Origin of the sequence: Sporosarcina sp. P29, from assembly GCF_002743265.1 — a bacterium.
Lineage (GTDB): Bacteria > Bacillota > Bacilli > Bacillales_A > Planococcaceae > Sporosarcina.
Map to the genome: position 1 here is coordinate 115343 of NZ_PDYX01000005.1, position 57671 is coordinate 173013.

Consider the following 57671-nt stretch of genomic DNA (forward strand, 5'->3'; position numbering starts at 1 on the left):
CTACACCCTCTTCTGGTGTGAATTCAACTGGATGTGAGTAACCTACGTTCAATACAAGTTTCTTCCCTTGCATAGAAGCACGATATCCAACCCCAACTAATTCAAGTGTGCGTTCAAATCCTGTAGATACTCCCACTACCATGTTGTTAAGAACAGAGCGTGTAGTACCGTGAATTGAACGGTGAGCTTTTGATTCAGAAGGACGAGTAAATGTAATTACATTGCCTTCGTGAGTGATCGTAATTTCTTTATCTAATTGTCTCGAAAGTTCACCTTTCGGACCTTTAACAGTAGCGAAGTTTGCATCTGAAATTGTTACAGTAACATTTTCAGGAACTTCGATCTGACGATTACCAATACGGGACATTCTATTGCACCTCCATTCAATTGTAGCTAATTACCAAACGTAAGCGACGACTTCTCCGCCGACTTGTTTAGCGCGGGCTTCTTTGTCTGTTAATACACCGTTTGATGTAGAAACTAGTGCAACACCTAAGCCGTTAAGTACTTTAGGAACTTCATTTGATTTAGCATATACACGAAGTCCTGGTTTAGAAATACGTTTCAAGCCATTGATAACACGTTCGTTATCTTGACCGTATTTTAGGAAAATGCGGATGATGCCTTGTTTGTTATCTTCCACGTATTCCACATCACGAACGAAACCTTCTCGTTTTAAGATCTCGGCGATTTCTTTCTTTACGTTTGAAGCAGGTACCTCAAGCTTCTCGTGGCGAACCATGTTCGCATTACGGATGCGTGTAAGCATATCTGCAATCGGATCACTCATTGTCATTTGAATTAACCTCCTTCCCTAATTAGGGGTTTACCAGCTGGCTTTTTTAACGCCAGGAAGTTGTCCCTTGTATGCAAGTTCGCGGAAACAAATACGGCAAAGTTTAAATTTGCGATATACTGAATGTGGACGACCACAACGTTCGCAGCGTGTATATTCTTGTACTTTGTACTTTGGCGTACGTTTCTGTTTAGCGATCATAGATTTCTTAGCCACGTTTTCGCCTCCCTATTATTTTACTTTTGGAATGGCATGCCACACTGAGCAAGCAACTCACGTGCTTCTTCATCAGTGTTAGCTGTCGTCACGATGACGATATCCATCCCTCGTACTTTTGATACTTTATCGAAGTCAATTTCAGGGAAAATAAGTTGCTCTTTCACACCTAGAGTGTAGTTACCGCGACCGTCAAACGCTTTTTTAGAAACGCCACGGAAGTCACGTACACGTGGTAATGAGATTGAAACTAATTTATCTAGGAATTCGTACATGCGCTCACCGCGAAGCGTTACTTTTGCTCCGATCGGCATTCCTTCACGTAAACGGAATCCTGCGATAGATTTTTTCGCTTTAGTAATGACTGGTTTTTGACCTGAAATAGTTGCAAGATCCTCAACAGCTGCATCAAGTGCTTTTGTATTTTGGACAGCATCACCAACACCCATGTTGATAACGATTTTATCTACTTTAGGAACCTGCATAACAGATGTATATTCAAACTTGCTCATTAGAGCAGGTGTGATTTCTTTAGAAAACTTCTCTTTCAAACGACTCATCAGTCGGACCTCCCTTCAATGCAATACTTACTTATCCAATGATTCACCGGATTTTTTTGCAATACGTACTTTTTTACCGTCTTCCATCTTGTAACCTACACGAGTCGGCTCGCCTGTTTTAGGATCGATTACCATCACGTTTGAGACATGTATTGTAGACTCTTGGCTTACAATTCCGCCCTGTGGGTTTTCTTGGTTCGGCTTTGTGTGTTTCTTGACGATATTAATACCTTCAACAAGCACACGGTCTTTTTTCGGATAAGCAGTTAGGATCACACCTGTTTTGCCTTTATCTTTCCCAGAGATCACCATTACTTTGTCGCCTTTTTTAACGTGCATTTATCGCACCTCCTTGACTGGCTCTGTCATTAGAATTAAAGAACTTCTGGAGCAAGTGAAATGATTTTCATGAAGTTGTTGTCGCGTAGTTCGCGAGCAACTGGTCCGAAAATACGTGTTCCACGTGGCCCTTTATCATCACGGATAATAACGCAAGCATTCTCATCGAATGTAATGTATGAACCGTCTTTACGACGAACTCCACTTTTCGTACGAACGATGACCGCTTTAACAACGTCACCCTTCTTAACAACGCCACCTGGTGTTGCCTTCTTAACCGTAACAACAACTACGTCACCGATGTTAGCTACTTTACGACCTGATCCGCCTAGTACTTTAATAGTTAGTACTTCACGTGCACCAGAGTTGTCAGCAACTTTCATTCTACTTTCCTGTTGAATCATCGAGGTTACCTCCTTCCGAAATCTGAGTTAAAAACCTATTAGATGATGATCGCTTTTTCAACGACTTCTAGAAGACGGAAACGCTTAGTTGCTGATAATGGACGAGTTTCCATAATACGTACAACATCGCCGATTTTCGCTTCGTTTAGCTCATCATGAACTTTAAGTTTCTTAGAATACTTTACACGCTTACCGTATAAAGAATGTTTTTTGTATGTTTCTACCATTACCGTAACGGTTTTATCCATTTTATCGGAAACCACTCGGCCTGTGTATACTTTGCGCTGATTACGCTCAGTCATGGCTGCAACCTCCTTCATCAGTTATTTGCACTGATTTCTCTTTGTCGTATTACAGTTTTCATGCGCGCAATCGATTTGCGTACTTCACGGATGCGTGCAGTGTTTTCTAATTGACCTGTCGCTAACTGGAAGCGAAGGTTGAAAAGCTCTTCTTTAAGTGATTTCACTTTTTGCTCGATCTCTGCAGTTGTTAAGTCACGAATTTCATTAGCTTTCATTAGACTCACCACCAATTTCTTGTCGTTTTACAAACTTGCTTGTTACAGGAAGTTTGTGCGATGCAAGTCTAAGTGCCTCACGAGCAACCTCTTCTGAAACACCTGCAATTTCGAACATTACTCTACCAGGTTTCACAACTGCAACCCAGCCTTCTACAGCACCTTTACCGGAACCCATCCGGACTTCTAGAGGCTTTTTAGTATATGGTTTGTGCGGGAAAATATTGATCCATACTTTACCGCCACGTTTCATGTAACGAGTCATAGCAATACGAGCAGATTCAATCTGACGGTTAGTAATCCAACTTGCTTCTAGAGACTGAAGACCATACTCACCAAATTGAACTGTAGCGCCACCTTTTGTTTCACCACGCATTTTCCCACGGAATACACGACGATGTTTTACACGTTTAGGCATTAACATATTATTTGCCTCCTTCCCCAGAGTTCTTCTTAACTTTTACTGGAAGGACTTCACCACGATAAATCCATACCTTTACGCCAAGCTTACCATAAGTAGTATCAGCTTCAGCATGTGCATAATCTATATCTGCACGTAATGTATGAAGAGGGACAGTTCCTTCACTATAGTGTTCTGCACGAGCGATATCAGCACCGCCGAGACGACCAGACACTTGTGTTTTAATTCCTTTTGCGCCAGAACGAATAGTACGTTGAATCGCTTGTTTCTGAGCACGACGGAATGATACACGACTTTCTAATTGACGAGCGATTGATTCTGCGACTAATCTCGCATCCAAATCAGCACGCTTAATTTCTACGATGTTGATGTGTACACGCTTGCCTGTAATTTCGTTAAGTTGCTTACGAAGTGTTTCTACTTCGGAACCACCCTTACCGATAACCATACCTGGCTTTGCAGTGTGGATTGTAATGTTAACACGCTTAGCAGCACGCTCGATTTCAACTTTTGAAACTGAAGCTTCGATAAGACGTTTTTCGATGTATTCACGGATCTTTAAGTCTTCATGTAGTAAGGACGCATAATCTTTTTCCGCGTACCATTTTGAGTCCCAGTCACGGATGACGCCTACACGTAGTCCATTAGGATGTACTTTTTGGCCCACTAATTACCCCTCCTTCTTTTCAGATACCACTAATGTGATGTGGCTTGTACGTTTGTTGATCGCACTCGCACGACCTTGTGCACGTGGACGGAAACGTTTCATTGTTGGTCCTTCATCTACGAATACTTCACTGACGATTAAGTTCTCAGTATCCATTTCGTAGTTATGTTCAGCGTTTGCAATTGCTGATTTCAATAATTTTTCCACGACTGGAGATGCCGCTTTAGGCGTAAGTCGTAGAATAGCCATAGCTTCACCTATATTCTTGCCGCGGATAAGATCAACGACCAAACGAACTTTGCGAGAAGCAATACGGACTGTGCGTACAGATGCTTTAGCTTGTTGCATCAGGATAACCTCCTCTCAAATTAGCGTTTTGTTTTCTTATCGTCGGCACCATGGCCTCTGTATGTGCGTGTAGGTACGAATTCACCTAGTTTGTGACCTACCATATCTTCTGTTACATAAACAGGAACATGTTTACGTCCATCATATACTGCAATCGTCAATCCGATGAATGTCGGGAAGATTGTTGAACGGCGTGACCATGTTTTAATAACCTGTTTCTTTTCTGAGTCTTTTTGTGCGTCAACCTTTTTTAGTAAATGGTCATCTGCAAAAGGTCCTTTTTTCAAGCTGCGGCCCATTCTGGAACCTCCTTCCGAGTATGTACTACGGTCCATCTACTGAACCGCAGTGCAATAACATTATTTTTTACGACGGCGAACGATAAGTTTATCTGATTTATTGTTCTTCGTACGTGTCTTGAATCCAAGAGTTGGTTTACCCCAAGGAGTAACAGGACTTGGCATACCGATTGGCGTACGTCCTTCACCACCACCGTGTGGGTGATCGTTAGGGTTCATTACAGATCCACGTACACTTGGGCGTTTGCCTAACCAACGTGAACGACCTGCTTTACCAATGTTGATCAATTCGTGTTGCTCATTACCAACTTGACCGATTGTAGCACGGCAAGTAGCAAGGATCATACGAACTTCTCCTGATTGTAGACGAATGATGACATATTTGCCTTCACGTCCTAGTAGTTGAGCTGAAGTTCCTGCTGAACGAACTAATTGTCCGCCTTTGCCTGGCTTCATTTCAATGTTGTGAATCGTAGAACCCATAGGGATATTCTCTAGTGGTAGAGCATTTCCTACACGGATATCCGCTTCTGGTCCTGAAACGATTGTGGAACCTACTGTCAATCCTTTTGGAGCAAGGATATATCTTTTTTCTCCATCTGCATAATTGATTAATGCGATGTTTGCAGAACGGTTTGGATCATATTCGATCGTAGCAACGCGTCCTGGAATGCCATCTTTCCGACGTTGGAAATCGATGACGCGGTATTGGCGCTTGTGTCCTCCACCTTGGTGACGAACTGTCATTCTACCTTGGTTGTTACGTCCGCCTTTACGCTTGACTGGTTCAAGCAATGATTTTTCTGGTTTGCTTACTGTGATTTCTGCAAAATCAGAAGTAGTCATGTTACGACGTCCGTTGGAGGTAGCTTTGTACTTCTTAATCGCCATTTTGTGTTCCCTCCTTCATTTATTATGGTTTAATTACATTTCAAAAAGTTCGATATCTTTGGAATCAGTAGTTAGTGTAACAATTGCCTTACGACGCTTGTTTGTATAACCAGCATGTTTCCCCATACGCTTGAACTTACCTTTGTAGTTCATAACGTTGACTTTTGCTACTTCAACACCGAAGATTTCTTCGATAGCTTGTTTGACGTGAGTTTTGCTCGCGCGTGTATCGACTTCGAATGTATATTTTCTTAAATCTTCCATTTGTTCAGAAGAACGCTCGGTAATGACCGGACGTTTCAGAATATCACGTGCTTCCATTAACCAAGCACCTCCTCGACTTTTTCTATTGCTGCTTTTGTCATAACAAGCTGATCATGTCCGACTAAGTCTAAAACATTGATGCCACTTGCTGTAACAACACTGATTCCTTGAAGGTTTTGAGCAGATAGTGCTACTGTTTCTTCTTGGTCAGCTGTAACGAATAATGCTTTCTTCGTGATTGAAAGATCTTCAAGCACTTGTACAAAGCTTTTTGTTTTTGGTGCGTCAAATGCTAAGTTGTCTAGAACGATTAGTTCTTCAGCTGCTACTTTCGTAGAAAGAGCGGATAGAAGTGCTAAACGACGAACTTTCTTAGGCATTTTATAGCTGTAACTACGTGGTGATGGACCGAATACGATACCGCCTCCACGCCATTGTGGTGATCTAATTGAACCTTGACGAGCACGACCTGTACCCTTTTGACGCCATGGTTTACGACCGCCGCCTGCTACTTCCGCGCGGGTTTTAACCTTGTGGTTACCCTGACGTAAAGAAGCTTGTTGTTGAACAATTGCTTCAAATAATACTGCTTGATTTGGCTCGATTCCGAAGATCGCATCGTTTAATTCGATGTCACCAACAGCAGAGCCTGTTTGACTTACTACAGATACTTTAGGCATTCCTGTTTCCTCCTTCCTGTTTTACTCAGTTCCCTTTGATTGCGCTTCTCACTTGTACAAGTGATTTACGTGCTCCAGGAACGTTACCTTTTACTAATATCAAGTTGCGCTCTAGATCAACTCGTACGATTTCAACGTTTTGGATCGTGATGGTTTTGCCACCCATACGTCCAGGTAGTTTTTTGCCTTTGAATACGCGTTGTGCATCAACTGCTCCAAGTGAACCTGGTGCGCGATGGAAACGTGATCCGTGAGACATAGGTCCGCGTGAGTATCCGTGACGCTTGATAACCCCTTGGAAACCTTTACCTTTTGATTTTGCTGTAATGTCTACTACTTCGCCTTCTGCGAATGTATCGACTTTGACTTCCTGACCAACTTCGTATGCACTAACGTCAGCTCCGCGAACTTCGCGAATGAAGCGCTTAGGTGCAGTGTTAGCTTTTGCAACGTGGCCTTGTTCTGGCTTGTTTGAAAGCTTTTCACGTTTATCATCAAATCCTAGTTGGATTGACTCGTAGCCGTCTGTCTCGATTGTCTTCTTTTGAAGTACAACGTTTGGAGTAGCTTCAATCACTGTTACTGGGATTAGATCGCCGTTTTCAGCAAATATTTGCGTCATTCCGACTTTTCTTCCTAAGATTCCTTTGGTCATTAGTCACACCTCCTGTAATATTGTTTAATTTATGTTTTATAGTTTAATTTCGATGTCGACGCCTGATGGTAAATCAAGCTTCATTAGTGCATCCACCGTTTGTGGTGTTGGATTCACAATATCGATTAAACGTTTGTGCGTACGCATTTCAAATTGCTCACGTGAATCTTTGTATACGTGAACAGCACGCAATACCGTGTAAACTGATCTTTCAGTTGGCAACGGAATTGGACCTGAAACACTAGCTCCAGAACGTTTAGCCGTTTCAACAATCTTTTCAGCTGACTGATCGATCATTCTGTGATCGTAAGCTTTCAATCTAATACGAATCTTTTGTTTTGCCATTATTTTCCCTCCCTTTCGCCTATTTTCTAGACAATTCTCCACGAAAATTTTCCTTACACGCGCCATGGCAAAGCGGCCGGGTGTATCGGTAACCTCTCGCTTCATCGCAGTCAAAGACCAACATTCAACATTATACATAATATAAAAGGATTGTGCAACCCTTTTGAAGAAATTAGTTTAACTTTTAATCCGTTTACTATACTATCAGCTTTCTTTGTGTTTTGCACGTGATTCGAAGTCCAAGTAAAGATTTAATTTCTCTATTGTTTACTGAGCAATTAAAAATATATTCTATTACATAACTGCAATTATATACTTTTTCTAAAAACAAAAAATCCCGCCTCAAGGGCGGGATCAAAACAAATTATTTTGTGATTGTTGCTACAACGCCAGCTCCAACTGTACGTCCACCTTCACGGATTGAGAATTTAGTACCTTCTTCAATCGCGATAGGAGAAATAAGTTCAACTGTCATTTCAACGTTATCCCCAGGCATAACCATTTCTACGCCTTCAGGAAGTTGAATGATACCTGTTACGTCAGTTGTACGGAAGTAGAACTGAGGACGGTAGTTTGAGAAGAATGGAGTGTGACGTCCACCCTCTTCTTTTGATAGAACATACACTTCAGATTTGAACTGAGTGTGTGGAGTGATTGTTCCTGGCTTAGCAAGAACTTGTCCACGTTCGATATCTTCACGAGCTACACCACGAAGAAGAGCACCGATGTTGTCGCCAGCTTCTGCATAGTCAAGAAGTTTACGGAACATCTCTACACCAGTTACAGTAGTAGCTTTTGGTTCTTCAGCAAGACCGATGATGTCAACAACATCTCCGACTTTAACAACTCCACGCTCAACGCGGCCAGTTGCTACTGTACCACGACCTGTAATTGAGAATACGTCCTCAACAGGCATCATGAATGGCTTGTCAGTGTCACGAGTTGGTGTTGGGATATAGTCATCTACTGCTTGCATAAGTTCAAGGATTTTTTCTTCCCACTCTGGCTCTCCTTCAAGAGCTTTAAGTGCTGATCCTTTAATTACTGGAATATCATCACCAGGGAAATCGTAATCTGAAAGAAGTTCACGGATTTCCATTTCTACTAATTCAAGTAGTTCTTCGTCATCTACCATGTCACATTTGTTCATGAAGACAACTAGGTAAGGAACACCTACTTGACGTGAAAGAAGGATGTGCTCACGAGTTTGTGGCATTGGGCCATCAGCAGCAGATACTACTAGGATTCCGCCGTCCATTTGTGCAGCACCAGTGATCATGTTTTTAACATAGTCAGCGTGACCCGGGCAGTCAACGTGTGCATAGTGACGCTTGTCAGTTTCGTACTCAACGTGTGAAGTACTGATAGTAATTCCACGCTCTTTTTCTTCAGGTGCGTTATCAACGTCAGCGTATGACTTTGCTTCTCCACCTTGTGCTTTAGAAAGAACTGTTGCGATTGCAGCAGTCAAAGTTGTTTTACCATGGTCAACGTGACCAATTGTTCCTACGTTTGCGTGCTCCTTGGAGCGGTCGAATTTTTCTTTACCCATTTTAGAGGTCCTCCCTTTATTTAAAAAAATTAGTTTTTATAGTATGAAAGCCGAAAGCGTCCTCTCGACTATCCATATCTTACAAGTATTTTTTATAGGAAACAAGGATGAACTTTATTATTCACCTTTGTTTTTCTTGATTACTTCTTCTGCAATAGACTTTGGTAGCTCTTCATAGTGATCAAACACCATTGAGAATACTCCGCGGCCTTGTGTGTTTGAACGTAGAGATGTTGCATAACCGAACATTTCAGCAAGTGGAACCATTGCACGAACTACTTGTGCGTTACCACGAGCTTCCATACCTTCTACACGGCCACGGCGTGATGTAATATCACCCATGATATCGCCCATGTATTCTTCCGGAATGATAACTTCTACTCTCATAGTTGGTTCAAGGATTACAGGTTTACATTTTGATGCAGCATTTTTCAAAGCCATTGACGCAGCGATCTTAAATGCCATTTCGTTGGAGTCAACGTCATGGTAAGATCCGTCAAACAGGCGTGCTTTGACATCGATTAAAGGATATCCAGCCAAAATACCGTTATCTAGTGAATCACGAACTCCTGCTTCAACTGCTGGGATGTATTCACGAGGAACAGAACCACCAACAACGTTGTTTACGAACTCGAAACCTTTTCCTTCTTCGTTTGGACCAAATTCGATCCATACGTGACCAAACTGTCCACGTCCACCTGATTGACGAACGAATTTACCTTCGACTTCAGCTGACTCACGGAATGTTTCGCGGTAAGAAACTTGTGGTGCACCCACGTTTGCTTCCACTTTAAATTCACGGCGTAGACGGTCAACGATAATATCCAAGTGAAGTTCACCCATACCTGCAATGATTACTTCTCCTGTTTCTTGATCTGTATGCGCACGGAATGTTGGATCTTCTTCTTGTAACTTACCAAGAGCTTGGCCCATTTTATCCTGGTCCGCTTTTGTTTTAGGTTCGATTGCTACAGAGATAACTGGCTCTGGGAATACCATTGATTCAAGAATGATCAATGACTTCTCATCACATAGTGTATCTCCAGTAGTTGTATCTTTCAAACCTACAGCAGCAGCGATTTCACCCGCGTGTACTTCAGAAATCTCTTCACGGCTGTTAGCGTGCATTTGCAGGATACGTCCTACGCGCTCACGCTTGCCTTTTGTAGAGTTAGTTACATAAGAACCTGCTTGAAGAATACCAGAGTAAATACGGAAGAATGTAAGTTTACCTACATAAGGATCCGTCATAACTTTAAATGCTAGTGCTGAGAATGGCGCTTCGTCAGTCGACTCACGCACTTCATCTTCTTCAGTGTCAGGGTTGAAGCCCATCATTGGTGGTACATCAAGTGGTGATGGTAGGTAGTCTACTACCGCATCTAATACTAGTTGTACACCTTTGTTTTTGAAAGCAGTACCACAAACAACAGGATAGAATTCAACTGCCAACGTAGCTTTACGAATAGCCGTTGTAAGTTCTTCTATTGTAAGTTCTTCACCGCTAAGGTATTTTTCCATAAGATCTTCATCGAAATCTACAACAGCTTCGATTAGGCTCTCACGGTATTTTTTAGCTAGTTCAAGATGCTCAGCCGGAATTTCTTCCACTGTTGTATCTGTTCCTAGATCATTTGGATACATAGTTGCCTTCATTTCGATTAAGTCGATAATTCCTGAGAAGTTATCTTCCGCGCCGATTGGCAATTGGATTGGGTGTGCGTTCGCTTGTAGGCGGTCACGTAGTGTACCTACTGAATAAAGGAAGTCAGCACCTGTTTTATCCATTTTGTTTACGAATACGAGACGTGGTACTTTGTAGTTTGTCGCCTGGCGCCAAACTGTCTCTGTTTGTGGTTCAACACCTGATTGTGCATCAAGTACCGCTACAGCACCATCCAATACACGAAGTGAACGTTCAACTTCAACTGTGAAGTCTACGTGTCCCGGTGTATCGATGATGTTTACGCGGTGACCTTTCCATGCTGCTGTTGTTGCAGCAGAAGTAATCGTGATTCCACGTTCTTGTTCTTGCTCCATCCAGTCCATTTGTGATGCACCTTCGTGCGTCTCACCAATTTTGTGGATTTTACCTGTGTAAAAAAGGATCCGCTCTGTTGTCGTTGTCTTACCAGCGTCAATGTGAGCCATGATACCAATGTTACGAGTATTCTCTAATGAGAACTCTCTAGCCATTTTGTAATCTCCTTCCGTTTCGGATTACTGCTGTTGTTTATCCGACCTTACCAGCGATAGTGAGCGAATGCTCTGTTGGCTTCAGCCATTTTGTGCATTTCTTCACGGCGTTTAACAGAAGCACCTGTGTTGTTTGATGCATCAAGAATTTCGTTCGCTAGACGTTCTTCCATTGTCTTCTCTCCACGTGTACGTGAATAGTTTACAAGGTAACGAAGGCCTAGAGTAGAACGACGTTCAGGGCGTACTTCAACCGGTACTTGATAGTTAGCTCCACCTACACGGCGAGCGCGCACTTCAAGAACTGGCATTACATTATTTAAAGCTGCTTCGAATACTTCGATTGGCTCTTGTCCAGAACGTTCTTTAACAATTTCGAACGCTCCATAAAGAATTTTTTGAGAAGTACCTTTTTTACCGTCTACCATCATTTTGTTGATAAGGCGGCTTACAAGCTTGGAATTATAAATCGGATCAGGTAGTACATCACGTTTTGTTACAGGACCTTTACGAGGCATAATTAGTTCCTCCTTTCAATATTGTTAGTTTTGTATTACTTCTTAACTTTAGGCTTTTTAGCTCCATACATTGAACGGCTTTGCATACGGCCAGTAACTCCAGCTGTATCAAGTGCCCCACGTACGATATGGTAACGAACACCCGGTAAGTCTTTTACGCGTCCTCCGCGGATTAGTACCACACTGTGTTCTTGCAAGTTGTGGCCTTCACCTGGAATATATGCGTTTACTTCCAATGTATTAGTTAAACGAACACGAGCATACTTACGTAGTGCCGAGTTTGGCTTCTTAGGAGTCATAGTACCAACACGTGTACAAACACCTCTTTTTTGTGGTGAGTTCACGTTTGTCATAGACTTTTTAAAGCTGTTATAGCTTTTTCCTAGAGCCGGTGACTTAGAATTTTCCGTTTTCGATTTACGAGGTTTACGGACTAATTGATTAATTGTAGGCATCAGGTTGTTCCTCCTTCCGAGCTTTTTATAATACCACACACCCAGGTGGTTCATTTTTAAGTAAAAACAAAGTTTTTGTGCGTGCACACACAAAAACGGGTGACAGTAACTCCAGAGATCTCTGCTTACTGTTATTTTATAATGATGATTGCTTATCGCCTTGCACTTATTCGAAAGAACATTTTTCTTTCCGAAAAGTTAACGGTCAACAACTATCAACCTTTTGTATATTATCATCTCTACAATGACTTGTCAACAATTTTAAGAAAACAAACGGGAACGATGTCCCGTTTATTTTTATTCAGCTGTAATAGTTTCTTCTACCCCATCATGTTGCATCTTGATTTGGCGGTATCTCTGCATTCCAGTACCTGCAGGGACCAATTTCCCGATAATGACGTTTTCTTTCAGACCTAGCAACTCATCTGTTTTACCTTTGATAGCTGCATCTGTAAGAACTCTTGTTGTTTCTTGGAACGATGCCGCAGACAAGAATGATTCTGTTTCAAGTGAAGCTTTCGTAATTCCGAGAATTACAGGACGTGAAGTAGCTGGGACTTTACCCGCTAACAACACTTTTGCATTCGCTTCAGAGAATTGGTGGATATCCAGTAATGAACCTGGAAGAAGATCAGTGTCTCCTGCTTCAATTACCCGAACTTTACGAAGCATTTGACGTACCATCACTTCAACGTGCTTATCACCGATCTCTACACCTTGCATACGGTAAACTTTTTGAACTTCTTTCAACAGATACTCTTGTACAGTTGAAACGTCCTTTACTACGATCAATTGTTTAGGATCAATAGAACCTTCGGTAATAGTTTGCCCACGCTCAACCACATCGCCTACTTCTACGCTTAAACGCGCATTGTACAACGTAGGGTATTTACGTGTTTCTACTTCACCTTCAATAGTGATCTCTTTTAAACCTTCACGGATTTCATCAATTTCAATTACAGTACCAGCAATTTCAGAAATAACCGCTACACCTTTCGGATTCCGAGATTCGAAAATCTCTTGAATACGCGGAAGACCTTGTGTAATATCATCTCCGGCAACTCCACCTGTGTGGAATGTACGCATCGTTAACTGCGTTCCTGGTTCACCGATAGATTGTGCCGCAATGATTCCCACTGCTTCCCCTACTTCTACCGTTTCTCCAGTAGCTAAGTTGATACCGTAACATTTTTTACATACGCCGTGTTTCGTATTACATGTAAACGCAGAACGAATCGTTACTTCTTCGATACCGGCTTGAATTACTATGTTCGCTATGTCCGCAGTAATTAATCCGTTTTTCGCAAGAATAACTTCGCCCGTTTCCGGATGTTTGATCGTCTTCTTCGTGTGACGACCTTCAATACGTTCAAGCAATGTTTCAATCATTTCATTACCTTCTGTTAAAGCAGTGATAGCAAGACCGCGGTCAGTTCCACAATCTTCTTCACGAACAATAACATCTTGTGCCACATCTACGAGACGACGAGTCAAGTAACCTGAGTCGGCAGTCTTCAATGCTGTATCGGCAAGACCTTTACGCGCACCGTGTGTAGAGATAAAGTATTCGAGTACTGTCAGACCTTCACGGAAGGAAGATTTGATCGGAAGTTCGATAATCCGTCCAGCCGGGTTGGCCATTAGTCCACGCATACCAGCAAGCTGTGTAAAGTTCGATGCGTTACCACGGGCTCCAGAGTCACTCATCATGAAGATTGGGTTTTCGATATCCAATGAATCCATTAGCTTATTCTGGATGACGTCCTTCGCATGGCTCCAATAAGAGATAACACGATCGTAACGCTCTTCTTCGGTAATCAAACCGCGTCGGAACTGCTGCGTGACTTTATCCACTTTTTCTTGCGCTTCATGAAGGATTTCTGCTTTATTCGGCAAGACCACGATATCAGAAATACCGATTGTAATTCCAGCACGAGTAGAATATTTAAATCCTAGGTTTTTCATTCTATCCAACATTCTAGAAGTTTCTGTAATGTGGAAGCGGCGGAAGATTTCCGCGATAATTTCCCCAAGGATTGCTTTTTTAAATGGTGTGATCAGTTCTGCTTCTTGCAAGTGCTCCTTAACATTAACTGTGCCGTCGATGAAATACTTTCCAGGCGTTTCCACTTGTAAGTTGTAATTCGTCGGTTCGTTGATGTACGGGAACGTCTCAGGTAGAATCTCGTTGAATATGATTTTACCTACCGTCGTTAACAATAGCTGACTATTTTGCTTATCCGTAAATGTAGGATTCTTAATACTACCTGCCTGAACCGCGATGCGGGAATGCAAGTGAACATGTCCTGTTTGATACGCAATTAACGCTTCATTCGGATCACTGAACACAGAACCTTCTCCAGCTGCGTTTTTACGCTCGACTGTTAAGTAATAGTTTCCAAGCACCATATCCTGTGAAGGAGTTACAACCGGCTTCCCATCTTTCGGGTTCAAAATGTTTTGAGCAGCTAGCATCAATAGACGTGCTTCAGCTTGTGCTTCAGCAGATAGCGGTACGTGAACAGCCATTTGGTCACCATCGAAGTCAGCGTTATAAGCTGTACATACGAGCGGGTGTAACGTAATAGCGCGACCTTCAACCAGTATCGGCTCGAACGCCTGGATTCCCAGACGGTGAAGCGTCGGTGCCCGGTTAAGAAGTACTGGATGTTCTTTAATAACGTCTTCTAATACATCCCATACTTCGGAATGAAGACGTTCAATCTTACGTTTCGCACTCTTAATGTTATGCGCCAAGTTGCGTTCTACTAATTCTTTCATAACAAACGGCTTAAATAGCTCGATCGCCATTTCCTTAGGTAGACCACATTGATACATTTTCAAGTTAGGACCTACTACGATAACCGAACGACCAGAATAGTCTACGCGTTTACCAAGTAAGTTCTGACGGAAGCGCCCTTGCTTACCTTTCAGCATATGAGAAAGGGATTTCAACGGACGGTTACCTGGACCTGTTACAGGTCTTCCGCGACGACCATTGTCTACAAGTGCATCTACTGCTTCTTGAAGCATACGCTTCTCGTTCTGAACGATAATGCCAGGCGCTCCTAGATCCAATAGTCGCTTTAGGCGGTTGTTCCGGTTAATAACCCTACGATAAAGATCATTCAAATCGGATGTCGCAAAACGTCCTCCGTCTAGCTGTACCATCGGACGCAATTCGGGAGGGATAACAGGAAGTACTTCCAATACCATCCATTCCGGACGATTTCCGGAGTTACGGAAAGATTCCACAACTTCCAGACGTCGGATTGCGCGTGTACGACGCTGACCTTGTACTGTTTTCAACTCTTCTTTTAATGAATCTGTTTCTTTATCCAAGTCGATTGCACGAAGTAGTTGCTCGATTGCTTCAGCACCCATTGCTGCTTGGAACTTAGAACCATACTTTTCACGGTATAAACGGTACTCTTTTTCAGAAAGCAACTGCTTGCGCTCAAGTGGCGTATCTGCCGGTTCGACAACTACGTAAGACGCGAAGTAGATAATCTCTTCCAACGCACGTGGCGTCATGTCTAGGATCAAGCCCATACGGCTAGGAATTCCTTTGAAGTACCAAATATGTGTAACAGGTGCTGCAAGCTCGATGTGACCCATTCGTTCACGACGTACTTTTTGACGCGTGACTTCTACACCACAACGATCACAAACAACGCCCTTGTAACGAACCCGCTTGTATTTACCACAGTGACATTCCCAGTCCTTTGTCGGACCGAAAATTCTCTCACAGAATAATCCGTCTTTCTCTGGCTTTAGTGTACGGTAATTGATCGTTTCAGGCTTTTTCACTTCTCCATATGACCAAGAACGAATCTTGTCAGGTGAAGCAAGGCCGATTTTCATATACTCAAAATTATTAACATCTATCAAGGAGCCAACCTCCCTTTAGTCTAATCGCCATAACGGCTTATCAATCAACTTAACTTGTAGTAGCGCATTCACGTAAGACGTTCTTCTTACTGAATAGAATAGAAGAGGGTGCTCGAAGCCCTCTTCTATTCGTTTTTGTTTGTTTATTTATATTACAGATCAGTGCTTTTCGCTTGTAGTTTAGGCGATCGGTTGATCTTCTTTCATCAAGTTCAATGCGTCAGTTGGTTGCATATCTTCTTCGTCATCTAGATCGCGAAGCTCAATTTCTTCAAAGTCTTCCGTCAACATTTTAACGTCTAATCCTAAACTCTGAAGTTCTTTGATTAGTACTTTAAATGATTCTGGTACACCCGGTTGAGGAACGCTATCGCCTTTGACGATCGCTTCGTATGTTTTCACACGACCTACGACGTCATCAGATTTGACTGTTAAGATTTCTTGCAATGTATAAGCGGCACCGTATGCTTCCAGTGCCCACACTTCCATTTCCCCGAAACGCTGTCCACCGAACTGGGCTTTACCGCCAAGTGGTTGCTGTGTAACGAGTGAGTATGGTCCAGTAGAACGTGCGTGTAACTTATCATCTACCATGTGGGCAAGTTTGATCAAGTACATAACGCCTACTGATACGCGGTTATCAAATGGTTCACCTGAACGACCATCGTATAGCATTGTTTTACCGTCACGGTTCATACCCGCTTCTTCCATTGTAGCCCAAACATCTTCCTCGTTTGCACCGTCAAATACAGGAGAAGCTGTGTGAATACCTAGACTACGTGCAGCCATACCAAGGTGCATTTCAAGGACCTGTCCGATATTCATACGTGATGGAACACCTAGTGGATTCAACATGACATCGATCGGCGTACCATCTGGAAGGAACGGCATTTCTGATTCAGGTAAAATTCGGGAAATAACACCCTTGTTACCATGACGTCCTGCCATCTTATCCCCGACAGAGATTTTACGCTTCTGTACGATATATACACGTACTAACTGGTTTACTCCAGGAGACAACTCATCTCCATCTTCACGGTTAAAGACTTTCACATCTAGAACGATTCCACCTGCTCCGTGAGGTACACGTAATGAAGTGTCACGGACTTCGCGCGCTTTCTCCCCGAAGATTGCATGTAGAAGACGTTCTTCCGCAGTCAATTCTGTAACTCCCTTAGGCGTTACTTTACCGACCAAGATATCACCATCGCGCACTTCAGCACCAATACGGATAATTCCTCTGTCATCCAAGTTGCGCAATGCATCTTCTCCGACGTTTGGAATATCACGCGTGATTTCCTCTGGTCCAAGCTTTGTATCACGTGCTTCCGACTCATATTCTTCGATATGAACAGATGTGAATACATCATCTTTCACCAGACGCTCACTCATGATAATCGCATCCTCATAGTTGTAACCATCCCATGTCATGAATGCAGTTAGAACGTTACGGCCAAGCGCAAGTTCTCCTTGTTCCATTGATGGTCCGTCCGCAAGAATATCAAGCGGTTTTACACGGTCGCCAACTTTTACAATCGGACGTTGGTTATAACAAGTTCCCTGGTTCGAACGAATGAATTTAGATAAACGGCAAACGACAAGGTCACCCTTCACTTCTTTACCGCCCACTTCTTCAATACGACGAATACGAATTTCCTTTGCTTCTACGTGTTCTACGATACCGTGGTGTTTAGAAACAACAGCCGCACCTGAATCACGCGCAGAGATATGTTCCATACCAGTACCAACAAATGGCGCTTCAGGATTCAATAAAGGAACTGCTTGACGTTGCATGTTCGCACCCATCAAAGCGCGGTTAGAGTCATCGTTTTCTAAGAACGGGATACATGCAGTAGCTGCTGAAACCACTTGCTTAGGTGAAACGTCCATATAGTCAATTTGCTCGCGGCGGAATACAGTGTTATCCCCTTGGAAACGCCCTACCACGCCTTCATTCGTAAATGATCCGTCTTCATCAAGCAGTGAGTTCGCTTGTGCTACTACATAGTTATCTTCAATATCAGCTGTCAGATAATCAATTTGTGCAGTAACACGACCCGTTTCAGGATCTACTTTACGATAAGGAGTCTCAATGAAACCAAATCGATTCACTTTCGCAAATGTAGACAACGAGTTAATGAGTCCAATGTTCGGCCCCTCAGGCGTTTCAATTGGACACATACGACCATAGTGAGAGTAGTGAACGTCACGAACTTCCATTCCTGCTCGTTCACGTGTCAAACCACCAGGTCCTAGTGCAGATAGACGACGCTTATGCGTCAATTCAGCCAATGGATTTGTTTGGTCCATGAACTGAGATAGCTGCGAGCTTCCGAAAAACTCCTTAATAGATGCGATAACAGGACGGATATTGATCAGTTGTTGTGGCACTATAGATTGCGTGTCATTGATAGACATTCTCTCTTTAACCACACGCTCCATACGAGAAAGACCGATACGGAATTGGTTTTGAAGTAATTCACCAACAGAACGCAAACGACGATTTCCAAGATGGTCAATATCATCTGTGTTTCCTACACCATGCAAGAGGTTAAAGAAATAACTGACAGAAGCAACGATATCTGACGGGGTAATATGTTTAATAGACTCGTCTACTTCAGCGTTAGATATAACATTAATCACTTGTTTTTCTTCACTTTTCGGTGCGTAAATCTTTAGCGTCTGGATAACCATTGGCTCTTCCAATATAGACCCTACATGTTCGATCGACTCAGAATTGATACCTTGAGATAAAAATGGTAGTAATTTATCTAATGTACGTCGGTCGATCAGCTGGTCTTTTTCCACTAAAATCTCGCCTGTTTCAGGGTCGACAAGTGTCTCAGCAGCTGTTTGATTAAACAGTCGATTTTGCAAGTGGAGCTTTTTATTCATTTTATAGCGACCGACATTCGCTAAATCATAGCGCTTCGGATCGAAGAATCGTGAATACAAAAGACTTCTTGCGCTGTCTAGTGTTGGTGGCTCACCTGGACGAAGTCGCTCATAGATCTCAAGCATCGCCTTTTCTGAAGTCTCGGTATTATCTTTCTCTAATGAATTCCGTAAATATTCATTATCACCGATTAAATCGATAATTTCTTGATCGGTAGAGAAGCCTAATGCACGCAATAAAACAGTGATTGGCAACTTACGAGTACGGTCGATACGGACATGTACTACGTCTTTTGCATCTGTTTCATACTCAAGCCACGCTCCGCGGTTCGGAATAACAGTAGCGCCAAATCCACGCTTACCATTTTTGTCCGTCTTATCATTGTAGTAAACACTTGGCGATCGAACGAGCTGTGAAACGATAACACGCTCCGCTCCGTTAATAATGAATGTTCCGTTTTCTGTCATAAGCGGGAAATCTCCCATGAAAACGTCTTGTTCCTTCACATCGCCGGTTTCTTGATTATGAAGACGTACTTTTACACGAAGTGGTGCGGCATATGTCACATCGCGCTCTTTTGATTCGTCAACCGGATATTTTGGTTCGCCCAGTTTGTAATCGATAAATTCCAAGGACAAGTTACCTGTGAAATCCTGGATAGGAGAAATATCCCGGAACATTTCACGTAGCCCCTCTTCTAAGAACCACTCATAAGATGCCGTTTGAATTTCAATTAAATTCGGCAAATCGAGTACTTCCTTGATTCGCGCGAAACTTCTACGCTGACGATGTTGACCATACTGAACTAAATGACCTGTCAACTCATTCACCCCTCATTAAGACAATATTAGTTTTTTGCAAAATCAGAAATTCCGCTGTGACTTCGAAAAAACAAAAAGAAAACGAGTTCCGACAAGAGCTCATTTTCGATTTCACAATCTTTATCCAAACATCAATATACCTTTTCCTCTACTACATCACACAAAAGGGCATACAGCTGCAATATAAATATTTATGCATTTAATAATGCTACTACATGAAATTGATCCTGTCAATTTTTTTTAGCCACCAAAATAAAGTAGCCTTTTTTCTTGGCAACCGTATCCACGTTACCAAACAACTTCTTCAAGTAATCCATCGTAGATGGAGCTCCTTGTTTCTTTTGAATGACAACCCATAGTTCTCCACCTGAAGCCATTTTTTCATAAGCACCGTCGTAGAATGAAAAGACCGTTTGCTTACCCGCTCTTATGGGAGGATTTGTTATAATTGCAGCAAAGTCATTTGATCGGACATGATCGACTCCACTACTTTCATAAATTTGTATATTAGTGATCTGGTTTTGCTGGGCATTAGTTTTAGAAAGAGCCAACGCGCGCTCGTTCACGTCAACCATATGGACAAGCCGTTCAGGGAAATCCGATGCAATAGACAACGCAATCGGTCCATAGCCGCAACCTATTTCCAAGAAGTCTCCCCCAATGGATGGTTCTTTAAACGTTTCAGCTAGCAATTTTGATCCTTCATCTATACTACCTTTACTGAATACACCAGCATCTGTTGTGAATGAAAAGACTTTGTTACGAATCTCAGCCTTCCATTGCTTGGGGGCACTTGAAACTTGTGGGGTTTTTGAGTAATAATGCTCTCCCATACATACACCTCCTGCGTAGAGTTACAATATCTGTATATGAAGAAAAAAGCCCGTCAAATAGACGGGCTTTTCTCAGGGAAGTAGAAATTACTTAACTTCTACAGATGCGCCAACTTCTTCAAGTTTAGCTTTCATTTCTTCTGCTTCTTCTTTAGTTGCTGCTTCTTTAACAGCTTTAGGAGCTTCGTCTACAAGAGCTTTAGCTTCTTTCAATCCTAGGCCAGTGATTTCACGAACAGCTTTGATAACTTTGATCTTCTGATCTCCAGCTGATGCAAGGATTACGTCGAATTCAGTTTGCTCTTCAGCTGCTTCTGCAACTGCTCCGGCTGCTGCAACTGGTGCTGCTGCTGTTACGCCGAATTCTTCTTCGATTGCTTTAACAAGGTCGTTTAGTTCAAGAACTGTCATTTCTTTGATTGCGTCTAAAATTTGTGCGTTAGTCATTTTAAGTTCCTCCTGGAAAGTTGTATTTAACCGGCTAGTTTTTTCCGGTCATAGTCAAAATGCGAAATTAAGCACCTTGCTCTTCTTTTTGTTCTGCAACTGCTTTTGTAGCAAGTGCAAAGTTTCGTACTGGCGCTTGAAGAACGCTGAGTAGCATAGACAATAGACCATCGCGAGACGGTAGAGTAGCCAATGCTTTCATTTCTTCAGCTGATGCGACGTTTCCTTCGATCACACCTGCTTTAATTTCAAGCTTTTCATTCTTTTTAGCGAAATCATTTAAGATTTTAGCTGGCGCTACTACGTCTTCTGTAGAGAAAGCGATAGCGTTTGGACCTGTAAGGTTTTCGTTCAAACTTTCTAGTCCTGCAACTACTGTCGCACGACGCACCATAGAGTTTTTATAAACTTTGAACTCGATGCCCGCTTCACGTAGTTGTTTACGCAATTCTGTTACTTGTGAAACCGTTAGACCACGGTAATCGACAACCACTACAGATGCTGCTGATTGCAACTTCTCAGCGACTTCCGATACGACCGCTTGTTTAGCTTCTAAAATTTTGCTCATGTTGACACCTCCTGGTAATTAGGGTCACTTATACCGATATAAAAAGCCCTCAATGTCTAAGACATGAGGGCAGAAAAGTCGTCATCTTTAAAAAAGAGCGTCTTGTCCTCGGCAGGAGCATTAAGTGGCAAGCCACACCTGCTGTCTTCGGTACAAATGGTTATCATCATAACAAGCGTAATCTTAACAGATCACTTTATGCTTGTCAATTATTTTTTAACAGCAACGCTTGACGGATCTACTTTAACAGCAGGACCCATAGTTGTCGTAACGTTTACCGATTTCATGAATGTTCCTTTTGATGAAGCTGGTTTAGCTTTTTGAATCGTTTCAAAGATAGTCAAGAAGTTTTCTTCCAACTTCTCGTTAGTGAAAGATGCTTTCCCGATCGGAGCGTGGATAATTCCAGCTTTGTCCGCGCGGTATTCAACTTTACCTGCTTTGATTTCTTCAATAGCCTTTGTTACGTCGAATGTTACAGTACCTGTTTTCGGGTTCGGCATAAGACCTTTTGGTCCAAGAACGCGACCGATCTTACCAACTTCGCCCATCATGTCAGGTGTAGCAACGATTACGTCGAAATCGAACCAACCTTGTTGAATTTTAGCAATTAGTTCTGCGTCGCCTACGTAGTCCGCGCCTGCAGCTTCTGCTTCTTTAACTTTTTCGCCTTTAGCGAATACTAATACACGCTGAGTTTTACCAGTACCGTTTGGAAGAACTACCGCTCCACGGATTTGCTGATCATTTTTACGAGTATCAATACCAAGACGGAAAGCTACTTCAACTGTTGCATCAAAATTAGTAGTAGTTGTCTTTTTAGCAAGTTCAATTGCTTCTTTCGCAGTGTACGTAGCAGTACGATCTACAAGCTTCGCTGCATCTACGAATTTTTTACCTCTTTTAGCCATCAGAATTTTCCTCCTCATTTGTGGTTTTAACGGATTAAACCTCCCACTTAATGAAGGCCGCGAATCACATTCGACCGCAGCCTTCACCTTGAAACAATTGCTGTATTATGAAAAACCAAAATCAGTCTTCGATTTTGAATCCCATACTGCGAGCAGTACCTTCGACCATTGCCATCGCCGCTTCAACTGACGCCGCGTTTAAGTCTGGCATCTTTTGTTCTGCGATTTCTCTAACTTTATCACGCTTAACTGTAGCAACTTTGTTTTTATTAGGCTCACCTGAACCCTTTTGAACGTTTGCTGCAACCTTCAGCAATACTGCTGCTGGCGGAGTTTTTGTGATAAATGTAAATGAACGGTCCTCGAATACTGAGATTTCAACTGGAATAATAAGACCAGCTTGATCTGCTGTACGAGCGTTAAATTCTTTACAGAATCCCATAATGTTAACACCTGCTTGACCTAATGCCGGCCCTACTGGTGGTGCTGGATTTGCTTTACCAGCTGGAATTTGCAATTTCACTACTTTAGTAACTTTTTTAGCCACGAGACACACCTCCTTAAGTCCGTGATGTGGTAATTGGGTTGCCCCTCCCACTCAAATATGTGCCTGCCGACGATGTCGGTAGAATTGGTTAATCCGTACAGACTAAGTCTGACCTTTGAAATGATACCACCATTACACAGATTTGGCAAGCGGAAAATTCCCATTACCCATCAATCCATTTTTTCTACTTGGTCGAATGAAAGCTCCATCTTCGTTTCGCGTCCAAACATATCAACACTTACAACGACTTTGCCTTTATCCATTTCTATCTCTTCCACTTTACCTTCAAAGTGAGCAAACGGCCCTTCAAGCACCGTTACACTTTCACCCACTCCGAAATCGATATCTACGCGTTGTTCTTTCATACCCATTTGTTTCAGGATGAACTCTACTTCTTCCGGCAACAACGGGGTAGGCTTCGCTCCGCCACCTGATGAACCGATAAATCCAGTAACACCCGGCGTATTACGAACAACATACCAAGAGTCATCTGTCATGATCAATTCAACCAAAACATAACCTGGGAACGTTTTACGCATAACCGTTTTCTTTTTACCATCTTTAATATCTGTCTCTTCTTCTTCCGGAATGACTACACGGAATATCTTATCTGACATGCCCATTGTCTCGACACGTTTTTCAAGATTTGCCTTTACTTTGTTCTCATACCCCGAGTACGTATGCACAACATACCAATTTTTATCCATTTCCATGACATTGAGGACTGCGCGTCCGTCCCTCCCTTAAATTAAAGCTGAAAAAACCCGTTTATTCATCAAAACGGGATATTCTCACGCTATTCATACTTTCTTTATTAAAGACCTGTATACCATTTCATTACTCCAGAGATACCTAGATCCACTACGAAGAAATAGACAGCCATGAATATGACCGTCGAAATAACGACTACAGTATACTTCGTTAATTCTTTACGTTTCGGCCAGCTGACTTTCCGCATTTCCGAAACGACTTTTTTCAAAAAATCGGTAATCTTGCCCATTCTTCTCCAACCCTTCCGAATGACATAGCGTTCTGAACACGAACTCTATGTAACTGGTCAAATGGTTTGCTTATGCAATGTATGCGCATTGCAATGACTGCAAAACTTTTTTATACTCATTCTTCCCTCACGGCTGTTGTTGCCGGCAGGTAAAGAATAGTTTCGCGAACCACATATCTCACAGCTTAAAGTTATTTTTTTTGACATTTCAATTCACCTAATTCAAGACAATAGTCTTGCTAAAGAGTACCATTTAACCAGCGACATGTCAATTTACTTTCGATATGTTTAGCGTACCAGATCCATTGCCATCGAGTGTTCCAGTTTGCGTTTTATCCGTTGCAAAGCATTATCTATCGATTTCACTTGACGATTCAGCACTTCAGAAATTTCGCGATAGGATTGACCTTCTAAGTACAATGTTAATACTTCTTTTTCCAATCCACTCAACACTTTATTCATCTCTTCTTCCATGAATGTAAAGTTTTCTTTATGGATTATCAAGTCTTCCGGGTCATCTAATGTAGAGCCCGATATAATATCCAGCAACGTTCGCTCTTGATCTTCATCGTACATCGGCTTGTCCAACGAAATAGACGTATTAAGCGGAATATGTTTTTGGCGCGTAGCAGTTTTGATAGCTGTAATAATTTGTCGCGTAATACACAGCTCCGCGAAGACTTTAAATGAGCTCAATCTATCAGGACGGAAATCACGTATCGCTTTATAGAGGCCGATCATTCCTTCTTGCATAATATCTTCACGATCTCCACCAATAATGAAATATGTTCTTGCTTTCATTCGAACAATCGGCTGAAATTTAGTAATTAAATGATCTAATACATCCGAATTCCCTAGATGGATCAATTCCACCATCTCTTCATCAGTTAGTTTAGAAAATTCGTTTTTACTCTTAACATTTTCCATGTCCCGCACCAACCTCTCCACCCCAGAGTACTAATTGGTTTTATATGTCAGTATAGACGCGGTAATTTTCCACGTCAACTACTCATTTTCCACCACGTCTCATTTTTTCGAATTCCGCTGCCACTTCATCCGTCAGAGGAATCTTTGATAGAGGGCGTTGTTCTAATGACTTTTTTAACCTTTGCGCAATTACACGATCCACTTCTTTCATAGCAATTTCCAACTCTCGTGCAGAGATACGAAGCGCACCTTGGGCAAACACTACCCATTGTTCTACAAGATCGGAAGTAGCTACATGAATTTGCGTCAAGCGATTGGATAATTCGGATACCAATTTTTCAATCCGTTCATCCGCTGTTTCGTTCTCTCTTGTAAAGACGACTTCCACGCGGTATTGTTTTTTTCGTTTTTCGATACCCGGTACTAAGTGGGCATCAAATATCACGATAACACGCCATCCCCTGTTCGCCTGGAATTCCGCCATCCGCTCGATGAGTCGATCACGCGCTTGCGCAAAATCTTCTTGTTTCAGTTGTTGCAGTTCAGGCCACGCACCGATGATGTTGTATCCATCAACGAGCAGCACATCTTTCTTCATGATGTAGCCTGAGCGGATTGACGCTTTCGTAGAACTTCATACATCAACAACGCTGCCGCTACCGAAGCATTTAAAGATGTAACTTTTCCAACCATCGGCAAACTATAAAGGAAATCGCATCTCTCACGTAAAATGCGTGACATTCCTTTTCCTTCACTACCAATAATGACAGCTAAAGGTAACGTAGCATCCATATGGCGATAATCCGTGGAGTTGGATGCATCTGTTCCCGCAATCCAAACCCCTTGTTTCTTAAGCTCGTCCACAGTTTGAGACAAATTGTTCACGCGCACAACCGGTATATGTTCAATCGCACCTGTTGACGCTTTCGCCACTACACCTGTCAAACCAACAGCACGTCTCTTCGGAATGATAATGCCATGAACCCCTGAAGCATCAGCTGTTCGTAAGATAGATCCCAAGTTATGCGGATCTTCTAGCTCATCAAGAATGATGAAGAAGGGATCTTCTTGTCTCTCTTTAGCAATTGCAAATAAGTCCTCCAGCTCCGCATAATCATAAGCAGCAACCGAAGCGAGAATCCCTTGGTGACTCAGATCTGTCATACCATCTAGTTTCTGCTTCGGCGCTGTCTGCACAACTACTCCCGCTTCTTTAGCTAGCTTCATAATTTCACCGATACTTTTTTTATTAACGCCTTCTGCCACCCAAATTTTATTCAGTTGTCTGCCTGAACGCAACGCCTCCACAACAGGGTTTCTTCCACCAATCAACTCAACTTCTAACTCTGTCATACTTTCTCCTCCTCAGGATGCTCCACCAGTCGAATCGCCGTCTCGATTAGTTCAGCGAGACGCTCTTGCCGATCCAATAAATGTACATACCCGAGAACCGCTTCGAATGCAGAGCTATAATTATACGTTGTCACATCAGTGTTCTTAGGGACGGATCCCGCTTTCGCATTGCGGCCACGGCGCATTACCGCCAATTCTTCTTCCGTGAGAATTTGTTGATCTCTCATTGTTAGGATAATTCGCGCCTGCGCTTTTGCAGAAACAAAGCGCGTAGCTTCCTTATGCAAAATTTGTGGTTTTACTCGCCCACAGCGTAGTAAATGCTCTCTGACCGCCGTTTCATATACAGCATCTCCCATGTAAGCAAGAGCAAGTGCATTGAGCTGTTTGACGTCTATTTCACGTAAATTCTCCACACCATTACCCTCTTTTCCAGCGAGTGCCTTGCGCTGTATCTTCTAAAATGATTCCTCGCGCTTTTAGTTCATCACGAATTTCATCCGAACGCGCAAAATCACGGTTCTTTCGAGCGTCAAGACGCTCTTGGATCAACGCATCAATTTCGTTATCGACTAATTCATCCGCACTATCAAATGGTACTCCGAGTACACCCATTAATTGATCCAAGGCATCGATGAATTGCTGGAGCACGTGACGATCTGTATTTTTCTCAAGCAAGTAAACGTTCGCCTGTTTGGATAGTTCAAAAATGGCTGCAATTGCATTTGCCGTATTGAAGTCATCGTCCATCGATTTCTCAAATGCATTAATTTGTTCTTTAATCTTATTTAACCATGACTCGGAATTTTCCGCCAGGTCTGCCGAAATCGTTAGACGATGCTGCAAGTTGCTGTATGCTGTCTGGATACGTTCCAACCCATTTGCCGCACTCTCCACAAGTTCTTGCGCAAAGTTAACCGGATGGCGATAGTGCACGGATAACATAAAGAATCTAAGTACCTTCGGATCGATTTGCTTACGAATATCATGTACTAAAATGAAATTCCCTAAAGACTTCGACATTTTCTCGTTATCGATATTGATATAACCATTATGCATCCAATAGTTGGCGAAGGTTTTACCCGTAGCCGCCTCAGACTGTGCGATTTCATTTTCATGGTGTGGGAATGTTAAGTCTTGCCCTCCTGCATGAATATCGATTGTGTCACCGAGAAGTTGTTTGGCCATTACCGAACATTCGATATGCCAACCCGGACGACCTTTGCCCCACGGACTATCCCACGAGATTTCACCCTCTTTTGCCGATTTCCAAAGTGCGAAATCAAGAGGATCTGTTTTGATTGAGTTTTCTTCCACCCGTGCACCCACTTTTAATTCATCAATAGATTGGTGTGAAAGTTTTCCGTACCCTTCAAATTGACGTGTACGGAAATAGACATCTCCTTGAGATTCGTAGGCAAATCCTTTATCGATAAGCACTTGAATGAAATCCACAATGTCATCAATATGTTCAGTTACGCGAGGATGCGCTGTCGCTACTTCACAACCAAGAGCACTGACATCTTCATGATAAGCGGCGATGAAACGCTCAGTTAATTCTCCGACCTCTTCATTCAACTCATTCGCTGCTTTAATGATTTTGTCGTCTACGTCCGTGAAGTTCGAGACGTAATTTACTTCATATCCGCGATATTCCAAATAGCGACGAATCGTATCAAATGCAATCACAGGACGAGCGTTACCGATATGAATATAGTTATAAACGGTTGGTCCACAGACATACATCTTGACCTTTCCTTCTTCTATTGGAACAAACCTTTCTTTCTTACGTGTCAATGTATTATAAAGTTGAATGCTCATGTAAATCACCCTTTTTTCCATTCTCGGTTTCCAACTGCTCAGTACGCAGCTTCAACTCCTGAATTTGCTTTTCTAATCGTTTAATTTCATCCGCAATAGGATCTTGCGTAGAATGATCCAATTTATTCTTCACACGTACACCATTTGAAATAACGATTTTCCCTGGTATTCCAACCACTGTAGAGTTGGGCGGCACTTCTTTCAAGATGACCGAACCCGCTCCTACCTTACTATTCTCACCAATCGTAATGGAACCAAGTACTTTGGCACCGGACGCAACTAATACATTATCACAGAGCGTCGGATGTCGCTTCCCGCCTTCTTTTCCTGTTCCCCCTAGTGTAACACCTTGATAAAGTGTTACATCGTCGCCAATTTCACATGTTTCCCCTATCACTACGCCCATTCCATGATCAATGAAAAGACGTCTGCCTATCACGGCTCCGGGATGAATCTCGATACCCGTGAAAAACCTGCTAACTTGCGATACGATACGAGCCAAAAACCGAAGATTACGCTTATAAAACACATGCGCGATACGGTGCATCCAAATCGCATGCAACCCCGAATACGTTAAGACTACTTCAATGGTACTGCGGGCTGCCGGATCTTGATCGAAAATACAACGAATATCTTCTTTCATACGTTTGAACAATGAACTTCCCCCTTTTTCTGCTTTCACATGACGGCGATTTCCACTATAGAAAAATTTCTTGAGATAAAAAAAGCGCCCCCGTCACTCATGATGACAGAGACGCATTAAATGCGTGGTTCCACTCCGCTTGAGAACGTAATTGTTCCCCGCTTAATGTCTTTAACGCAGACTATACGTATGGCCTACTAACAGTTTCGGCTCATCGCTCAAAGGTGCATTTCGATAGTGAACGACTCAGGTCATTTCCAGCCTAGATGACCCTCTCTACAGAGTATCCACTATGTACTTTCCTTCTCGACGCTTTCCATATGACAATTTCATATTAGGTTCATTTTACAGAAATTCATTGAAATGTCAATATTGTTTATTTTGCAAATTTTCCAACGCGTTGAATGATTTTTTCTTTACCAATCAGTGCAATTGCATCCGGTAGTTCAGGACCTGACGTCTGTCCAGTTGCTACAACACGTACTGGCATGAATAAGTTCTTACCTTTATGTCCCGTTTCTTTTTGAACTGCTTTAATTGCCGCTTTAATAGATGGTGCATCAAAAGTTTCTAATTCTTCTAGCTGCTTCTTAAGTGACGTCATCACTTCAGGTACTTGTTCACTAGCCAAAATTTCCGATGCTGTTTCATCATATTCCAATGTGTCGTGGAAGAACTGGGCAGATAACTCAACAATTTCAGCGCCAAAGCTCAATTGACCGTGGTATAGCGCGATCAAATCGTGTACCCATGTTTGTTCTTCAGCAGACATATTTTCCGAAACCAGTTCAGCTGCTTGTAGATGAGGCAATGTTAATTCAATGACTTCTTCTAATGACAACTTTTTTATATATTGGTTATTCATCCACGTCAGTTTATCCGTGTCGAACATGGAAGGTGATTTCGACAAGCGAGACTCATCGAATTGTTTCACGAGTTCGTCATGAGAGAAAATCTCCTCTTCTCCGACAGGCGACCAACCAAGTAAAGCGAAGAAATTAAACATCGCTTCTGGCAAATACCCTAAATCCTTATATTGTGTAATGAATTGAATGATTGATTCATCACGTTTTGAAAGCTTTTTACGTTCTTCGTTGACGATTAGCGTCATATGACCAAATCGTGGGTGGTCCCAACCGAATACGTCAAACACCATTAGTTGCTTCGGTGTATTCGTCAAGTGCTCTTCTCCACGGAAAACATGCGAGATTTTCATCAAATGATCATCGACTACTACAGCAAAGTTATACGTTGGAATACCATTTGTCTTAACCATAACCCAGTCACCAATGTCTTTTGATTCGAATGTGACTTCACCGCGCACAAGGTCATCGATTGTATACGTAACGTCTTCAGGAACACGCATGCGGATATTGTAAGATTTTCCTGCTTCTTCATTTTGCGCAACTTGTTCCGCTGTCAAATGGCGGCAAGTTCCATCATACATAGGCGCTGCGATTCCCGCTTCTTTCTGCGCGTCACGCTTTGCTTCAAGCTCTTCAGGAGTACAGAAACATTTATAGGCATTTCCATTTTCAAGCATTTCATCTGCATACTTCTTATATAAATCCAGACGTTCCATTTGACGATACGGCCCGTATTCTCCGCCAATATCAATTGATTCGTCATGATGGATACCGAGCCACGTTAAGTTTTCAAGTTGTGATAGTTCTCCACTTTCAATATTTCGTGCAGTATCCGTATCTTCAATACGAACAATGAATTTCCCGTCATAGTGACGAGCGAATAAATAGTTGAATAACGCGGTCCGCGCTCCACCAATATGTAGTTGGCCTGTTGGACTCGGTGCATAACGCACACGTACTTCTTGTGTCATAATATTTACCTCTCCGTTTCGAATTGATTACGTTCTTATATAATTTCCTATCTATTTTAACACTCTAGAAGATGTTTTGAAAGTTACTGGTTTTTCATCAGTAAAATCGTTGCCATCGCTGCGATTCCTTCTTCACGCCCAGGGAAGCCTAGACGTTCCGTAGTCGTAGCTTTCACATTCACTTGCGACAGATCTGCTTCAAGCAATTCTGCCACGCGCTCACGAATGTCTCCAATATAAGGTGCCATTTTCGGACGTTGCGCAATAATCGTACAATCAATATTACCTAAACGATAGCCTTCGTCTTTTACCATCGCCCATACTTTCTCCAATAAAATAGCAGAATCGGCGTCTTTGAACGCATCATCCGTATCTGGGAAATGTGTGCCAATATCCACTTTACCAATCGCACCAAGTGCAGCGTCTGTTACTGTGTGTAATAGCACATCCGCATCAGAGTGACCGATTAATCCTTTTGTGTGCGGAATGGTTATGCCTCCGATAATGAGTGGTCTACCTTCTTCAAATGCATGTACATCAAAACCCTGTCCAATTCGAAACATGTGATTATTCCTCCTACTTTCTTCTTGCCAGTAAGATTTCGCCTATCGCAAGATCTTCCTGGGTTGTCATCTTTACATTGTCATATGAGCCTTCCACTACTTGAACTTCGTGACCAATACGCTCCACTAACATGGATTCATCCGTGCCGAGGAAACCTTCTTGAATAGCAGAGTCAGACGCTGCTTTCAGCAATTTATATTGAAATGCCTGTGGCGTTTGTACAAGCCATAACTTTTCACGATCTAATGTTTCTTTCACAGTACCATCTTCCGCGTACTTAATTGTATCTTTCGCCTTAACCGCCGCTATAGCTGCTCCTTTTTCATTCGCAGTACGCACCAGTTCTGTAATGACTGTTGAATTCAAGAAGGGTCTAGCCGCGTCATGGACGAGAACAATACCTTCCCCTTTATAAGCAGAGATACAAGCCGCAACACTGTTTTGACGCTCACCACCGCCCTTTACAAAAGTAATAGGTTTCGCGTGTTGATGCTGTTCAAGAATCCCTTCAATCACGGCTTGCTCTTCAGGCTTTACAGCCATAATGACTTCTTCACAATTGGGGTCTTCTTGAAAGACACTTACTGTATGATACAAAATTGAATGCTCCCCAATTTTCAGGAAGAGTTTATTTTGTCCAGCACCCATTCGTTTGCCGCTTCCCGCAGCAGGAATCATCACTGTATATTTCACATTTGTCACTCTGCTTTCTATGCTGGTTATCGACCTTTGGGTTTCGCAAAAATCATTCGTCCTGCAGATGTTTGCAATACACTTGTTACTACAACGTCAATGGCATCTCCGATATGAGACCGACCATCTTCTATTACGATCATTGTGCCATCATCTAAGTATGCAACACCTTGATTATGCTCTTTGCCATCCTTGATCACGACGACGTGCATTTCTTCACCCGGAATAACTACCGGTTTTACTGCGTTTGCGAGATCGTTTATATTTAAAACTGCGACGCCATGTAAATCTGATACTTTATTTAAGTTAAAATCATTCGTTACAACTAAACCATTCATTTTCTTCGCCAATTTAACTAACTTCAAATCCACTTCAGCTACATTCGGAATATCTTCGTCCGTAATGAGTACTTGAGGACCGTCATCATTTTGTAAACGCTTTAGAATATCTAAGCCACGTCTACCTTTTGTTCGCTTCAACGTGTCAGATGAATCGGCAATATGCTGTAGTTCTGTCAGTACAAACTGAGGTACCACTAAAATCCCTTGTAAAAATCCTGTCCCCACTATATCCGCAATACGTCCATCGATAATGACACTAGTATCCAATAATTTATATACATCTTTTTGTGGTGGAGTAACGACTGGTTCTGCGGATTCTTTCTTTTTCGCTGTTGTTAAGCGTAAATTAGAAAATGCATTAATGAACTCTTCCCACTTTTTAAAACCTACCTGGAAACCTAAATAGCCGAGAAGAATAGACAATAAAACAGGCACAACAGAAGATACTACCGGAAAACCAATCGCACTTAGTCCGAAACTGAATAAAAATGCAACGATTAATCCCACGACTAACCCAATTGTACCGAATAACAAATCCATAATCGGTGCTTTCAGGAGTCTTTCTTCAATCCATTTAATGAAATTGACAATCGGCTCGGTTAAAAATAGGCTTAATAAAAATAGAATGATAGCTCCTATGATTGCCTCCACATAAGGATTTTCTATGATGGGGCGTGATGTAAACTCAAACATAGCGAATAAGTACGGTAAAAATAAAACACCGAGAGTTCCTCCGATTAATAAGAATGAAACTTGGACTACTCTTTTCAACATATTCTTCCACCTCCTTTTCCTTCCTAATAGTATACAACGAATTATGCTTAGCCGCTTAGGTTAAGTGAGGAATTTCTGAAAATTCCTCACTTCTCCTACTAGGACTATCTAGATAGCGGGAAAGTTTCTTACCTTCCTTCTCATCCAGTCATGTAAATAGATGTTATCTGAATGCCATTCCCAACGCTTCCGTTATCGTTTCAACACCTACTACTTCAATTCCAGCCGGAACATCCCAGCCACCCAGATTAGATGATGGAATGATAATGCGATCAAAACCGAGCTTCGCCGCTTCCGTGACACGTTGTTCTATTCTAGATACCCTTCTAACCTCTCCTGTTAACCCTACTTCACCAACAAAACAATCCCGCGCCCCTACAGCCGTGTCGCGATAACTAGAAACAATACTCAGCAAGACCGCTAAATCAATGGCCGGCTCATCCAGCTTAACGCCGCCCGCAACCTTAATATACGCATCTTGTGTCTGTAATAGCATCCCTGCACGTTTTTCCAATACCGCCATCAATAGCTGGACGCGGTTTTGATCCAATCCCGTTGCCATGCGCTTCGGATAATTGAAACTGGATGCCGTCATCAATGCCTGAATTTCAACAAGTATAGGACGTGTACCTTCCATAGAAGCAACAATGGTCGAGCCCGCTCCACCTTGTGATCTCTCACGCAAGAACATTTCTGATGGATTTAAGACTTCCTTTAATCCAGCTTGCAACATTTCAAAAATAGCAATTTCATTGGTAGAACCAAAGCGGTTTTTCACACTTCGTAAAATACGGTATGTGTGGTGACGTTCACCTTCAAAATACAGCACTGTATCCACCATATGCTCAAGCAATCGTGGTCCTGCAATTTGTCCTTCTTTTGTTACGTGACCTACGAGGAATATAGCAATATTTTGCGTTTTAGCTATACGCATAAGTTCCGCGGTACATTCACGCACTTGCGAGACACTTCCAGGTGCTGATGATACTTCAGGATGATGAACAGTCTGAATGGAGTCCACCACCACAAATCGCGGTTTCACTTCATCCACAGTTTCATTAATCATGGCGAGATCGGTTTCGGCATAAATATATAACTCATCCGACTTCACACCTAATCGTTCTGCACGTAACTTTGTTTGCTTGATCGATTCCTCACCTGATATATACAGTACGCGCTGTTGTTGATTTGCAAGTAGCGATGATACTTGAAGCAACAATGTAGATTTTCCGATACCTGGATCTCCACCGATTAATATGAGCGAGCCTGGAACAATTCCTCCTCCAAGTACGCGGTTTAATTCTTCTAATTCCGTTTTGACACGCGGCTCCTCAGCCATTTCCACCTGACTGATCGGCAAAGCTTTCTGTTTCACTCTTTCGCCATGTTGAAATGCGGCACGCGGTCCTTTTTGTACAATCTCTACTTCTTCATCCATTGTGTTCCATTCTCCACAACCAGGACAACGGCCCATCCACTTAGCAGACTCATATCCACAAGAACGGCACATGAACTTTGATTTACGCTTAGCCATACACTCTCTCCTTATTTAAAAATACGAAAAGGACAGCCCGCTGCGCTTTTTAAAAACTAAGCGAGCGAGCTATCCGGTTGATCATATTATTATTTTTCTGCTGCTACTACTGTTTGTTTCTCCGTGCGTACGATAAATTTATCATCCTCTACGTCAACGATTACTTTTTCACCCATCAGAACTTTACCTTCAAGTAACTCTTCAGATAAACGATCTTCTACATGCTTTTGTAATGCACGACGTAATGGACGAGCTCCGTATTCAGGATCATATCCCTCTTCCGTGATCTTATCTTTAGCAGATTCAGTTAACACCAATTCGATGTCCTGTTCAGCCAAGCGCTTAGAAAGTTCATCACTCATCAAGCTGACAATTTCACGCAAGTGTTCTTTCTCCAATGAATGGAAGACAATCATGTCATCCACACGGTTCAAGAACTCCGGTCGGAATGTTTTCTTCAATTCCGCAAGCATTTTTTCCTTCATGTCATCGTAATCGGATTCGCCGTCTTGAATATTAAAGCCAACATAGCGGTTTTTCTTCAATTCCGTCGCTCCAACGTTCGAAGTCATGATAATTACTGTGTTACGGAAATCAACTGTACGCCCTTTAGAATCCGTTAAGCGTCCGTCTTCTAATACCTGCAATAAGATATTGAAAACGTCTGGATGCGCTTTTTCAATTTCATCAAGTAGTACAACTGAGTACGGCTTACGGCGAACTTTCTCCGTTAACTGGCCGCCTTCTTCATACCCTACATAGCCTGGAGGTGATCCGACTAGACGAGATGTAGAATGTTTCTCCATATATTCGGACATATCGATACGAATCATCGCATCTTCATCGCCGAACATCACTTCTGCTAACGCACGGCCCAGTTCAGTTTTACCTACACCAGTCGGGCCGAGGAAAATGAATGAACCAATAGGACGTTTCGGATCTTTCAATCCTGCACGTGCACGACGGATGGCTTTCGAAATAGATAACACTGCTTCTTTTTGGCCAATGACGCGTTGATGCAAAATTTCTTCCATGTTCAGCAATTTAGCTGACTCTGTCTCCGCAATCTTGTCAACAGGAATTCCTGTCCACATCGCCACAACAGATGCGATATCATTTACTGTCACTTCGGACTCAGTTTGCCCTTGTTTCTCTTTCCAAGCTGCTTTAGTTGTTTCTAATTCTTCCTTCATCTTCTGCTCTTTATCACGATAAGAAGCTGCCTTTTCAAATTCTTGGCTTTGCACGGCTGCATTCTTCTCGGAACGGATTGCTTCAAGCTTCACCTCGAGCTCTTTCAAGTTAGGAGGCGTTGTATACGAACGTAAACGCACTTTCGATCCAGCTTCGTCAATTAAGTCAATCGCTTTATCCGGTAAGAAACGGTCCGAGATATAACGATCAGACATCTTCGCTGCTGCTTCCACTGCTTCATCCGTAATCTTCACACGGTGATGCGCTTCGTAACGGTCACGCAAGCCTTTAATGATTTGAATTGTTTCATCTACAGACGGCTCATCAACTTGAATCGGTTGGAAACGTCGTTCAAGTGCTGCGTCTTTTTCAATATATTTACGGTATTCGTCAAGTGTTGTAGCACCAATACATTGTAGTTCACCGCGTGCAAGTGATGGCTTCAAGATATTGGATGCATCGATAGCACCTTCTGCCCCACCCGCACCAATCAACGTGTGCAATTCATCGATGAATAAAATAATGTTACCCGCTTGACGGATTTCTTCCATTACCTTCTTCATTCTATCTTCGAACTCACCGCGATATTTTGTGCCTGCGACGACTGTACCCATATCTAGTGTCATAACACGTTTGTCACGCAATATTTCAGGCACTTCGTTACTTACAACTTGCTGTGCCAAACCTTCTGCGATCGCCGTTTTACCTACACCCGGTTCACCAATCAATACTGGATTGTTTTTCGTACGACGTGCCAACACTTCAATCACACGTGTAATTTCTTTACTTCGTCCAATTACCGGATCCAGCGTACCTTCACGTGCGATTTCAGTTAAATCACGCGCCAAGCCATCTAATGTTGGTGTGGCTGCTGTTGCAGAATTCGCTGGGTTGCCAACAGAACTTTCATCATTACCAAGCAATTGAAGTACTTGTTGGCGAGCTTTGTTCAAGCTAACACCGGCGTTATTCAGAACGCGTGCCGCCACACCTTCTCCTTCTCGAATCAAAGCCAATAAAATATGCTCAGTGCCGATATAAGAATGTCCTAATTTACGAGACTCATCAACAGATAATTCGATAACGCGTTTTGCGCGAGGAGTATAATGAACGATCGGACCCACATCTTTAGAGCCTACACCTACTAGAATTTCTACTTCTCGTTCAATAGTATCTGCATTCACGCTAATCGCTTCAAGAGCTTTTGCCGCGATGCCGCCACCTTCACGAATCAACCCAAGTAAAATATGCTCAGTACCAATAGATTCATGTTTTAAACGAATAGCCTCTTCTTGAGCCAGTTGTAAAACTTTTTGTGCGCGTTGTGTAAATCGATTAAACATCATATTCATTCCCCTCTTCCTTCATCAGTGGACTATATTCTATGTTATGCAAAATAACGCATCAATGCTTTGTTTCCTATAACTATATATATTCATGTCAGTTCGCGATACAACCTAATTCGCATATTGACTTTGACTATCTTTGATTAATTATAAGTGCTATGAGGCTTTCTTGCAAAAACTTTGCTCATAACTGATCACTGTCCTATTCTTGTGCAGCAGATCTCTCTATACCTAGCCGATCCCGGAATAATTGTGCACGAAGTATATCTCGTTCATCAGATGTTAATTCCGCTTCCGCATATTGTTGGAGAAATCCTGGTTGCATGAAAATCATCAATTCATTCAAGACGGTCATATCAATATTTTCAATGATACCTAAATCAATACCCAAACGGACATCAGACAAACATTTTGCCGCTTCTGCTGACGGCAAGATCCGCGAATGAGTCAATGTACCAAGTGCCCTAAATAATCTATTCTCCAAGTGAACTTCCGACTTAGCCAATAATAATTCACGAGATTTCTTTTCATGCGCAATCAGGCGCTTAGAGATACTTTCCAGATCTTTCAAGATTTCCTCTTCTGATTTGCCAAGTGTGATTTGATTGGAAACTTGATAAATATTACCGAGTGCTTCACTGCCCTCTCCATAACTTCCACGTACAACCATCCCAAGCCTGGATATCGCAGGAATAATTCGCTCGATTTGCTTAGTGATGGTTAATGCAGGTAAATGCATCATGACAGACGCGCGCATTCCCGTACCTGTGTTGGATGGACAACTTGTTAAATAGCCGAATGTTTCATCGAAAGCATAGTTCAAATTCACTTCCAGCTCGCTATCTACTCGATCAGCATGTTCGTACGCCTGATCTATTTGAAAGCCTGGATAAATACATTGAATGCGAATATGATCTTCTTCATTCACCATAATACTAATTTTTTCGTCTTCCGACAGCAAAACCGATCCATGTTTTTCAGGATTGATCAACTGCGGACTGACTAAATGTTTCTCAACTAAAATTTGTCTTTCCAGTGGTGATAAATCTTCCATTGTCGTGCCTGTAAAGTGGTGATCTTGCATCGTCTCGACCGCTTGATTCAACGCTTCGCTTACGCGGTTTGCATCTTCCTGCGAAGCACTTATTGGAAATAGATGATCACGCAAATTACGAGCCAGCCTGATCCTTGTGGATAAGACGATATCAGCATGCTCACCTTCCGCTACCATCCAGCCTGTGAGTTCCTGTTTGATGAATTTTTCAAATGACATGTTGATCATCACCCCCATCGGACAGTTGCTCTTTCACTTGGTTCGCCTCATCACGTAAAGTGGCCGCTTCTTCAAAACGTTCATTTTCTACGGCTTCCCGCATTTTTGTACGGATATCTTCAAGCTTTTTCTTTAAAGCAAATCGTTCATTAAGTGAAACAGGGATTTTTCCACGGTGCTGAGTATGTCCATTATGCAATTTCGCAAACACTCGTGGTAGCTGCCCCCTAAATGTTTCGTAACATTCTGCACAGCCAAACTTTCCGATATCAAGGAAACGATGGAAGGTCAAATCGCAATTCGGACATTTTGGACCATCCGGCAATCTCTCATCGGCTTTTTGTTCTGAAAATAATTCTGATCCGCCCAACCAGTGTGCTAGAAATTGTTGAATGGATAACGGCTCCTGATCCGGACTAAAAGAAAATGTTTGTGAGTAAAACGCACATTTATCACATAAATGACGCTCTGTTACACCATTAGATGTTTCTTGTTTAAACACTACAGTAGCTGGTCGTTCCTTACAGTTTTCACAAAGCATGGAGATTCACCTCATTCTATCTCTTCATAAATTAATGTAACTAACATAGCGCGAAGAATACGCGAACGTAATGCATCCCGCTCAGGTAACATATAACGCAAAGTAGCACGGCCCACTGCGGCAAGCATCAGCTTAGCCTCACGTTCTGTAATGACTTCTTCTTCAATTAAACGGATAATGACATCTTCCGCCATTGTAGAGGATGCTTCACTTTCTAAAATCCCCAACGCTTGTTCAAGTAAGTCCTTTCGGGAGTTCGTACGCACCCTGTAAATCCGTATGTAGCCTCCGCCCCCCCGCTTAGACTCTACGGCGTAGCCTCTTTCGACGGTAAACCGGGTTTTGATCACGTAGTTGATCTGTGATGGTACGCATTGGAATTTCTCAGCAATCTCGTTTCTTTTGATTTCAATAGAAGCACTATCTTCCTCTTCTATAATCGACTTCAAATATCCTTCTATAATGTCAGAAATATTACGCATCTCGTCACCTCGTTTCGCTCGTTCATCTAGTTGACTTTGACTATCTTTGACTTGATTGTATCGCAGAAATTAGGCGGGATGCAATTCATTTGTTTATATGTATACCTTATTACGTTGAAAGGAAACCTGTTGCTAGGTTGTCACATTAGGCTATTGATTATTCAATGAATCACCTGACAAAAAAACTAGGTGAGTTGGTAAGTGCCGTTGATCGATGCTCTAGATGGATACTTTCCACTTACGATTACCTACTATACTCTTCTTACATAGAATACTGTCTGCATAATAAAAGACCGAAGAACAAATCCTTCTAGCGGATTGTCTTCAGTCATAGTGTATACAAACTCTTTCTTCTTTTCTCTTTATATAGTGATAGGTTCTTTGCGCAACGGTTCGAGGTCGACTTCGAAGCCCATATCTTCAAGCATTTTTTGATCTTGATCATTTTCTTGACCAGCTGTTGTGAGATAATCGCCGACGAAGATAGAGTTTGCGGCGTAGAGGCCTAGTGGTTGAAGACTTCTAAGATTAACTTCACGTCCACCGGAGATGCGGATTTCTTTGCTAGGGTTGATATAGCGGAATAGACACAGGACTTTCAAACAGTAGCGTGGGTCCAGTTCTGATGTTCCTTCTAACGGTGTTCCATCCACCGCGTGCAGGAAGTTTACAGGTATGGAATCTGCGTCCAATTCGCGTAAGCTACGCGCCATAGAGATGATGTCTTGCTTTGTTTCACGCATGCCGACAATGACGCCTGAACATGGAGATATGCCTGCTTCTTTAGCCAATCCTACAGTGTTAACACGATCATCGTATGTATGCGATGTCGTTATACTTTCGTGATGCTCTGCGGATGTGTTTAAGTTGTGGTTGTAGCGATCTACTCCCGCCTCTTTCAAACGAGTTGCTTGTCCAGGTTTCAAAATACCTAAGCAAGCACATACCGTCATTCCTTTGTGTTTTTCTTTAATCTGTTTAACAGAGTCAATAACTATGTCCAGTTCACTTTCACGCGGTCCCCGTCCGCTCGCTACGATGCAATAGGTACCAGCTTTATTAGCAGCAGCACGTTCTGCACCTTCTAGTATTTCTTCCGATTTCATCATCGCATACTTTTCGACAGGCGCTTTTGAAATGATGGATTGTGCGCAATAACCACAGTTCTCCGGACATAATCCTGATTTCGTATTGATAATCATATTCAACTTTACTTTATTTCCGAAGTAATGCGATCGAATCGAGTATGTTGCGTGCAATAGTAATAGTAAATCCTCGTCTGGGCTATTCAATATTGCGAGTGCTTCCTCGTCAGTTACTTCATGCCCTTCCAGCACTTGAGTAGCTAGTTTTTGGTAATTCATTATAGTGTACGCCTCACTTTCAAGTGTTTTGACATTCTAAACGCGAATATGCCTGACAGTACAGCTAGAATTAGATCTTTTGGCAGCGGAGGCATCATCCATAACCATGCAATTTTGTAGGTAAACACGTCGGGTGCAGCAGCCCACATCTTGTACGCAACATACATCCAGCTCGTACCTAGTATGTAGTTGATTGCCGTAGCAACTAGTGCCGCGGTTATAAAAGCAGGCAGAGTCTTATTTCGCTCGACAATTTTTCCAGCTACATAAGCGATTAAAATAAAGGTGAGAATAAAGCCAAACGTCGGACTTAAGATTTGACCGAAACCGCCTGAAAATTTAGCGAAGACGGGTGCACCTGCTAGTCCTATTAACATATAGACCGTCATAGACAACGCACCTAGACGGCTACCAAGTAATAGTCCTGATAAGATCGCGAAAAACGTTTGCAATGTAATGGGTACCCCACCAACTACTAAAAATGGCACGAAGGATGTAATATTTGCTCCAATCATCATTAATGATGCAAACATCCCGCTGTATACAATAGTTAATGCACTGAACCTACTTACCGGTCGTCTCTCTGTCGCTATTGCCACCATGTCACCTCTTTTTATATTAGTTACCATAAAAATAATAACGGTTAACTCATAATACGTCAACACTATTTATTTTTAAGTTAACCTTAAAAAGTGAATAAAAAAAAGACTGCAGCACAAATGCTGACAGCCTACTTCTTTTCATCAATCTGTTCTTCTTTTTCTTTACGGAATAAAACGCTTGAGATTAAACCACTGAATATAGCAGCCGCAATTGTAATGTACACACGCATATCATAAGCAACTTCTTCATAACTGTTACCTATCATGATCCAAGCAAGTGTACCTACAAGAACAGCGATTGGAAATGAGTATTTAAAGAATCGCATAATTCCTCACCTTTTCGAGTTGTTTCTTTGATTTTAGCATATATACCACAATTTCTCTATGCACTAACCCTGCACTATGAACTTCACCAAACGTTCACTTGACGATATCTAACAAAGCCGCTATGATGTGGTTAGAATAATCTAAATAGTTGAATAAGAAACATATCTTATCAAGAGAAGCCGAGGGACTGGCCCGACGACGCTTCAGCAACCAGCCATTTTGGCAAGGTGCTACTTCCAGCAGTCTGTCAAATTGGCACTCTGAAAAGATGAGAGGGAACTAGTCATTGAGATTACAAAGCCTTCTAATACACTTGAAGGCTTTTTTTGATTAGAAAAAGCAAAGGGGAGATGGAGTTATGTCATTGCTAGAGAAACTACAAACGAACGTCTTAACGGCTGATGGTGCAATGGGGACGATTTTATATTCTTACGGAATTGATTATTGCTATGAAGAACTAAACATAGAGAAGCCTGAAATTATAGAGCAAATTCACCAAGACTACATCTCGGCCGGTGCAGATATCATACAAACGAATACTTACAGCGCTAATGCGAATAAATTAGCTCGCTACGGCTTAGAAAGTCATGTGACGGAATTCAATAAGGCCGCCATTCAAATCGCAAAACGCGCAGCCGCACCTGGGGGACAATTTGTTCTAGGAACAATTGGTGGCGTGCGCGGAATACGTAAAAGTGATGCTACATTGGATGAAATAGAAAAAGTCGTACTAGAACAAGCCAATGCATTATTGGCAGGTGATCCAGATGGTCTTCTACTAGAGACATATTACGACTTCGAGGAGTTATCATCTGTAGTTACCACGTTAAAGAAAATCACAGATGTTCCATTGATCGCACAAGTGTCTATGCATGATCCTGGCGTATTACAGAACGGACTTTCATTAAATGATGCACTTCATCAACTTGAATCGCTTGGAGCAGATATCGTAGGCGTTAACTGTCGCTTGGGCCCTTACCACACGATTCAAGCATTTGATAACGTAACATTACCTGAAAAAGCATTTTTATCGGCATATCCAAACGCCAGTCTATTAGATGTAGAAGACGGACGTATAGTCTATGAGTCAGAAGCAGAATACTTCGGACGCGCTGCTGTATTACTTCGCGATCAAGGTGTTCGGTTGATCGGTGGATGTTGCGGAACAACACCTAAGCATATTAAAGCAGCCAAAACACAGTTAGCGCGACTAGCACCTATCACAAAAAAAGTCGTGCAACCGACAAAACCTATCGTGATTCATGAAGCGGGACCTACAAAACATCAACCTCTTCACGAAAAAGCCAAAACAGAGCGAACGGTAATTGTAGAGCTAGATACACCTCGCCACTTGGAAACAGAAGAGTATATTAAGGGCGCAAATGTGTTATATGACGCAGGCGTTGACGCTATAACAATGGCAGATAATTCACTTGCCTCCCCTCGTATCAGCAACATGGCGATGGGCTCGATCGTTAAGATGCAACATAATATCCGCCCGCTTGTACATTTAACGTGCCGTGATCATAATCTTATCGGCTTACAATCACATTTGATGGGGCTCGATGCATTAGGCATTCACGATATCTTAGCCGTAACAGGCGATCCGACAAAAGTTGGCGACTTCCCTGGCGCTACAAGCGTCTACGATGTTTCCAGCATGGAGTTATTACAATTGATTAAGAAATTGAATGAAGGCATTTCATTCTCCGGTAAGCCATTACGCAAGAAGGCCAACTTCTCTATTTCAGCGGCTTTCAATCCGAACGTACGTGTAATCGATCGAGCTGTACAACGACTTGAGAAGAAAATTGAAGCGGGCGCAGACTATTTCATCACGCAGCCAGTTTACACAAAAGAAAAGATTATCGATGTATATGAAGCTACAAAACACTTGGATACACCAATCTTCATCGGTATCATGCCATTGACAAATATACGAAATGCAGAGTTCCTACATCACGAAGTGCCGGGCATCAAGCTTTCAGAAGATGTGTTGGAAAGGATGCGTGAATGTGGAGAAGACCGTGAAAGATCAACTCAAACAGGACTGGAAATCGCAAAAGAATTGATTGATACTGCAGCTCAGTATTTTAATGGGTTGTATCTCATCACACCATTCCTTCGTTACGATATGACATTAGAGTTGTATGAGTATATTAAGGAAATAGACCAGCAGAAGGAGAGGGAATTATCACATGCAGAGACATCCTATTGAAGAACAACTAGACAAACGAATCCTTATTATTGATGGCGCGATGGGGACGATGCTGCAAGCGGAAGATTTCTCAACGGAAGACTTTGGTGGAGAAGAATACGATGGATGTAACGAATACATGAGCGTTTTACGCCCAGACATTTTAGAGAAAATTCACGATGAGTACTTAGAAGCTGGTGCCGATATTATTTGTACGAATACATTTGGTGGTACCCCCCTTGTATTGAATGAATTTTCACTTGGTCATCGTGCGGATGAAATTAATGCAAAGTCTGTGGAAATTGCAAAAAAGAGTGCAGCAAAGTTCTCCACACCAGACTGGCCACGTTTTGTCGCAGGCGCGATCGGGCCTACGACAAAGACGCTTTCCGTTACTGGCGGCATTACATTTGATGAACTATCTCATGACTTCTACGTTCAAGCAAAGGCACTTGTCGAAGCAGGTAGTGACTTGATTCTAATGGAAACGAGTCAGGATATGCTGAACGTTAAAGCCGGAACGATCGGTATTAAAAAAGCGTTCGAAGAGCTTGGACGCGAAATCCCTATTATGATTTCAGGCACAATCGAACCTATGGGTACAACACTTGCAGGACAAAGTATTGAAGCATTCTATATTTCCATTGAACACGTTCAACCTCTTTCGGTTGGGTTGAACTGCGCAACAGGGCCTGAATTTATGACAGACCATTTACGCTCATTATCAGAATTAGCGACAGGCTATGTTACATGCTATCCAAACGCTGGATTGCCCGACGCAGAAGGACATTACCATGAATCACCCGAGTCCCTATCAAAAAAGCTCGTAGGCTTTGCCGAGAAAGGCTGGTTGAATATGGTTGGCGGGTGCTGCGGTACGACGCCCGACCATATTCGCGCAATTAGGGAAGCAGTGAAAGATCTAAAGCCCCGTCAAATGGCGGAGCCTCATGGCCATGCAGTTTCAGGTATTGAACCCTTACTCTATGACGATACTATGCGTCCTCTATTAATTGGTGAACGCACAAACGTTATTGGTTCGCGTAAATTCAAGCAGCTTATAGTAGAAGAGAAATTTGAAGAAGCTTCTGAAATCGCACGTGCACAAGTAAAACGCGGAGCGCACGTATTGGATATTTGTCTTGCGAATCCCGACCGCGATGAATTGCATGATATGACTCGGTTCATGCAAGAAGTAGTGAAGAAAGTTAAAGTCCCTCTAGTCATTGACTCGACAGATGAAAATGTTATTGCAGAAGCGCTGAAATTCTCACAAGGTAAAGCGATCATCAACTCCATTAACCTGGAAGATGGTGAAGAACGCTTTGACGCGGTACTTCCTTTAGTTAAAAAGTATGGAGCGGCTGTTGTGGTCGGAACGATTGATGAAATCGGAATGGCTATAACGAGAGAGCGTAAACTTGAAGTTGCGTTACGTTCATATGATTTACTCGTCAATAAATGGCAAATCCCACCTGAAGATATCATTTTTGATCCACTCGTCTTCCCTGTCGGCACAGGCGATGAGCAATACATCGGCTCTGCGGTAGAAACGATCGAAGGTATTCGGTTAATCAAAGAAAAACTTCCACGCACCCTAACGACTCTAGGTGTCAGTAACGTCTCGTTCGGACTACCTTCTGTTGGTCGTGAAGTATTAAATGCCGTGTACTTGTATCACTGTACACAAGCAGGTCTCGATTATGCGATTATAAATACAGAAAAACTTGAACGTTATGCTTCTATTCCAGAGGCTGAAGTAAAGCTGGCAGACGATTTACTGTTTTCCACAACGGATGACACACTGGCAGCATTCGCAGACTTTTATCGCGGTAAGAAAAAAGAGAAAACAGAAGATGATCTACCAAAAACTGTAGCTGAACGACTTGCATACTATATAGTCGAAGGTACAAAAGAAGGGTTAATTCCCGACTTGGATGCCGCTTTAAAAACATATGACGAACCTCTTGATATCATCAATGGTCCACTCATGACAGGGATGGCTGAAGTCGGCCGTCTATTCAATGATAATCAGCTAATCGTAGCAGAAGTTCTACAAAGCGCCGGAGTCATGAAAGCTTCCGTTTCCTATCTTGAGCAGTTCATGGAGAAAAAAGAAGATGATTCGGGTAAAGGTAAAATTATCCTAGCTACAGTTAAGGGCGATGTGCATGATATCGGGAAAAACTTAGTAGAAATCATATTAAGCAATAATGGATTTAAAGTAATCGATATCGGAATCAAAGTAACTCCCGCCGCTTTGATTGAAGTAATCCGTAAAGAAAAGCCAGATATTGTAGGACTGTCCGGATTACTCGTTAAGTCTGCACAACAAATGGTCTTGACTGCCCAAGACTTCAAGGCAGCGGGTATTGATACGCCTATAATGGTTGGCGGAGCAGCGTTGACAAGACGCTTCACCGAAACTAAAATTGCTTCTGAATATGATGGTCCAGTAATTTTCGCTAAAGATGCGATGCAAGGGCTTGATTTGGCAAACCGTCTACAAAGTGAAGGCAAAGAAGAACTACTTGAAGAATTAGTGCAAAGTATCGAAAAACGCGAAGCCAATGACGCGATTAAAGCAAGTCGCGGAGCTGTGGCAGTTGCGGTCAAGCCGCGTCCAGTAAAAACAGTACGCACCGATGTTCCAGTATTCGTACCGACAGATTTACGTAGACGTGTCGTAAAAGATTATTCTGTCGCCCACTTACATCCTTATGTAAATATGCGCACACTGATCGGTCACCACTTAGGCCTGCGTGGAAATGTCGATAAAATGCTTGAACGAAAAGATGAACGTGCAGTACAACTTCATGATATGGTCACCGAGTTCTTGAAGTCCGATAAAATGAAAGCTTCCGGCGTTTATCAATTCTTCCCTGCCCAAGCAGATGGCGATGACGTAATTATTTACGATCCGGAAGACTCGAAAACTGAAATCGAACGCTTCACGTTCCCACGTCAAGACAAGGAACCGTTCCTTTGCTTAGCTGACTACTTGAAAACAGTAGATAGTGGCGAGATGGACTACGTCGCTTTCATGCAAGTAACTGCCGGCAAAGGCGTTCGTGATTATGCGAACGAATTGAAAGCCGAAGGAAAGTTCCTAGAAAGCCATGCATTCCAGTCAACTGCTTTGGAACTCGCAGAAGGCTTTGCTGAACGGATTCACCAAGAAATTCGTGACCAATGGGGATTCCCTGATCCAACAGACTTCACCATGCTCGAACGTTTCGCAGCCAAATACCAAGGCCAACGATTCTCATTCGGCTACCCAGCATGTCCGAACCTAGAAGACCAAGCCAAACTCTTCCGCCTCATCAGACCCGAAGAGCACGGAGTTATTCTAACCGAAGAATTCATGATGGAACCAGAAGCATCCGTATCCGCAATGGTCTTCGCACACCCCGACGCGCGATACTTTAATGCATAACATTTAATGCTGAAAGCGCCGTATAGACTCGACAGGCGTTGGAGGAACTACCACAAAGGCGCCCTTTGCCTTTTTGGTAGTTCTGAAACGTCCCGAGAGTCTGGCGCTTGAAGCTGGATAACATTTAATGCTGAAAGCGCCGTATAGACTCGACAGGTGTTGAAAAAAATAAAACAATCCGCCAACTCTAAAATTCTAGAGTTGGCGGATTGTTCATATTAAAAAACGATTAGCGACATCTTCTACGGCGATGACAACCTTCGCCACCCCACATACCTCCAGATCCTGGTCCGAATCCTGGCCCTCTTCCTGGCATAATAGTAGATCCCATAACGTCTTCAGTAGTTTCTGTATAGTAGTGCTGTGGCACACCAACTACGTGGTGTCGATTCACATTCACGATCGGATGAATAAATGGCATTTCCTGTTTAGTGAAGCAATCGTTAAACCGATACTGTGGCGGGCAAAATACGGGTTGGAAACCTTGCTGTCCGCCTGGCATACCTTGATGACCATGCATTCCTTGATGATGAGGCTGTTGGTGTCCCCATCCTTGCTGGTGATGTCCGCCTGACATTCCACAATGTCCTTGATTCATTTCTCCACCTCCTTATACCCTATTACATGCGAGTAAATAAATTTGTTACGGGCTACCGACATAGGAAAGCCAAAAAAAAAGCAATGTCCTTTATCAATAGTGATAAAGGGCATTGCTTTATTTTTAATAGACTGTTTATAACTCACAGCTTCTAGGTGTAGAAGGCTTCTCAAAACCAAGACTATTTTCTATCGATTCCAATTTCTTTATAAGAATTTCACACTCATTTAATGCGCCATGGACCGGAGCACCTTCGCCTACCATATTCTCGGAACGTAAAAAGTCAGAGTCACGACGCAACTCCAGCTCAGCTGGATGGATGTATTGACGCTCCATACCTTTTCACCCTTTCTTCTATATATGATACACAAGACAGAACCAGCCTAGTCACCTTCTATTATATACGAACCATTAAAGATGTCAAACTATTCTGTTTACGTAGAGTGAGTGAAGTTCACGCTATGTGGGTATAGTACGATATCACGTATTTTTGAAGGAGAGAATATTTATGGAACGAAATAGAATTATACTATTTGATGGCGAATGTAACTTCTGTGACGCAAGCGTGCAATTTATTATTAAACGTGACCCTTACAAACACTTTTCATTCGCTTCGTTACAAGATGATGTAGGTAGAAAATTTCGTAAGGACTATCAAATTCCAGATAACGTAGATAGCTTAGTATTGATTGAAAATGGTAAAGCCTATACAAAGTCAGGCGCAGCTTTACGTATCGCAAAAAAATTGGATGGTTTATGGCACTTGGCATTTCTATTCATAGTCATTCCACCCGCAATCCGCGACATCGTCTATGACTACATTGCAACAAATCGATATAAATGGTTCGGCAAAAAGGAGTTATCTTGTATGTTGCCCTCACCTGAAGAACGGCAACGTTTTATCTCGTAAAGATTATATATATATTTACTTATAAAAAATGGACTGAAAACATACTCCGATGTTCCTGGAGTTGCTTTCAGTCCTAGCCTTCCTATTTAATGGAAGGCTTTTTTCATGGAGTTAATTCCTTATATTCTTCGTCAGTAAAGGCCCGGGATCTAGTCAGGAAACGTTTTCCTTCCACTCCTTCGAGCGAAAACATTCCACCACGCCCATCGACTACGTCAATAATTAGCTGTGTATGTTTCCAATACTCAAACTGACTTTTCATCATATAGAATGGCATGCCACCGATGTGCCCTAGCAACACATCTTGGTTACCGACAATTAAATCTCCATCTTCGTAACACATCGGGGAAGATCCATCACAGCAACCGCCGGACTGATGAAACATCAGAGGACCGTGCTTATCTTTTAACAACTCTATAAGAGCCAATGCTTCTTCTGTTGCGACTACTCGATCTGGCATAGGAACTCCTCCATTCACTGCGGATCCTCCAGACAGATTCGATCAAAAGAATCCTTGTTTACTTTCGTCGTAGCTAACTAGCATGTTCTTTGTCTGCTGATAATGCGCTAGCATCTGTAAGTGATTTTCACGGCCGATACCCGAAGCTTTATAGCCACCGAAAGCAGAGTGTGCCGGATATGCATGATAGCAGTTCGTCCATACGCGTCCTGCCTGAATCCCGCGACCGAAGCGGTACGCTGTATTCATATCACGCGTCCAGACACCTGAACCTAGTCCATACAATGTATCGTTCGCGATTTCTAGCGCTTCTTCTTTATCTTTAAATGTCGTTACTGCAACTACAGGACCGAAAATTTCTTCTTGGAAGATTCTCATCTTATTATGTCCTTTAAATACAGTCGGCTGCACATAATAACCTTCTGCAAGATCACCTTCGAGCTTATTTTGCTCTCCACCTGTCAGACATTCTGCACCTTCTTGCTTTCCGATATCTAGGTAAGAAAGAATCTTCTCTAGTTGCTCAGTCGATGCCTGGGCACCCATCATGACCGTTGGATCTAATGGATTTCCTGTCTTGATCGCTTTAACACGCTCAAGTGCACGTTCCATGAACTTATCGTAAATGGATTCCTGAATTAACGCACGAGATGGACACGTACAGACCTCTCCTTGGTTTAAGGCGAACATAACAAAACCTTCAACTGCTTTATCAAGGAACGCATCATCTTCCGCCATTACATCTTCGAAGAAAATGTTCGGGGATTTTCCGCCCAATTCTAAAGTAACCGGAATCAAGTTTTGTGAAGCATACTGCATGATTAGACGGCCTGTTGTCGTCTCTCCTGTGAAGGCAATCTTATTGATTCGCGGATTGGATGCTAGTGGTTTTCCTGCTTCCAGTCCGAAACCGTTGACTACGTTCAGAACACCTGCCGGCAGTAAGTCTTCGATCAATTCAACCAATACTAAAATAGACGCTGGTGTTTGCTCAGCTGGTTTTAGCACGACACAGTTTCCTGCGGCCAATGCCGGAGCAAGTTTCCATACTGCCATTAAAATAGGGAAGTTCCAAGGAATGATCTGCCCTACAACTCCTAGTGGCTCATGGAAATGGTAGGCTACAGTATCGTTGTCTATTTGACTGACTCCGCCTTCTTGCGCACGAATTGCAGAAGCAAAGTATCGGAAATGATCTACTGCAAGCGGAAGATCGGCATTTAATGTTTCACGTACAGCCTTTCCGTTATCCCATGTTTCAGCTACAGCTAGCATTTCTAAATTCTCTTCAATACGATCAGCAATCTTCAGCAAAATATTCGAACGTTCAGTGACTGATGTTTTTCCCCACGCATCTTTTGCTGCATGAGCTGCATCCAGAGCCAGTTCAATGTCTTCTTCTGTAGATCTCGCCACCTGAGTAAATACCTTACCTGTAACTGGCGTTGAGTTATCGAAATACTGGCCTTTTACTGGCGCCGTCCACTTGCCGCCGATGAAATTATCATAGCGTTCTTTGAACTGAACCTTTGAACCTTCTGTATTTGGATTTGCGTAAACTAGATTTTCTGAAGCTTGTACCATACTGCGTCACACTCCCTGTTCTCATTATTTTGCTTGTATCTCAGCGCAATCATTATGCACGCAAAGCTATTATACGAAACATAGTTTCACTTTATTCCTGATGCGTACGCTTTCATAAGCTATCTTTTATTCTAAACCATTTGGTAAGCGCTTTCAATCAAATAGTTTTATAGATCATACAAATCGTAGACTGTACTATTACGGTTCCATTTTAATTACTTATATAGATTATAAAACTGTACATTTTAGGTAAAGCTAAAGGAAACTACTTTAGTTAAGAAGGGGTTCCTATGAATCAAAAGAGCTCAATCAGCATTCTGCATGTCATATTTTTATCCATGACAGTTATTGGACTGAAAAATCATGTGACCATTATTCCTTCATTGCTGGAAGATGCACGTAGAGATGGATGGATATCAGTCATAATTGCGTTCCTTGCTATCTTTCCCTTTGTCTTTCTTTTTATCTATATCCATAAAAAGTCCGAACGGAAACATTTGACGAAGTGGCTAACTGAAACTGTCGGCAAGGTGCCATCAGCTGTCATCAGATATATGGTTGCAATTTTTCTGCTGATTTTGTCTACTTTTACAATGGTCGAGATGTTGGAGTGGATTGCCGCCACTTTTTTACCGAAAACTCCCCTATTTTTATTATTGCTAACATTTAGCGTCTTATGCGTTCTACTTGCGATGGCCAATTTACAATCCATAGTCACCGTCAATGCAATCGTGTTGTTTGGTGTAGTCATTTTCGGATTTTTCGTAGCGTTTACTAACTTGCAAGTGAAAGATTACAACATGTTAAAGCCTTTTTTAGAACACGGTGTACAACCTGTCCTCAAATCCGCTATCTATCCTGCGTCGGGATTTATAGAGCTATTATTGCTTCTCTTCATTCAGCATCGCGTGAAAAATCCGTTTCGTTGGTACCATTTCACGGTCATGATGCTCATTTTGCTCGGGCTGACAATCGGTCCCCTCGTTGGCGCTATTACGGAGTTCGGACCAAATGAAGCCGCGAAGCAACTTTATCCTGCTTATGAGGAATGGGGACTTGTCTCGATAGGTCGTTTTTTTGAACACTTAGACTTCCTTTCCATTTATCAATGGCTAACCGGTGCTTTTATCCGCATTGGTTTGCTACTCTTCATTGCAATTGATCTGTTAGGGATGACTGGTGATAAGAAGCGGATTTCAAAGATCATCTTGCCGGCCCTTTTCTTTATGAGCGTATCCTTACTTTTAGTGAGTGACCATGTGTTTCTTAAAATCAAAGGTGATTATGTTTTAACTGGCACATTTGTATTCTTGTTTCTACTAACATTCATTCTTGTCTTCGCCGCACAACGGTCGGGAAGGAAATCAAGAAAACAACCGAACTAATCTATTAGGAAATGGTGATATAGTATGAGAGCTCCTGATATGAACATTGATCTGGATTCACTACAGCAACTTTTTCTACATTCTGGTGATATACAGTTCCAGCCCTATACTTTTCAATCACATACAGTCTACTTCATCACATGCGATTCAATGTTCGATGCACAATTATTGAATGAAGTTGTGATTCCAAGTGTACGTGAATTATATGCTGACAATAAAGAAAGCATAAGTGTGCAAGTTCTTTGCTCTTCTTTATATATACCAAAACTTCAGATTCCAAAAACAGAAAAAGAACTAATTATGCTCGTGTATACGGGGCATGTGCTCGTGTATTTTGAAGATCTCCAATTAGTTGTGACCGGTAATATTGAAAGTAAACCAAATCGGTCACCTGAAGAAACACGTTTAGAAGTTCCGGTTAAAGGACCACGTGATAACTTCATTGAAGATATCTCAGTTAATATTGCACTCATTAGAAAACGCCTTCCTACCAATTCTTTATGCGTGGAAAAGTTTGAATTAGGCACACGGTCAAAAACTTCTGTAGCACTTATGTACTTCGATGATATTGCCAGTGAAGATACATTATATCAACTGCGGACACAGCTGGGCAAAGTGAATACGGATATTGTGTTCAGCGGTGATGCATTGATGGAGTTAGTGAATAAAAAATCCTTGCTCTTCCCCCGATCTGACTATACGGGACGACCTGACAATGCAATCCAGTCATTGGCGAGAGGTCGCTTCGTTATTCTAGTGGACGGCGTAACCTATGCCGTCATCACTCCGATCAGCTTGTTTTTATTAATGAAAACATCCGAGGATTTTGAATTTCCAAGTCTACAAAGTTCGGTACAACGACTGCTTCGTCTCGGCAGTTTATTAATTGGTTTACTGTTACCCGCTTTCTGGCTTGCACTCACCGCCTTTCATCAAGATCAGTTACCTATTCAATTGTTGGCAACCATCGTACAGGCAAACATAGGTTTACCTTTTCCTTCTATGTTTGAAATGTTATTGATGCTTAGCTTATTTGAGTTATTTCGAGAAGCGGGTCTACGTCTGCCAACTGTAATCGGAAGTACGATTGGAGTTGTAGGTGGATTGATTATTGGAGATGCGGCAATACGCGCAGGTTTAACAAGTCCCGCTATGATTGTCGTGATCGCCACTTCTACAATTGCGGCCTATACTTTAGTTAATCAATCACTCGTTACAGCTGTCAGTGCATTACGCGTGTTTTTTATTATACTTACCGGACTGATGGGTTTATTTGGTTTTTATGTGTCTTTATTTGCTACCCTTTTATATTTATCAACTATCCATACATTCGGGGTTCCTTATTTAAGTATTGCAACAGACATCAAGTGGACAAATATTAAAAAGACATTGCTCCGCCTACCTACTGAACAATACAATAAGCGACCTGACGTATTGCATCCAAAGGATAAAACACGCCAGAAAGGAACCGGAGAATGAAAAAAGCTGCGTTGTTCGCTACACTTTGTCTGACGTTATTCTTGGCGGGTTGCTGGGATATGAGAGAACCCGAGCGAATGCTGTATGTCAATGGCTTGGGCGTTGATTATATAGATAATCAATTTCACATATATCTACAGATTATCGACTTTGCCAATACACCAAAATCTGAACAACCCGTGAGTGACATACCTCAGGCAGAAGTAGGATTTGCCAAGGCCGATACATTTGATGATGCCCTTGCCCAGCTGTATCACTCCGTTGACCAGCAGGTATTTTGGGGACATGCTTCTTACATTGTTGTATCGGAAAAGGTGTTGGAGCATGGCAAATTAAATGCAGTCATTGACAGAATTACACGGTATCTAGAGACGCGCTATCAAATTTGGTTATATGCTACAAAGGATCCGGTGCAGGACGTGTTGCTGGTCCGCCCTGTTATTAACAAAGCACTTACCCTATCAAAACTTGGTGATCCAGACAATTCCTACGAACAAGAATCGTTTGTCTATCCTACGAATATACGTGAGCTGATTATCGGTTTGGACGAGCCGGGACACGAAGCGGCAATCCCTCTTATCAACGTAAAGGATAATTGGGAGTCTTCAAAAGAGTCCGTTGCAGCACCTGTTTTATCAGGCATTGCGTCCATTTCACGCCACAATTTCAAAGGATTTATTACGGGTTCTAGCGCAAGAGGATTGCAGTGGATGACGAAGAAAACTAAACGTGGTCGAATTTCTTTCAAAACAGAAAGAGATGATCATGTATCCATAATAGTCGATAAAGTAAATCCGACCATTACACCCATCAATAAAAACGGTGTGAAATTTAATGTGGAAGTAGATGTGGAAGCATCACTGAGTACAAAGGAAGGCTCCATTTCGATAAAAGAAATCCAGAAAAGATTAGAGGAAGAGATATCTAAACAAATTTTAGAGACATACAAAGAGGCTATAGAAAAAAACATTGACGTCTATCGATTTTCCGAACATTTATATAGACAGGAATTGAATACATGGAAGAAGTATGAACAAGACGGAGTAATTGAACTAACAGATGAGTCAATCGAAAAGTTGAATGTACGTGTCACAAAACTTAATTCTGATCGGAAAAGTTTTCAAGAAACCATCGACTAGTAAAGCCTAATTAAATGAACCGCCGCAGTCCATAGTGGACTGCGGCGGTTCATTGTTAATTACACGTCATATAGCGCCAATAATTATCTCCTAGCACACCCGTCAAATACGCCAACCCTTCACTTTCAGTACGATGCACCGAGCGCCAATCCTCGTCATCAAGCGCTAAATAAATCTCATGATGAGGCGCATCATTATGATAACCAACTAAGTCCAGGTTCCCATTCTGATCCAAATGAGCTTTCAATTCATAATGAATAGGTGGCGAAGCAGTTAGTGGGTTGCCCACGTCATGATTGATTGCAAAATGAACTTCTGTTGACTTCCCTTCTAACCGCTCTATTTCTATACCATCTACTGATGCATGGTCATGGCGTTTATACCGTTTCATATAATTCATACCAATTGTTGGTCCAGTTGCTTTCGTAAATTGCAGTGTGCTATCTCCTGCGACAAACTGTCCTTCTATATCCACACGGGTGCGGAAACTTTTCCCTTCCGGATTAAAGTCTCGATCATCCCCCGTAAAGTATGAAATAGGTGAAAAGAGATTTGGGTTCTTTATAATATCTTCCTTTAAAAACGTCGTATATCGGAACTTCCATTGCTTCACTTTATTTATTTTTTTTCTGTCAGCTATCGGTGTGAGTAATTGATCCCTTTGCTTTACACGCACAGAAAAGGTATAGACTTCTTCTGTTGGTTTATTATTCGGATTCGGGGGCATAATCACTTCATACACTTTTGATGCGATTGACTTACTGATATTCATTTTCTGATTGCTATCAATCAACGGGCATGTTGCCGACACACTGTAAACGACCGACTCCGAAGAACTTACCTCGCGATCAATAAAACGATTGTCAGCAATTGTTTCGAGGTATTGACCGTTACGGTAAATATCGAATTTCTCCACATCCTTAATCCACTCCCACGACAGAGCAATTTGTGAGGAGGCGGCAATCGTCGTGATCACCAGTCGTTGTAAAGGATGTTCATCTTCTTGTACCTCAGTCAGGGCAGATGTCTGGATAACAATTACATCACGAACCCGTCCTTCTTCTACTCGTTCCACTGTATACTGGAAAGGATGTGACGGGTCTAGTTGCCCATCCGTAAACTTCGGGGCCGTTCCTTCATATACTTGACGGTCATTTTTATAGACACGATAATAACCACCTGTGTCACTCCACGTAAACGATATATCATCCATTGAATGGTCCATTTGTTGAATTTCGAATAATTTCTCCATTTGCGATCTGCTCCCTTTTATCTATTTCATCTGAAACAGTTATACGCCTTCAGATAATTATGTAACATTCAGCATATAGTTATACCTCTTCCTCTATGCGCAATCGCTCATTTCCACGTACTTCCACCCCATTATCCCAGTATCATTTTAACCTTTTTCATGTATATGATATAATTAGCCTGTCTGATACATAGCAACCACTAGGGGTGCCATTGGCTGAGATGCAATTACGCAAACCCTTTGAACCTGATCTAGTACATACTAGCGGAGGAAAGTGGGTAGTTTTCATACCCAACCGCCCATCAATGCATGGGCTTTTTGTATATATACCTTTAAAGGGAGGAAGAGAAACATGCAGCTTATTCAACAACTTCGTCAAAAGCAACCGCTCGTTCATTGCATTACAAATTTTGTAGTTGCGAATTTCCAGGCAAATGGTTTACTAGCAATAGGCGCTTCTCCCGTTATGGCGGATGCAGTAGAGGAAGCAGAAGATATTGCAAAAATTGCCGCTTGCAGTATTTTAAATATCGGTACGTTAAAGCAACAAACAGTGGACGCAATGATTTTGGCCGGAAACAGTGCCCGTGCAGCAGGAAAACCTGTTGTACTAGACCCGGTTGGTGCAGGCGCCACCCCTTTTCGCAAAGCTAGCGTCCTGAAAGTACTGGACGAAGTAGATGTCACATTGATCCGCTGTAATACAGGGGAGCTTGCTGCGATTGCAGATGTACCCTGGACCGCTAAAGGCGTGGACGCAGGAGAAGGTTCTGCAGACATCGAAGATCTAGCGGAAAAGACTGCTCGTAAGTACAACTGTCTCGTAGCAGTATCAGGCGAAGTCGATATCGTCACGGACGGCCATTCCACATTGTCTATCACAGGCGGCCACCCTATGATGACTACCATAACCGGCACAGGATGTTTACTCAGTTCTGTCACAGGTGCTTTTCTCTCAGTAGGAATGGAACATCCTTTGGAAGCCGTTGCAGATGCACTTTTATTTTATAAACGAGCTGGTGAACAAACAGCGAAAATTTCCCGTGGTCCTGGAGACTTTGCTGTGAACTTCTTAAATATATTACATACATTGGATCGCGAATCGAAAACATCTTTAGCATAATAGACAGGAGGTTTTTCAATTGACAGTACAAGTAGCATTGACCATTGCGGGTTCGGATAGCGGAGGAGGTGCAGGAATTCAGGCCGACTTAAAGACATTCCAAGAGCTAGGTGTATTCGGAACGTCTGCGATCACTGCAGTGACTGCACAGAACACACATGGCGTTCACGGTGTATATCCGATACAGACCGACGGAGTCATAGCACAAATACGTGCAGTACTTGATGACTTTGATGTAAAAGCATGTAAAACCGGCATGCTATTTTCGGCAGAAATCATTACTGAAGTTGCTGCGCTATTAAAAGAATATCCTCCAATTCCTTTAGTTATTGACCCTGTCATGATTGCAAAGGGTGGACAATCTTTATTGCAACAACAGGCGATTCAAGCACTAAAAGAACATTTACTACCGCTGGCTACAATTGTTACACCGAATATTCCTGAAGCGGAAG

At 42.3% G+C, this 57671-nt stretch carries 62 protein-coding genes, 2 riboswitches and 2 other annotated features (2 of these 66 running past the window's edge); of the genes, 8 read left to right on the plus strand and 54 right to left on the minus strand.

What is annotated here, in order from left to right; genetic code table 11:
• From rplF to CSV68_RS06825, 49 genes are all read right to left on the minus strand, one after another.
• Positions 1 to 367: the 5' portion of a 50S ribosomal protein L6 gene (gene rplF / locus CSV68_RS06585; protein ID WP_099633805.1), read on the minus strand. It extends 173 nt beyond the left edge of the window; 367 of the gene's 540 nt are visible here — the first part of the coding sequence; it begins with the start codon at positions 365 to 367; its stop codon lies off the left edge, out of view.
• Positions 368 to 397: 30 nt separating this feature from the next.
• A complete protein-coding gene (gene rpsH / locus CSV68_RS06590) occupies positions 398 to 796 on the minus strand; it encodes a 30S ribosomal protein S8 (RefSeq protein WP_029053265.1) in 399 nt (132 codons plus the stop codon).
• Positions 797 to 826: 30 nt separating this feature from the next.
• A complete protein-coding gene (locus tag CSV68_RS06595) occupies positions 827 to 1012 on the minus strand; it encodes a type Z 30S ribosomal protein S14 (protein ID WP_008298870.1) in 186 nt (61 codons plus the stop codon).
• Between the two features lie 20 nt (positions 1013 to 1032).
• On the minus strand, positions 1033 to 1572 hold the full coding sequence (rplE, locus tag CSV68_RS06600) for a 50S ribosomal protein L5 (protein WP_029053266.1): 540 nt from the start codon (positions 1570 to 1572) through the stop codon (positions 1033 to 1035).
• A 27-nt stretch (positions 1573 to 1599) separates the two neighbouring features.
• Complete coding sequence (gene rplX, locus CSV68_RS06605; protein WP_029053267.1) at positions 1600 to 1911, minus strand: 50S ribosomal protein L24; 312 nt, start codon at positions 1909 to 1911, stop codon at positions 1600 to 1602.
• A 35-nt stretch (positions 1912 to 1946) separates the two neighbouring features.
• Entirely contained in the window at positions 1947 to 2315 is a 369-nt protein-coding gene (gene rplN / locus CSV68_RS06610; protein WP_081243203.1) for a 50S ribosomal protein L14, read from the minus strand.
• Positions 2316 to 2353: 38 nt separating this feature from the next.
• A complete protein-coding gene (rpsQ, locus tag CSV68_RS06615) occupies positions 2354 to 2617 on the minus strand; it encodes a 30S ribosomal protein S17 (RefSeq protein ID WP_029053269.1) in 264 nt (87 codons plus the stop codon).
• Positions 2618 to 2634: 17 nt separating this feature from the next.
• The gene (rpmC, locus tag CSV68_RS06620; RefSeq protein WP_025783856.1) at positions 2635 to 2835 is read right to left on the minus strand and encodes a 50S ribosomal protein L29; all 201 of its coding nucleotides are present in this window, start codon (positions 2833 to 2835) and stop codon (positions 2635 to 2637) included.
• On the minus strand, positions 2825 to 3259 hold the full coding sequence (gene rplP, locus CSV68_RS06625) for a 50S ribosomal protein L16 (RefSeq protein ID WP_099633804.1): 435 nt from the start codon (positions 3257 to 3259) through the stop codon (positions 2825 to 2827). The genes rpmC and rplP overlap by 11 nt, the downstream gene beginning before the upstream one ends.
• Before the next feature lies 1 nt (position 3260).
• Positions 3261 to 3923 (minus strand): 30S ribosomal protein S3, encoded by a 663-nt coding sequence (gene rpsC, locus CSV68_RS06630; protein ID WP_029053271.1) that lies wholly within the window; start codon positions 3921 to 3923, stop codon positions 3261 to 3263.
• A gap of 3 nt (positions 3924 to 3926) precedes the next feature.
• Entirely contained in the window at positions 3927 to 4271 is a 345-nt protein-coding gene (gene rplV, locus CSV68_RS06635; protein ID WP_037561627.1) for a 50S ribosomal protein L22, read from the minus strand.
• 20 nt (positions 4272 to 4291) lie between these two features.
• Positions 4292 to 4570, minus strand: a complete 279-nt coding sequence (gene rpsS / locus CSV68_RS06640; RefSeq protein ID WP_085132011.1) for a 30S ribosomal protein S19 — start codon at positions 4568 to 4570, stop codon at positions 4292 to 4294.
• A gap of 60 nt (positions 4571 to 4630) precedes the next feature.
• Positions 4631 to 5461 (minus strand): 50S ribosomal protein L2, encoded by an 831-nt coding sequence (rplB, locus tag CSV68_RS06645; protein WP_099633803.1) that lies wholly within the window; start codon positions 5459 to 5461, stop codon positions 4631 to 4633.
• Between the two features lie 33 nt (positions 5462 to 5494).
• On the minus strand, positions 5495 to 5782 hold the full coding sequence (rplW, locus tag CSV68_RS06650) for a 50S ribosomal protein L23 (protein WP_099633802.1): 288 nt from the start codon (positions 5780 to 5782) through the stop codon (positions 5495 to 5497).
• Complete coding sequence (rplD, locus tag CSV68_RS06655) at positions 5782 to 6405, minus strand: 50S ribosomal protein L4 (protein ID WP_099633801.1); 624 nt, start codon at positions 6403 to 6405, stop codon at positions 5782 to 5784. Before rplD ends, rplW begins: the two co-directional genes overlap by 1 nt.
• Positions 6406 to 6430: 25 nt before the next feature.
• A complete protein-coding gene (gene rplC / locus CSV68_RS06660; protein WP_099633800.1) occupies positions 6431 to 7060 on the minus strand; it encodes a 50S ribosomal protein L3 in 630 nt (209 codons plus the stop codon).
• A 36-nt stretch (positions 7061 to 7096) separates the two neighbouring features.
• Complete coding sequence (gene rpsJ, locus CSV68_RS06665; protein ID WP_085427465.1) at positions 7097 to 7405, minus strand: 30S ribosomal protein S10; 309 nt, start codon at positions 7403 to 7405, stop codon at positions 7097 to 7099.
• 364 nt (positions 7406 to 7769) lie between these two features.
• Complete coding sequence (tuf, locus tag CSV68_RS06670) at positions 7770 to 8957, minus strand: elongation factor Tu (protein WP_099633799.1); 1188 nt, start codon at positions 8955 to 8957, stop codon at positions 7770 to 7772.
• 117 nt (positions 8958 to 9074) lie between these two features.
• Entirely contained in the window at positions 9075 to 11153 is a 2079-nt protein-coding gene (gene fusA / locus CSV68_RS06675) for an elongation factor G (protein ID WP_099633798.1), read from the minus strand.
• Between the two features lie 47 nt (positions 11154 to 11200).
• Entirely contained in the window at positions 11201 to 11671 is a 471-nt protein-coding gene (rpsG, locus tag CSV68_RS06680; RefSeq protein WP_029053281.1) for a 30S ribosomal protein S7, read from the minus strand.
• A 35-nt stretch (positions 11672 to 11706) separates the two neighbouring features.
• Positions 11707 to 12126 carry a 30S ribosomal protein S12 gene (gene rpsL / locus CSV68_RS06685; protein WP_085132019.1) on the minus strand — a complete coding sequence of 140 codons (420 nt, stop codon included), beginning with the start codon at positions 12124 to 12126 and terminating at the stop codon, positions 11707 to 11709.
• 297 nt (positions 12127 to 12423) lie between these two features.
• Positions 12424 to 16017 (minus strand): DNA-directed RNA polymerase subunit beta', encoded by a 3594-nt coding sequence (gene rpoC / locus CSV68_RS06690; RefSeq protein ID WP_099633797.1) that lies wholly within the window; start codon positions 16015 to 16017, stop codon positions 12424 to 12426.
• A gap of 180 nt (positions 16018 to 16197) precedes the next feature.
• On the minus strand, positions 16198 to 19743 hold the full coding sequence (rpoB, locus tag CSV68_RS06695) for a DNA-directed RNA polymerase subunit beta (RefSeq protein ID WP_199168427.1): 3546 nt from the start codon (positions 19741 to 19743) through the stop codon (positions 16198 to 16200).
• 221 nt (positions 19744 to 19964) lie between these two features.
• A complete protein-coding gene (locus CSV68_RS06700; protein ID WP_099661744.1) occupies positions 19965 to 20567 on the minus strand; it encodes a class I SAM-dependent methyltransferase in 603 nt (200 codons plus the stop codon).
• Positions 20568 to 20654: 87 nt separating this feature from the next.
• On the minus strand, positions 20655 to 21014 hold the full coding sequence (gene rplL, locus CSV68_RS06705; protein WP_085427471.1) for a 50S ribosomal protein L7/L12: 360 nt from the start codon (positions 21012 to 21014) through the stop codon (positions 20655 to 20657).
• A gap of 67 nt (positions 21015 to 21081) precedes the next feature.
• Complete coding sequence (gene rplJ, locus CSV68_RS06710) at positions 21082 to 21582, minus strand: 50S ribosomal protein L10 (protein WP_099633794.1); 501 nt, start codon at positions 21580 to 21582, stop codon at positions 21082 to 21084.
• 30 nt (positions 21583 to 21612) lie between these two features.
• Positions 21613 to 21751: a sequence feature (ribosomal protein L10 leader region), on the minus strand.
• A gap of 40 nt (positions 21752 to 21791) precedes the next feature.
• Positions 21792 to 22493, minus strand: a complete 702-nt coding sequence (gene rplA / locus CSV68_RS06715; protein ID WP_099633793.1) for a 50S ribosomal protein L1 — start codon at positions 22491 to 22493, stop codon at positions 21792 to 21794.
• 121 nt (positions 22494 to 22614) lie between these two features.
• Positions 22615 to 23040, minus strand: coding sequence for a 50S ribosomal protein L11 (gene rplK, locus CSV68_RS06720; RefSeq protein ID WP_029053289.1), 426 nt, complete (start codon positions 23038 to 23040; stop codon positions 22615 to 22617).
• 170 nt (positions 23041 to 23210) lie between these two features.
• Positions 23211 to 23747, minus strand: coding sequence for a transcription termination/antitermination protein NusG (gene nusG, locus CSV68_RS06725; protein ID WP_099630597.1), 537 nt, complete (start codon positions 23745 to 23747; stop codon positions 23211 to 23213).
• 107 nt (positions 23748 to 23854) lie between these two features.
• Positions 23855 to 24040 carry a preprotein translocase subunit SecE gene (gene secE, locus CSV68_RS06730; RefSeq protein ID WP_085132026.1) on the minus strand — a complete coding sequence of 62 codons (186 nt, stop codon included), beginning with the start codon at positions 24038 to 24040 and terminating at the stop codon, positions 23855 to 23857.
• A 57-nt stretch (positions 24041 to 24097) separates the two neighbouring features.
• Positions 24098 to 24247: a 50S ribosomal protein L33 gene (gene rpmG / locus CSV68_RS06735; protein ID WP_099633792.1), complete on the minus strand. Its 150-nt coding sequence runs from the start codon at positions 24245 to 24247 to the stop codon at positions 24098 to 24100.
• An 81-nt stretch (positions 24248 to 24328) separates the two neighbouring features.
• Positions 24329 to 24967 carry an RNA polymerase sporulation sigma factor SigH gene (gene sigH, locus CSV68_RS06740; protein ID WP_099633791.1) on the minus strand — a complete coding sequence of 213 codons (639 nt, stop codon included), beginning with the start codon at positions 24965 to 24967 and terminating at the stop codon, positions 24329 to 24331.
• 82 nt (positions 24968 to 25049) lie between these two features.
• A complete protein-coding gene (locus CSV68_RS06745; RefSeq protein ID WP_099633790.1) occupies positions 25050 to 25565 on the minus strand; it encodes an NYN domain-containing protein in 516 nt (171 codons plus the stop codon).
• Positions 25562 to 26320 (minus strand): 23S rRNA (guanosine(2251)-2'-O)-methyltransferase RlmB, encoded by a 759-nt coding sequence (gene rlmB, locus CSV68_RS06750; RefSeq protein WP_099633789.1) that lies wholly within the window; start codon positions 26318 to 26320, stop codon positions 25562 to 25564. Before rlmB ends, CSV68_RS06745 begins: the two co-directional genes overlap by 4 nt.
• Positions 26317 to 26736 (minus strand): Mini-ribonuclease 3, encoded by a 420-nt coding sequence (locus CSV68_RS06755; RefSeq protein ID WP_099633788.1) that lies wholly within the window; start codon positions 26734 to 26736, stop codon positions 26317 to 26319. Before CSV68_RS06755 ends, rlmB begins: the two co-directional genes overlap by 4 nt.
• Positions 26737 to 26740: 4 nt before the next feature.
• Entirely contained in the window at positions 26741 to 28141 is a 1401-nt protein-coding gene (gene cysS, locus CSV68_RS06760) for a cysteine--tRNA ligase (RefSeq protein WP_099633787.1), read from the minus strand.
• Entirely contained in the window at positions 28122 to 28796 is a 675-nt protein-coding gene (gene cysE / locus CSV68_RS06765) for a serine O-acetyltransferase (protein ID WP_099633786.1), read from the minus strand. Before cysE ends, cysS begins: the two co-directional genes overlap by 20 nt.
• A gap of 92 nt (positions 28797 to 28888) precedes the next feature.
• Positions 28889 to 29103: a binding site (T-box leader), on the minus strand.
• A gap of 57 nt (positions 29104 to 29160) precedes the next feature.
• Positions 29161 to 30621 carry a glutamate--tRNA ligase gene (gltX, locus tag CSV68_RS06770; protein WP_099633785.1) on the minus strand — a complete coding sequence of 487 codons (1461 nt, stop codon included), beginning with the start codon at positions 30619 to 30621 and terminating at the stop codon, positions 29161 to 29163.
• Positions 30622 to 30704: 83 nt separating this feature from the next.
• Positions 30705 to 31184: a 2-C-methyl-D-erythritol 2,4-cyclodiphosphate synthase gene (gene ispF / locus CSV68_RS06775; RefSeq protein ID WP_099633784.1), complete on the minus strand. Its 480-nt coding sequence runs from the start codon at positions 31182 to 31184 to the stop codon at positions 30705 to 30707.
• Positions 31185 to 31197: 13 nt separating this feature from the next.
• A complete protein-coding gene (gene ispD, locus CSV68_RS06780) occupies positions 31198 to 31878 on the minus strand; it encodes a 2-C-methyl-D-erythritol 4-phosphate cytidylyltransferase (RefSeq protein WP_099633783.1) in 681 nt (226 codons plus the stop codon).
• 26 nt (positions 31879 to 31904) lie between these two features.
• Complete coding sequence (locus CSV68_RS06785; protein WP_099633782.1) at positions 31905 to 32993, minus strand: PIN/TRAM domain-containing protein; 1089 nt, start codon at positions 32991 to 32993, stop codon at positions 31905 to 31907.
• Between the two features lie 163 nt (positions 32994 to 33156).
• Positions 33157 to 34527, minus strand: coding sequence for a DNA repair protein RadA (gene radA / locus CSV68_RS06790; RefSeq protein WP_099633781.1), 1371 nt, complete (start codon positions 34525 to 34527; stop codon positions 33157 to 33159).
• Between the two features lie 89 nt (positions 34528 to 34616).
• Entirely contained in the window at positions 34617 to 37067 is a 2451-nt protein-coding gene (locus CSV68_RS06795) for an ATP-dependent Clp protease ATP-binding subunit (protein ID WP_099633780.1), read from the minus strand.
• A gap of 202 nt (positions 37068 to 37269) precedes the next feature.
• A complete protein-coding gene (gene mcsB, locus CSV68_RS06800; RefSeq protein ID WP_099661745.1) occupies positions 37270 to 38340 on the minus strand; it encodes a protein-arginine kinase McsB in 1071 nt (356 codons plus the stop codon).
• Entirely contained in the window at positions 38330 to 38881 is a 552-nt protein-coding gene (locus CSV68_RS06805) for a UvrB/UvrC motif-containing protein (protein ID WP_099633778.1), read from the minus strand. Before CSV68_RS06805 ends, mcsB begins: the two co-directional genes overlap by 11 nt.
• An 11-nt stretch (positions 38882 to 38892) precedes the next feature.
• A complete protein-coding gene (locus tag CSV68_RS06810; RefSeq protein ID WP_099633777.1) occupies positions 38893 to 39363 on the minus strand; it encodes a CtsR family transcriptional regulator in 471 nt (156 codons plus the stop codon).
• Between the two features lie 362 nt (positions 39364 to 39725).
• On the minus strand, positions 39726 to 40727 hold the full coding sequence (gene bioB, locus CSV68_RS06815; RefSeq protein ID WP_099661746.1) for a biotin synthase BioB: 1002 nt from the start codon (positions 40725 to 40727) through the stop codon (positions 39726 to 39728).
• Positions 40727 to 41329, minus strand: a complete 603-nt coding sequence (locus CSV68_RS06820; protein ID WP_099661747.1) for a biotin transporter BioY — start codon at positions 41327 to 41329, stop codon at positions 40727 to 40729. The genes bioB and CSV68_RS06820 overlap by 1 nt, the downstream gene beginning before the upstream one ends.
• Positions 41330 to 41457: 128 nt before the next feature.
• Complete coding sequence (locus tag CSV68_RS06825) at positions 41458 to 41655, minus strand: hypothetical protein (protein WP_085132042.1); 198 nt, start codon at positions 41653 to 41655, stop codon at positions 41458 to 41460.
• Between the two features lie 164 nt (positions 41656 to 41819).
• Positions 41820 to 41931, plus strand: a riboswitch (SAM riboswitch).
• Positions 41932 to 42014: 83 nt separating this feature from the next.
• Between CSV68_RS06825 and CSV68_RS06830 the strand changes: the two genes are divergently transcribed.
• Together CSV68_RS06830 and metH are read left to right on the plus strand one after the other, a co-directional pair.
• On the plus strand, positions 42015 to 43874 hold the full coding sequence (locus CSV68_RS06830) for a bifunctional homocysteine S-methyltransferase/methylenetetrahydrofolate reductase (RefSeq protein ID WP_099661748.1): 1860 nt from the start codon (positions 42015 to 42017) through the stop codon (positions 43872 to 43874).
• Positions 43855 to 47289 (plus strand): methionine synthase, encoded by a 3435-nt coding sequence (gene metH, locus CSV68_RS06835; RefSeq protein ID WP_099661749.1) that lies wholly within the window; start codon positions 43855 to 43857, stop codon positions 47287 to 47289. The genes CSV68_RS06830 and metH overlap by 20 nt, the downstream gene beginning before the upstream one ends.
• A 229-nt stretch (positions 47290 to 47518) precedes the next feature.
• On the opposite strand, the gene CSV68_RS17295 is transcribed toward metH, so the two are convergent.
• Both CSV68_RS17295 and CSV68_RS06845 read right to left on the minus strand, forming a co-directional pair.
• A complete protein-coding gene (locus tag CSV68_RS17295) occupies positions 47519 to 47887 on the minus strand; it encodes a hypothetical protein (protein ID WP_199175011.1) in 369 nt (122 codons plus the stop codon).
• A 135-nt stretch (positions 47888 to 48022) separates the two neighbouring features.
• Positions 48023 to 48223, minus strand: coding sequence for a hypothetical protein (locus CSV68_RS06845; protein ID WP_099635518.1), 201 nt, complete (start codon positions 48221 to 48223; stop codon positions 48023 to 48025).
• A 172-nt stretch (positions 48224 to 48395) separates the two neighbouring features.
• Between CSV68_RS06845 and CSV68_RS06850 the strand changes: the two genes are divergently transcribed.
• Positions 48396 to 48797 (plus strand): thiol-disulfide oxidoreductase DCC family protein, encoded by a 402-nt coding sequence (locus CSV68_RS06850; RefSeq protein ID WP_099661750.1) that lies wholly within the window; start codon positions 48396 to 48398, stop codon positions 48795 to 48797.
• A gap of 103 nt (positions 48798 to 48900) precedes the next feature.
• Here the strand turns inward: CSV68_RS06850 and CSV68_RS06855 are convergent, their stop codons facing one another.
• Complete coding sequence (locus CSV68_RS06855; protein WP_099635520.1) at positions 48901 to 49257, minus strand: DUF779 domain-containing protein; 357 nt, start codon at positions 49255 to 49257, stop codon at positions 48901 to 48903.
• A gap of 42 nt (positions 49258 to 49299) precedes the next feature.
• The gene (gene adh, locus CSV68_RS06860; RefSeq protein ID WP_099635521.1) at positions 49300 to 50841 is read right to left on the minus strand and encodes an aldehyde dehydrogenase; all 1542 of its coding nucleotides are present in this window, start codon (positions 50839 to 50841) and stop codon (positions 49300 to 49302) included.
• A gap of 290 nt (positions 50842 to 51131) precedes the next feature.
• On the opposite strand from adh, the gene CSV68_RS06865 reads away from it, so the two are divergent.
• From CSV68_RS06865 to CSV68_RS06875, 3 genes are read left to right on the plus strand one after another with little or no spacing between them, the layout of a single operon-like run.
• On the plus strand, positions 51132 to 52226 hold the full coding sequence (locus CSV68_RS06865) for an endospore germination permease (RefSeq protein WP_099635522.1): 1095 nt from the start codon (positions 51132 to 51134) through the stop codon (positions 52224 to 52226).
• Between the two features lie 39 nt (positions 52227 to 52265).
• Positions 52266 to 53705, plus strand: coding sequence for a spore germination protein (locus CSV68_RS06870; RefSeq protein WP_233190515.1), 1440 nt, complete (start codon positions 52266 to 52268; stop codon positions 53703 to 53705).
• On the plus strand, positions 53702 to 54844 hold the full coding sequence (locus CSV68_RS06875) for a Ger(x)C family spore germination protein (RefSeq protein WP_099635524.1): 1143 nt from the start codon (positions 53702 to 53704) through the stop codon (positions 54842 to 54844). The genes CSV68_RS06870 and CSV68_RS06875 overlap by 4 nt, the downstream gene beginning before the upstream one ends.
• Positions 54845 to 54899: 55 nt before the next feature.
• On the opposite strand, the gene CSV68_RS06880 is transcribed toward CSV68_RS06875, so the two are convergent.
• The gene (locus CSV68_RS06880; RefSeq protein ID WP_099661751.1) at positions 54900 to 56096 is read right to left on the minus strand and encodes a DUF3238 domain-containing protein; all 1197 of its coding nucleotides are present in this window, start codon (positions 56094 to 56096) and stop codon (positions 54900 to 54902) included.
• Positions 56097 to 56288: 192 nt separating this feature from the next.
• Positions 56289 to 56386, plus strand: a riboswitch (TPP riboswitch).
• A 62-nt stretch (positions 56387 to 56448) separates the two neighbouring features.
• Here CSV68_RS06880 and thiM point away from each other — a divergent pair.
• Positions 56449 to 57219 (plus strand): hydroxyethylthiazole kinase, encoded by a 771-nt coding sequence (gene thiM / locus CSV68_RS06885; RefSeq protein ID WP_099635526.1) that lies wholly within the window; start codon positions 56449 to 56451, stop codon positions 57217 to 57219.
• A gap of 19 nt (positions 57220 to 57238) precedes the next feature.
• Positions 57239 to 57671 carry the 5' portion of a bifunctional hydroxymethylpyrimidine kinase/phosphomethylpyrimidine kinase gene (thiD, locus tag CSV68_RS06890; protein WP_099635527.1) on the plus strand. Its footprint extends 383 nt past the window's final position, so the window shows 433 of its 816 coding nt (coding positions 1-433); the start codon lies at positions 57239 to 57241; its stop codon lies off the right edge, out of view.

Excerpts from the sequence above, each read along its gene's own strand:
- thiM (WP_099635526.1), top strand. The coding sequence starts at position 56,449 with ATGCAGCTTATTCAACAACTTCGTCAAAAGCAACCGCTCGTTCATTGC.
- rpmG (WP_099633792.1), bottom strand. The coding sequence starts at position 24,247 with ATGTCAAAAAAAATAACTTTAAGCTGTGAGATATGTGGTTCGCGAAAC.
- rplE (WP_029053266.1), bottom strand. The coding sequence starts at position 1,572 with ATGAGTCGTTTGAAAGAGAAGTTTTCTAAAGAAATCACACCTGCTCTA.
- rplA (WP_099633793.1), bottom strand. The coding sequence starts at position 22,493 with ATGGCTAAAAGAGGTAAAAAATTCGTAGATGCAGCGAAGCTTGTAGAT.
- mcsB (WP_099661745.1), bottom strand. The coding sequence starts at position 38,340 with ATGTCATTTGAAAAATTCATCAAACAGGAACTCACAGGCTGGATGGTA.
- sigH (WP_099633791.1), bottom strand. The coding sequence starts at position 24,967 with ATGGAAAATGTTAAGAGTAAAAACGAATTTTCTAAACTAACTGATGAA.
- nusG (WP_099630597.1), bottom strand. The coding sequence starts at position 23,747 with ATGGATAAAAATTGGTATGTTGTGCATACGTACTCGGGGTATGAGAAC.
- rplW (WP_099633802.1), bottom strand. The coding sequence starts at position 5,782 with ATGGAAGCACGTGATATTCTGAAACGTCCGGTCATTACCGAGCGTTCT.
- CSV68_RS06785 (WP_099633782.1), bottom strand. The coding sequence starts at position 32,993 with ATGTTGAAAAGAGTAGTCCAAGTTTCATTCTTATTAATCGGAGGAACT.
- rpsJ (WP_085427465.1), bottom strand. The coding sequence starts at position 7,405 with ATGGCAAAACAAAAGATTCGTATTAGATTGAAAGCTTACGATCACAGA.
- rplB (WP_099633803.1), bottom strand. The coding sequence starts at position 5,461 with ATGGCGATTAAGAAGTACAAAGCTACCTCCAACGGACGTCGTAACATG.
- CSV68_RS06850 (WP_099661750.1), top strand. The coding sequence starts at position 48,396 with ATGGAACGAAATAGAATTATACTATTTGATGGCGAATGTAACTTCTGT.
- gltX (WP_099633785.1), bottom strand. The coding sequence starts at position 30,621 with ATGACACAAGAAGTACGTGTGCGTTATGCACCGAGTCCAACAGGCCAA.
- CSV68_RS06795 (WP_099633780.1), bottom strand. The coding sequence starts at position 37,067 with ATGATGTTTAATCGATTTACACAACGCGCACAAAAAGTTTTACAACTG.
- rlmB (WP_099633789.1), bottom strand. The coding sequence starts at position 26,320 with ATGACAGAGTTAGAAGTTGAGTTGATTGGTGGAAGAAACCCTGTTGTG.
- CSV68_RS06855 (WP_099635520.1), bottom strand. The coding sequence starts at position 49,257 with ATGCCAGATCGAGTAGTCGCAACAGAAGAAGCATTGGCTCTTATAGAG.
- rplV (WP_037561627.1), bottom strand. The coding sequence starts at position 4,271 with ATGCAACAAGCTAAAGCATCTGTACGCACAGTCCGTATTGCTTCTCGC.
- CSV68_RS06845 (WP_099635518.1), bottom strand. The coding sequence starts at position 48,223 with ATGGAGCGTCAATACATCCATCCAGCTGAGCTGGAGTTGCGTCGTGAC.
- rplL (WP_085427471.1), bottom strand. The coding sequence starts at position 21,014 with ATGACTAACGCACAAATTTTAGACGCAATCAAAGAAATGACAGTTCTT.
- radA (WP_099633781.1), bottom strand. The coding sequence starts at position 34,527 with ATGGCTAAGCGTAAATCAAAGTTCATGTGCCGTTCTTGTGGATATGAG.
- CSV68_RS06820 (WP_099661747.1), bottom strand. The coding sequence starts at position 41,329 with ATGGTGGCAATAGCGACAGAGAGACGACCGGTAAGTAGGTTCAGTGCA.
- CSV68_RS06700 (WP_099661744.1), bottom strand. The coding sequence starts at position 20,567 with ATGGGAGAGCATTATTACTCAAAAACCCCACAAGTTTCAAGTGCCCCC.
- CSV68_RS06805 (WP_099633778.1), bottom strand. The coding sequence starts at position 38,881 with ATGCTTTGTGAAAACTGTAAGGAACGACCAGCTACTGTAGTGTTTAAA.
- CSV68_RS17295 (WP_199175011.1), bottom strand. The coding sequence starts at position 47,887 with ATGAATCAAGGACATTGTGGAATGTCAGGCGGACATCACCAGCAAGGA.
- CSV68_RS06810 (WP_099633777.1), bottom strand. The coding sequence starts at position 39,363 with ATGCGTAATATTTCTGACATTATAGAAGGATATTTGAAGTCGATTATA.
- CSV68_RS06825 (WP_085132042.1), bottom strand. The coding sequence starts at position 41,655 with ATGCGATTCTTTAAATACTCATTTCCAATCGCTGTTCTTGTAGGTACA.
- fusA (WP_099633798.1), bottom strand. The coding sequence starts at position 11,153 with ATGGCTAGAGAGTTCTCATTAGAGAATACTCGTAACATTGGTATCATG.
- ispF (WP_099633784.1), bottom strand. The coding sequence starts at position 31,184 with ATGTTTCGAATTGGACAGGGTTTTGATGTACATGCATTTGAAGAAGGT.
- rplJ (WP_099633794.1), bottom strand. The coding sequence starts at position 21,582 with ATGAGCAAAATTTTAGAAGCTAAACAAGCGGTCGTATCGGAAGTCGCT.
- CSV68_RS06865 (WP_099635522.1), top strand. The coding sequence starts at position 51,132 with ATGAATCAAAAGAGCTCAATCAGCATTCTGCATGTCATATTTTTATCC.
- secE (WP_085132026.1), bottom strand. The coding sequence starts at position 24,040 with ATGGGCAAGATTACCGATTTTTTGAAAAAAGTCGTTTCGGAAATGCGG.
- adh (WP_099635521.1), bottom strand. The coding sequence starts at position 50,841 with ATGGTACAAGCTTCAGAAAATCTAGTTTACGCAAATCCAAATACAGAA.
- rpsG (WP_029053281.1), bottom strand. The coding sequence starts at position 11,671 with ATGCCTCGTAAAGGTCCTGTAACAAAACGTGATGTACTACCTGATCCG.
- rplX (WP_029053267.1), bottom strand. The coding sequence starts at position 1,911 with ATGCACGTTAAAAAAGGCGACAAAGTAATGGTGATCTCTGGGAAAGAT.
- rpsL (WP_085132019.1), bottom strand. The coding sequence starts at position 12,126 with ATGCCTACAATTAATCAATTAGTCCGTAAACCTCGTAAATCGAAAACG.
- CSV68_RS06745 (WP_099633790.1), bottom strand. The coding sequence starts at position 25,565 with ATGAAGAAAGATGTGCTGCTCGTTGATGGATACAACATCATCGGTGCG.
- rplP (WP_099633804.1), bottom strand. The coding sequence starts at position 3,259 with ATGTTAATGCCTAAACGTGTAAAACATCGTCGTGTATTCCGTGGGAAA.
- rpsH (WP_029053265.1), bottom strand. The coding sequence starts at position 796 with ATGACAATGAGTGATCCGATTGCAGATATGCTTACACGCATCCGTAAT.
- cysS (WP_099633787.1), bottom strand. The coding sequence starts at position 28,141 with ATGAGCATTCAACTTTATAATACATTGACACGTAAGAAAGAAAGGTTT.
- rplD (WP_099633801.1), bottom strand. The coding sequence starts at position 6,405 with ATGCCTAAAGTATCTGTAGTAAGTCAAACAGGCTCTGCTGTTGGTGAC.
- rpsS (WP_085132011.1), bottom strand. The coding sequence starts at position 4,570 with ATGGGCCGCAGCTTGAAAAAAGGACCTTTTGCAGATGACCATTTACTA.
- tuf (WP_099633799.1), bottom strand. The coding sequence starts at position 8,957 with ATGGGTAAAGAAAAATTCGACCGCTCCAAGGAGCACGCAAACGTAGGA.
- rplN (WP_081243203.1), bottom strand. The coding sequence starts at position 2,315 with ATGATTCAACAGGAAAGTAGAATGAAAGTTGCTGACAACTCTGGTGCA.
- rpsQ (WP_029053269.1), bottom strand. The coding sequence starts at position 2,617 with ATGACTGAGCGTAATCAGCGCAAAGTATACACAGGCCGAGTGGTTTCC.
- metH (WP_099661749.1), top strand. The coding sequence starts at position 43,855 with ATGCAGAGACATCCTATTGAAGAACAACTAGACAAACGAATCCTTATT.
- rpmC (WP_025783856.1), bottom strand. The coding sequence starts at position 2,835 with ATGAAAGCTAATGAAATTCGTGACTTAACAACTGCAGAGATCGAGCAA.
- rplC (WP_099633800.1), bottom strand. The coding sequence starts at position 7,060 with ATGACCAAAGGAATCTTAGGAAGAAAAGTCGGAATGACGCAAATATTT.
- CSV68_RS06830 (WP_099661748.1), top strand. The coding sequence starts at position 42,015 with ATGTCATTGCTAGAGAAACTACAAACGAACGTCTTAACGGCTGATGGT.
- bioB (WP_099661746.1), bottom strand. The coding sequence starts at position 40,727 with ATGAATTACCAAAAACTAGCTACTCAAGTGCTGGAAGGGCATGAAGTA.
- CSV68_RS06870 (WP_233190515.1), top strand. The coding sequence starts at position 52,266 with ATGAACATTGATCTGGATTCACTACAGCAACTTTTTCTACATTCTGGT.
- CSV68_RS06875 (WP_099635524.1), top strand. The coding sequence starts at position 53,702 with ATGAAAAAAGCTGCGTTGTTCGCTACACTTTGTCTGACGTTATTCTTG.
- CSV68_RS06880 (WP_099661751.1), bottom strand. The coding sequence starts at position 56,096 with ATGGAGAAATTATTCGAAATTCAACAAATGGACCATTCAATGGATGAT.